Origin of the sequence: Leptolyngbya sp. ST-U4 (assembly GCF_039962215.1) — a bacterium.
GTDB lineage: Bacteria > Cyanobacteriota > Cyanobacteriia > Elainellales > Elainellaceae > Leptolyngbya_A.
Map to the genome: position 1 here is coordinate 57,672 of NZ_JAMPKZ010000011.1, position 57,015 is coordinate 114,686.

At 49.0% G+C, this 57,015-nt stretch carries 58 protein-coding genes, 1 pseudogene and 1 CRISPR repeat array (2 of these 60 running past the window's edge); of the genes and pseudogenes, 36 read left to right on the forward strand and 23 right to left on the reverse strand.

Features of this window, described 5'->3' with window-relative positions:
• The 5 genes from NDA02_RS16660 to NDA02_RS16680 all read left to right on the forward strand — a co-directional run.
• Window positions 1-2,061 carry the 3' portion of a tetratricopeptide repeat protein gene (locus NDA02_RS16660; RefSeq protein ID WP_348255336.1) on the forward strand. 1,053 nt of this gene lie to the left of the window's left edge, so the window shows 2,061 of its 3,114 coding nt (coding positions 1,054-3,114); the start codon falls outside the window, past its left edge; it ends in the stop codon at window positions 2,059-2,061.
• A gap of 323 nt (window positions 2,062-2,384) precedes the next feature.
• A complete protein-coding gene (locus NDA02_RS16665; protein WP_348255337.1) occupies window positions 2,385-3,896 on the forward strand; it encodes an ATP-binding protein in 1,512 nt (503 codons plus the stop codon).
• An 18-nt stretch (window positions 3,897-3,914) separates the two neighbouring features.
• Window positions 3,915-6,683: a Z1 domain-containing protein gene (locus NDA02_RS16670; protein WP_348255338.1), complete on the forward strand. Its 2,769-nt coding sequence runs from the start codon at window positions 3,915-3,917 to the stop codon at window positions 6,681-6,683.
• Window positions 6,680-7,690 carry a PD-(D/E)XK motif protein gene (locus NDA02_RS16675; RefSeq protein ID WP_348255339.1) on the forward strand — a complete coding sequence of 337 codons (1,011 nt, stop codon included), beginning with the start codon at window positions 6,680-6,682 and terminating at the stop codon, window positions 7,688-7,690. Before NDA02_RS16670 ends, NDA02_RS16675 begins: the two co-directional genes overlap by 4 nt.
• Window positions 7,687-9,738 carry an AIPR family protein gene (locus tag NDA02_RS16680; protein WP_348255341.1) on the forward strand — a complete coding sequence of 684 codons (2,052 nt, stop codon included), beginning with the start codon at window positions 7,687-7,689 and terminating at the stop codon, window positions 9,736-9,738. The genes NDA02_RS16675 and NDA02_RS16680 overlap by 4 nt, the downstream gene beginning before the upstream one ends.
• 549 nt (window positions 9,739-10,287) lie before the next feature.
• Here the strand turns inward: NDA02_RS16680 and NDA02_RS16685 are convergent.
• The 7 genes and pseudogenes from NDA02_RS16685 to NDA02_RS16715 form a co-directional block, all read right to left on the reverse strand.
• Complete coding sequence (locus tag NDA02_RS16685) at window positions 10,288-10,695, reverse strand: hypothetical protein (RefSeq protein ID WP_348255343.1); 408 nt, start codon at window positions 10,693-10,695, stop codon at window positions 10,288-10,290.
• 157 nt (window positions 10,696-10,852) lie between these two features.
• The gene (locus NDA02_RS16690) at window positions 10,853-11,680 is read right to left on the reverse strand and encodes an NADPH-dependent oxidoreductase (protein WP_348255461.1); all 828 of its coding nucleotides are present in this window, start codon (window positions 11,678-11,680) and stop codon (window positions 10,853-10,855) included.
• A gap of 193 nt (window positions 11,681-11,873) precedes the next feature.
• Window positions 11,874-12,098, reverse strand: a pseudogene (locus NDA02_RS16695) (cytochrome P450); the annotation flags it as partial.
• A 64-nt stretch (window positions 12,099-12,162) separates the two neighbouring features.
• Window positions 12,163-12,681 carry a TniQ family protein gene (locus NDA02_RS16700; protein ID WP_348255345.1) on the reverse strand — a complete coding sequence of 173 codons (519 nt, stop codon included), beginning with the start codon at window positions 12,679-12,681 and terminating at the stop codon, window positions 12,163-12,165.
• Between the two features lie 65 nt (window positions 12,682-12,746).
• The gene (locus tag NDA02_RS16705; RefSeq protein ID WP_348255347.1) at window positions 12,747-13,700 is read right to left on the reverse strand and encodes an AAA family ATPase; all 954 of its coding nucleotides are present in this window, start codon (window positions 13,698-13,700) and stop codon (window positions 12,747-12,749) included.
• Between the two features lie 11 nt (window positions 13,701-13,711).
• On the reverse strand, window positions 13,712-15,748 hold the full coding sequence (locus tag NDA02_RS16710) for a DDE-type integrase/transposase/recombinase (protein WP_348255349.1): 2,037 nt from the start codon (window positions 15,746-15,748) through the stop codon (window positions 13,712-13,714).
• Window positions 15,749-15,959: 211 nt separating this feature from the next.
• Window positions 15,960-16,157 (reverse strand): hypothetical protein, encoded by a 198-nt coding sequence (locus tag NDA02_RS16715; protein ID WP_348255351.1) that lies wholly within the window; start codon window positions 16,155-16,157, stop codon window positions 15,960-15,962.
• Window positions 16,158-16,389: 232 nt separating this feature from the next.
• Here NDA02_RS16715 and NDA02_RS16720 point away from each other — a divergent pair, with 232 nt between their 5' ends.
• Complete coding sequence (locus NDA02_RS16720) at window positions 16,390-16,626, forward strand: helix-turn-helix transcriptional regulator (RefSeq protein WP_190790985.1); 237 nt, start codon at window positions 16,390-16,392, stop codon at window positions 16,624-16,626.
• An 80-nt stretch (window positions 16,627-16,706) separates the two neighbouring features.
• Here NDA02_RS16720 and NDA02_RS16725 read toward each other — a convergent pair whose 3' ends face one another.
• Window positions 16,707-19,355 carry a HEAT repeat domain-containing protein gene (locus tag NDA02_RS16725; protein ID WP_348255353.1) on the reverse strand — a complete coding sequence of 883 codons (2,649 nt, stop codon included), beginning with the start codon at window positions 19,353-19,355 and terminating at the stop codon, window positions 16,707-16,709.
• Window positions 19,356-19,386: 31 nt separating this feature from the next.
• Here NDA02_RS16725 and NDA02_RS16730 point away from each other — a divergent pair, with 31 nt between their 5' ends.
• From NDA02_RS16730 to NDA02_RS16785, 12 genes are all read left to right on the forward strand, one after another.
• The gene (locus NDA02_RS16730) at window positions 19,387-19,563 is read left to right on the forward strand and encodes a hypothetical protein (protein ID WP_190790983.1); all 177 of its coding nucleotides are present in this window, start codon (window positions 19,387-19,389) and stop codon (window positions 19,561-19,563) included.
• Window positions 19,564-19,640: 77 nt separating this feature from the next.
• Window positions 19,641-20,015, forward strand: coding sequence for a hypothetical protein (locus NDA02_RS16735; RefSeq protein WP_348255355.1), 375 nt, complete (start codon window positions 19,641-19,643; stop codon window positions 20,013-20,015).
• A gap of 97 nt (window positions 20,016-20,112) precedes the next feature.
• Window positions 20,113-20,301 (forward strand): hypothetical protein, encoded by a 189-nt coding sequence (locus tag NDA02_RS16740; RefSeq protein WP_190790981.1) that lies wholly within the window; start codon window positions 20,113-20,115, stop codon window positions 20,299-20,301.
• Window positions 20,302-20,734: 433 nt separating this feature from the next.
• Complete coding sequence (locus tag NDA02_RS16745; protein WP_190790980.1) at window positions 20,735-21,040, forward strand: hypothetical protein; 306 nt, start codon at window positions 20,735-20,737, stop codon at window positions 21,038-21,040.
• A 54-nt stretch (window positions 21,041-21,094) separates the two neighbouring features.
• Window positions 21,095-21,268 (forward strand): hypothetical protein, encoded by a 174-nt coding sequence (locus NDA02_RS16750; protein ID WP_190790979.1) that lies wholly within the window; start codon window positions 21,095-21,097, stop codon window positions 21,266-21,268.
• An 870-nt stretch (window positions 21,269-22,138) separates the two neighbouring features.
• Complete coding sequence (locus tag NDA02_RS16755) at window positions 22,139-22,582, forward strand: hypothetical protein (protein WP_348255357.1); 444 nt, start codon at window positions 22,139-22,141, stop codon at window positions 22,580-22,582.
• A 481-nt stretch (window positions 22,583-23,063) separates the two neighbouring features.
• Window positions 23,064-23,558: a hypothetical protein gene (locus NDA02_RS16760; RefSeq protein ID WP_348255359.1), complete on the forward strand. Its 495-nt coding sequence runs from the start codon at window positions 23,064-23,066 to the stop codon at window positions 23,556-23,558.
• A complete protein-coding gene (locus NDA02_RS16765; protein WP_348255360.1) occupies window positions 23,555-24,367 on the forward strand; it encodes an ATP-binding protein in 813 nt (270 codons plus the stop codon). Before NDA02_RS16760 ends, NDA02_RS16765 begins: the two co-directional genes overlap by 4 nt.
• Window positions 24,367-25,398, forward strand: a complete 1,032-nt coding sequence (locus NDA02_RS16770) for a metal-dependent hydrolase (RefSeq protein WP_348255362.1) — start codon at window positions 24,367-24,369, stop codon at window positions 25,396-25,398. Before NDA02_RS16765 ends, NDA02_RS16770 begins: the two co-directional genes overlap by 1 nt.
• Window positions 25,388-26,503, forward strand: a complete 1,116-nt coding sequence (locus NDA02_RS16775) for an ATP-binding protein (RefSeq protein ID WP_348255364.1) — start codon at window positions 25,388-25,390, stop codon at window positions 26,501-26,503. Before NDA02_RS16770 ends, NDA02_RS16775 begins: the two co-directional genes overlap by 11 nt.
• Window positions 26,500-27,438, forward strand: a complete 939-nt coding sequence (locus NDA02_RS16780; protein ID WP_348255366.1) for a hypothetical protein — start codon at window positions 26,500-26,502, stop codon at window positions 27,436-27,438. Before NDA02_RS16775 ends, NDA02_RS16780 begins: the two co-directional genes overlap by 4 nt.
• On the forward strand, window positions 27,374-28,405 hold the full coding sequence (locus NDA02_RS16785) for a hypothetical protein (RefSeq protein WP_348255368.1): 1,032 nt from the start codon (window positions 27,374-27,376) through the stop codon (window positions 28,403-28,405). The genes NDA02_RS16780 and NDA02_RS16785 overlap by 65 nt, the downstream gene beginning before the upstream one ends.
• Here NDA02_RS16785 and NDA02_RS16790 read toward each other — a convergent pair.
• Window positions 28,379-29,230, reverse strand: coding sequence for a glycosyltransferase family A protein (locus tag NDA02_RS16790; protein ID WP_348255369.1), 852 nt, complete (start codon window positions 29,228-29,230; stop codon window positions 28,379-28,381). The two genes, NDA02_RS16785 and NDA02_RS16790, sit on opposite strands and share 27 nt — an antisense overlap.
• An 80-nt stretch (window positions 29,231-29,310) precedes the next feature.
• Window positions 29,311-29,949, reverse strand: a complete 639-nt coding sequence (locus tag NDA02_RS16795; RefSeq protein WP_348248348.1) for a hypothetical protein — start codon at window positions 29,947-29,949, stop codon at window positions 29,311-29,313.
• Between the two features lie 81 nt (window positions 29,950-30,030).
• Between NDA02_RS16795 and NDA02_RS16800 the strand changes: the two genes are divergently transcribed.
• From NDA02_RS16800 to cas2, 8 genes are all read left to right on the forward strand, one after another.
• Window positions 30,031-30,612 carry a thermonuclease family protein gene (locus NDA02_RS16800; RefSeq protein ID WP_348255370.1) on the forward strand — a complete coding sequence of 194 codons (582 nt, stop codon included), beginning with the start codon at window positions 30,031-30,033 and terminating at the stop codon, window positions 30,610-30,612.
• A gap of 419 nt (window positions 30,613-31,031) precedes the next feature.
• Entirely contained in the window at window positions 31,032-31,688 is a 657-nt protein-coding gene (gene cas6, locus NDA02_RS16805; protein ID WP_348255372.1) for a type I-MYXAN CRISPR-associated protein Cas6/Cmx6, read from the forward strand.
• Window positions 31,689-34,091: a CRISPR-associated helicase Cas3' gene (gene cas3 / locus NDA02_RS16810; RefSeq protein ID WP_348255374.1), complete on the forward strand. Its 2,403-nt coding sequence runs from the start codon at window positions 31,689-31,691 to the stop codon at window positions 34,089-34,091.
• Window positions 34,079-35,626, forward strand: a complete 1,548-nt coding sequence (gene cas8a1 / locus NDA02_RS16815) for a type I-MYXAN CRISPR-associated Cas8a1/Cmx1 (protein WP_348255375.1) — start codon at window positions 34,079-34,081, stop codon at window positions 35,624-35,626. Before cas3 ends, cas8a1 begins: the two co-directional genes overlap by 13 nt.
• A 70-nt stretch (window positions 35,627-35,696) precedes the next feature.
• On the forward strand, window positions 35,697-36,623 hold the full coding sequence (cas7i, locus tag NDA02_RS16820) for a type I-B CRISPR-associated protein Cas7/Cst2/DevR (protein WP_348255377.1): 927 nt from the start codon (window positions 35,697-35,699) through the stop codon (window positions 36,621-36,623).
• Window positions 36,620-37,249: a type I-MYXAN CRISPR-associated protein Cas5/Cmx5/DevS gene (gene cas5, locus NDA02_RS16825; protein ID WP_348255378.1), complete on the forward strand. Its 630-nt coding sequence runs from the start codon at window positions 36,620-36,622 to the stop codon at window positions 37,247-37,249. Before cas7i ends, cas5 begins: the two co-directional genes overlap by 4 nt.
• A gap of 90 nt (window positions 37,250-37,339) precedes the next feature.
• Window positions 37,340-39,025 carry a type I-MYXAN CRISPR-associated endonuclease Cas1 gene (cas1, locus tag NDA02_RS16830; protein WP_348255379.1) on the forward strand — a complete coding sequence of 562 codons (1,686 nt, stop codon included), beginning with the start codon at window positions 37,340-37,342 and terminating at the stop codon, window positions 39,023-39,025.
• Between the two features lie 9 nt (window positions 39,026-39,034).
• Window positions 39,035-39,328 (forward strand): CRISPR-associated endonuclease Cas2, encoded by a 294-nt coding sequence (cas2, locus tag NDA02_RS16835; protein WP_348255380.1) that lies wholly within the window; start codon window positions 39,035-39,037, stop codon window positions 39,326-39,328.
• Window positions 39,329-39,589: 261 nt separating this feature from the next.
• Window positions 39,590-41,331: direct repeats of the CRISPR family, unit length 36 nt; unit sequence GTGATCTAACCTTAGATGCCGTTAGGCGTTGAGCAC.
• A gap of 6 nt (window positions 41,332-41,337) precedes the next feature.
• Here cas2 and NDA02_RS16840 read toward each other — a convergent pair.
• The 6 genes from NDA02_RS16840 to NDA02_RS16865 are packed head-to-tail and all read right to left on the reverse strand — an operon-like array spanning window position 41,338 to window position 45,726.
• Window positions 41,338-42,519: a hypothetical protein gene (locus NDA02_RS16840; protein ID WP_348255381.1), complete on the reverse strand. Its 1,182-nt coding sequence runs from the start codon at window positions 42,517-42,519 to the stop codon at window positions 41,338-41,340.
• Window positions 42,520-42,572: 53 nt separating this feature from the next.
• A complete protein-coding gene (locus tag NDA02_RS16845) occupies window positions 42,573-43,202 on the reverse strand; it encodes a hypothetical protein (protein ID WP_348255383.1) in 630 nt (209 codons plus the stop codon).
• Window positions 43,203-43,257: 55 nt separating this feature from the next.
• Window positions 43,258-43,425, reverse strand: a complete 168-nt coding sequence (locus NDA02_RS16850) for a hypothetical protein (RefSeq protein ID WP_348255385.1) — start codon at window positions 43,423-43,425, stop codon at window positions 43,258-43,260.
• Between the two features lie 25 nt (window positions 43,426-43,450).
• A complete protein-coding gene (locus NDA02_RS16855) occupies window positions 43,451-45,247 on the reverse strand; it encodes a 3'-5' exonuclease (protein WP_348255386.1) in 1,797 nt (598 codons plus the stop codon).
• A gap of 12 nt (window positions 45,248-45,259) precedes the next feature.
• Complete coding sequence (locus NDA02_RS16860) at window positions 45,260-45,496, reverse strand: hypothetical protein (RefSeq protein ID WP_348255388.1); 237 nt, start codon at window positions 45,494-45,496, stop codon at window positions 45,260-45,262.
• A gap of 11 nt (window positions 45,497-45,507) precedes the next feature.
• On the reverse strand, window positions 45,508-45,726 hold the full coding sequence (locus tag NDA02_RS16865; RefSeq protein WP_348248360.1) for a ribbon-helix-helix protein, CopG family: 219 nt from the start codon (window positions 45,724-45,726) through the stop codon (window positions 45,508-45,510).
• Between the two features lie 282 nt (window positions 45,727-46,008).
• On the opposite strand from NDA02_RS16865, the gene NDA02_RS16870 reads away from it, so the two are divergent.
• From NDA02_RS16870 to NDA02_RS16885, 4 genes are all read left to right on the forward strand, one after another.
• Window positions 46,009-46,599, forward strand: coding sequence for a site-specific integrase (locus NDA02_RS16870; protein ID WP_348255389.1), 591 nt, complete (start codon window positions 46,009-46,011; stop codon window positions 46,597-46,599).
• Between the two features lie 239 nt (window positions 46,600-46,838).
• Window positions 46,839-47,063, forward strand: a complete 225-nt coding sequence (locus NDA02_RS16875) for a helix-turn-helix transcriptional regulator (protein ID WP_348255391.1) — start codon at window positions 46,839-46,841, stop codon at window positions 47,061-47,063.
• A gap of 227 nt (window positions 47,064-47,290) precedes the next feature.
• A complete protein-coding gene (locus NDA02_RS16880; RefSeq protein WP_348255392.1) occupies window positions 47,291-49,366 on the forward strand; it encodes a 3'-5' exonuclease in 2,076 nt (691 codons plus the stop codon).
• The gene (locus tag NDA02_RS16885) at window positions 49,366-50,910 is read left to right on the forward strand and encodes a PhnD/SsuA/transferrin family substrate-binding protein (protein ID WP_348255393.1); all 1,545 of its coding nucleotides are present in this window, start codon (window positions 49,366-49,368) and stop codon (window positions 50,908-50,910) included. The genes NDA02_RS16880 and NDA02_RS16885 overlap by 1 nt, the downstream gene beginning before the upstream one ends.
• Before the next feature lie 63 nt (window positions 50,911-50,973).
• On the opposite strand, the gene NDA02_RS16890 is transcribed toward NDA02_RS16885, so the two are convergent.
• On the reverse strand, window positions 50,974-51,138 hold the full coding sequence (locus NDA02_RS16890) for a hypothetical protein (RefSeq protein ID WP_348255395.1): 165 nt from the start codon (window positions 51,136-51,138) through the stop codon (window positions 50,974-50,976).
• 167 nt (window positions 51,139-51,305) lie between these two features.
• On the opposite strand from NDA02_RS16890, the gene NDA02_RS16895 reads away from it, so the two are divergent.
• Window positions 51,306-51,437, forward strand: coding sequence for a hypothetical protein (locus tag NDA02_RS16895; RefSeq protein ID WP_348255397.1), 132 nt, complete (start codon window positions 51,306-51,308; stop codon window positions 51,435-51,437).
• Window positions 51,438-51,517: 80 nt separating this feature from the next.
• Here the strand turns inward: NDA02_RS16895 and NDA02_RS16900 are convergent, their stop codons facing one another.
• The 6 genes from NDA02_RS16900 to NDA02_RS16925 all read right to left on the reverse strand — a co-directional run bounded on the left by NDA02_RS16900 (window position 51,518) and on the right by NDA02_RS16925 (window position 54,863).
• On the reverse strand, window positions 51,518-51,862 hold the full coding sequence (locus NDA02_RS16900; protein ID WP_348255399.1) for a ssl1498 family light-harvesting-like protein: 345 nt from the start codon (window positions 51,860-51,862) through the stop codon (window positions 51,518-51,520).
• A gap of 489 nt (window positions 51,863-52,351) precedes the next feature.
• Window positions 52,352-52,684: a hypothetical protein gene (locus NDA02_RS16905; RefSeq protein ID WP_348255401.1), complete on the reverse strand. Its 333-nt coding sequence runs from the start codon at window positions 52,682-52,684 to the stop codon at window positions 52,352-52,354.
• 187 nt (window positions 52,685-52,871) lie between these two features.
• Window positions 52,872-53,411, reverse strand: a complete 540-nt coding sequence (locus tag NDA02_RS16910) for a thermonuclease family protein (RefSeq protein WP_348255402.1) — start codon at window positions 53,409-53,411, stop codon at window positions 52,872-52,874.
• A gap of 32 nt (window positions 53,412-53,443) precedes the next feature.
• Entirely contained in the window at window positions 53,444-54,019 is a 576-nt protein-coding gene (locus tag NDA02_RS16915; protein WP_348255404.1) for a hypothetical protein, read from the reverse strand.
• Window positions 54,020-54,090: 71 nt separating this feature from the next.
• A complete protein-coding gene (locus NDA02_RS16920) occupies window positions 54,091-54,642 on the reverse strand; it encodes a Uma2 family endonuclease (protein WP_348255406.1) in 552 nt (183 codons plus the stop codon).
• Between the two features lie 26 nt (window positions 54,643-54,668).
• Window positions 54,669-54,863 carry a hypothetical protein gene (locus NDA02_RS16925; protein ID WP_348255408.1) on the reverse strand — a complete coding sequence of 65 codons (195 nt, stop codon included), beginning with the start codon at window positions 54,861-54,863 and terminating at the stop codon, window positions 54,669-54,671.
• Window positions 54,864-54,996: 133 nt separating this feature from the next.
• Here NDA02_RS16925 and NDA02_RS16930 point away from each other — a divergent pair, with 133 nt between their 5' ends.
• The 5 genes from NDA02_RS16930 to NDA02_RS16950 form a co-directional block, all read left to right on the forward strand.
• Complete coding sequence (locus NDA02_RS16930) at window positions 54,997-55,620, forward strand: hypothetical protein (protein ID WP_348255410.1); 624 nt, start codon at window positions 54,997-54,999, stop codon at window positions 55,618-55,620.
• A gap of 110 nt (window positions 55,621-55,730) precedes the next feature.
• Window positions 55,731-56,126, forward strand: coding sequence for a hypothetical protein (locus tag NDA02_RS16935; RefSeq protein ID WP_348255411.1), 396 nt, complete (start codon window positions 55,731-55,733; stop codon window positions 56,124-56,126).
• Between the two features lie 8 nt (window positions 56,127-56,134).
• Window positions 56,135-56,491: a hypothetical protein gene (locus tag NDA02_RS16940; RefSeq protein ID WP_348255412.1), complete on the forward strand. Its 357-nt coding sequence runs from the start codon at window positions 56,135-56,137 to the stop codon at window positions 56,489-56,491.
• Window positions 56,475-56,867 (forward strand): hypothetical protein, encoded by a 393-nt coding sequence (locus NDA02_RS16945; RefSeq protein WP_348255414.1) that lies wholly within the window; start codon window positions 56,475-56,477, stop codon window positions 56,865-56,867. Before NDA02_RS16940 ends, NDA02_RS16945 begins: the two co-directional genes overlap by 17 nt.
• Window positions 56,836-57,015, forward strand: the 5' portion of a protein-coding gene (locus tag NDA02_RS16950; RefSeq protein ID WP_348248371.1) for an acyl carrier protein. 159 nt of this gene lie beyond the right edge of the window; the window shows 180 of its 339 coding nt (coding positions 1-180); it begins with the start codon at window positions 56,836-56,838; the stop codon falls past the right edge of the window. Before NDA02_RS16945 ends, NDA02_RS16950 begins: the two co-directional genes overlap by 32 nt.

Genomic DNA, 57,015 nt, shown 5'->3' on the forward strand with positions numbered 1-57,015 from the left:
ACTATTTTCAATCTAACCTGGATAGAAACTATTTTTGCCGGGTTGAGACCTTACTCAGAAGCGTTAAATAACTGGTTGGCATCTGACAGGCAGGACGGTTCCCGCTTACTTCGAGGAAGTGCTCTACAGGAAGCCTTACTCTGGGCAACAGATAAGCAATTGAGTGACCAGGATTATCGGTTCTTGAGAGCCAGTCAACAATCTGCCCAGCAGGAGATGCAGTTTGCTCTGGACTTGCAGACTGAGACAAATCATGCCCTCGCAGAAGCCAACCGTGTCTTAGAACAGGCTAATAGAACTGCTAGAAAACGTCTTGGCGTTGCCGCAGGTATATTGGCACTGACTGTAGCGTTTGCTGGAGGAACTGGAATCTGGGCTATGAGAGCATTGGAAAATGCAGATGCTCAGGTTAAAGCAGCGCGGGCTCGTTATGAAGAGGCAAACGAACGAGTTGAAGCTGCTAACGTGCAGGCAGGGAAGTCTGCGGCTCGTGAGAAGTTAGCACAAGATGCCGCAGAAAAAAGACAAAAAGATCTGGCGATCGCGCAAAAGAAATTAGTTGAGATAGAGCAAAACTTGAAGAGGGCAAATGAGGAAGTAGGTAAGCGAGAGCAGGAGGTGCGTAAAGCTCAAGCAGAAAGAGCAAGAATTCAACAACTTACTGTCATAAATGAGCAACAGCTAGATGCTGCCATCCAAAGGTTAAGAATTGCAGAACAGGGATTAGAACAGGCGAGACAATTACAACAGAAATTTCAGGAGGAACAGCAACTGGCACAACAGCGACTTACAGAGCTAAGAGCCACTCTCGAAAGTTTGCGAACAGCACAACGTAACGCTGAAGAGGCACAGTTTAATGCTGAGAAAAGGGCTACAGCAGCGGAAAGGAGTGTTCAGGATTCACAAAACAAGCTGCGAGATGCTGTAGCAGCACTGAGTCAGGCTAGAGAGTTTTTCGACCAATTAATACCGGGTTTAACGAATGGTAGGAACTTCACACTCTCGTCGGAAACGTTGTCGGGTATCAGTAACGCATATCAACGTTTCCGAGATGCTACACGTGGAGTTCTTGATGATCGCACAGTGGATGTAGAAAATTTAACTGGTCTTGGCAATGCTACTTTACAACAAGGTAGCCTTCAAGGAGCACTGGATTACTACAACCAAGCCCTGGTTATTGCCAGAGAAATAGGCGATCGTCGAGGGGAGAGAGTAATCCTCAGTAATCTTGGGAGAGTTTATTCGGCTCTTGGACAGTACCAGCGAGCGTTAGATAATTCCAATCAAGTCTTGGCTCTTGCCAGAGAAGTAGGCGATCGTCAATGGGAAGGAAGAGCCCTTAACCTTATTGGGAGAGTTTATTCGGCTCTTAGGCAGTACCAGCAAGCGTTAGATAATTACAACCAAGCCCTGGTTATTGCCAGAGAAATAGGCGATCGTCAAGAGGAGAAAGTAATCCTTATCAATACTGGGTTTGTCTATAGCAATCTTGGACAGTACCAGCAAGCGTTAGATAATTACAACCAAGCCCTGGTTATCACCAGAGAAATAGGCGATCGTCAAGGGGAGGAAGTAATCCTCAGTAATTTTGGGGGAGTTTATTCGGCTCTTGGACAGTACCGGCAAGCGTTGGATAATTACAACCAAGCCCTGGTTATCACCAGAGAAATAGGCGATCGTCAAGGGGAAGGAAGAACCCTTAACCTTATTGGGAGAGTTTATTCGGCTCTTGGACAGTACCGGCAAGCGTTAGATAATTACAACCAAGCCCTGGTTATCACCAGAGAAATAGGCGATCGTCAAGGGGAGGAAGTAATCCTCAGTAATTTTGGGAGAGTTTATTCGGCTCTTGGACAGTACCGGCAAGCGTTAGATAATTACAACCAAGCCCTGGTTATCACCAGAGAAATAGGCAATCGCGCTGCCGAAGCAGTTAGTTTGAGTAATTTAGCTTCAGTCTATCGAGCAATAGGAGAGGTTGAAAGAGCACAGCAGTTGCAGCAGCAATGCATTGAAATTGAAAAAATAATAGGGGGAAGGACAGGGTATTTGTGCCGATGATGAAGTTTGCTTATCCTGATAAAAGACTGAGCAACTGAGGCGGGCAATACTTATGGAAATACGGAGTAAAAATTTATCCTTGCTGGTTGTAACGAATCTACCCCTACCCAATTAATCTTTGAAGCGATTGCCAGAGGGAAAGATGTCAGAAGGTAATGAATGCCTTGTCTGAACTACGTGCATTCTGGTGAAATTCTATGTTCATTGAAGATACTTTTTGTCTGAAATACTGCTTGAAGTTCCGGGAGAAAACTTTCACTGACCCCTTGACGGTTTAACTCCAAGGAAATAACACATTGCCTCGTGCTTCCACTTAATAATCTATGTCCTCAGCCGGAAGACAATCCCAGAAGAAACAGGACGAACTCTTTGATATTGCTGAGCCTCGTGCTTCAGCCATGATCGAATCTCTTCGCGCTTTCGGCTACAACATTCAGACCGCGATCGCCGACCTGATTGATAACAGCATCACCGCAAAGGCAAAGAATGTCTGGCTGGAGTTCTCCTGGAATGGTACTGATTCCTTCATCTCAATCCGGGATGACGGCAAAGGCATGTCAGAGGGTGAGCTTGTCAGCGCCATGCGACCGGGCAGCCAGAGTCCACTTGAGGAACGTGACCAGGATGATCTGGGGCGCTTCGGGCTGGGTCTGAAAACTGCATCCTTCTCCCAGTGCCGCAGGCTAACGGTGGCTTCCCGTACCAGAGGCTCTGCCACAGCAGTCCGCAGGTGGGATTTGGATTATGTGAATCAGACCGACCAGTGGCGACTGCTGCGTTCTGCCGCTCCCGGTTCTGAGAGCAGACTGGTTGAACTGGAGACCATGACAGCAGGAACAATCGTCCTGTGGGAGTGCATGGATCGGGTGGTTGGTGATGCCAGAGCCAGCGATCGCGGAGCACACGACCATTTTCTGGAAACTGCTGAAACAGTTGAACATCATCTGGCAATGGTATTCCACAGGTTTCTGGAGAAGCGCAATTGCCTGAAGATTTGGATTAATGGTAACCCTGTTAAACCCTGGGACCCCTTTCTGGTAGACGAAAAAGCCACTCAAGCGCTACCTGAAGAAAAGTTCTCAATTCGCCGCAGGAAGCTGCTGGTACAGCCCTACGTGCTGCCCCACCACTCCAAAATTGACCAGGGAACCCACACCAGAGCCGCAGGTCCAGCAGGATGGAATGCCCAGCAGGGATTTTATGTTTATCGAAATGAACGACTGCTGGTTCCGGGAGACTGGCTGGGGCTGGGCTTTCAGAAGGAGGAACACTGCAAGCTGGCTCGAATCCGGGTCGATCTGCCCAACTCCCTGGATGATGAGTGGAACATAGACATCAAGAAATCCAGAGCACGCCCTCCAGCTTCCCTGAAGTCAGATCTGAGGCGAATAGCCAGAGCAACCCGTCAGCGGGCGGTTGAAATTTATCGACATCGGGGCAAGGTGATTGCCAGAGAAAACGCTGAAAAACACGTCTTCCCGTGGGACCGGAAAATTCGACGCGGCAAAATCTTCTACTCGATCAACCAGGAGCATCCGCTGGTGCAGCAGGCACTCAACCTCCCTGGAGAGCATAAGTCCACAGTCCGCGCCCTGATCAGGCTGCTGGAGGAGACGGTTCCTGTTCAGCAGATCTGGATTGACGCTTCCACAGATCCAGAAAAACACAGCCAGCCGTTTGAAGGGACTCCCACAAAAGAGGTTCTTGAGGTTATCAATGAGATCTACCGGACATTTCGGAAAAACGGATTGACTCCTGCTCAGGCTCGCGATCGCATCCTGACAATGGAGCCTTTTCAGCACTTTGAAACTCTGGTCAGCCGTTTGTCTGATTAACGATCAAGGAGCCTCAGAATGAATGCCTACGAAACTGCCCGCCAGATCGCTCAGACGCTCCTGAAAGGAGAGCGGAGCATTCCTAGAGAAATAATTCGGCAGAAGGTCAGACAGGTCATCGGCTTGCTTCCGGGACTTGGCTTCTCAGAAGCGATTGACGAGGATGCCCTGACTCGAGATCTGGAGGAGCTATACAACATCTGGATTGGTCAGCCCACATTCCTGGATGATGAGCAGGGACACGAACCCTGGCTGCCGCAGAGCAGGGCAGACATTGATTGGGATTTCTGGAACCGTTACCGGCGCTATCTGGAGGAAGAAAAGGGCTGGTCGCCCTTCACAGTGGATCACCTGGAACAACTGACCGATTCTATTCTTGAACGCTTGGAATCTCCAAAACGGCGGGGAGCTTGGGATCGTCGGGGAATGGTCGTCGGGCAGGTACAGTCCGGTAAAACGTCCAACTACACAGGTCTGGTATGCAAGGCTGCTGATGCGGGCTACCGATTGATTATCGTGCTGGCAGGTCTGCACAGTAACCTTCGCAGCCAGACTCAGCTTCGGCTAGATGAGGGTTTTCTGGGTCGGGACTCCCAGCTTCAGCGGAGGGCAGAAGACACGGCAGGTGCAGCCATCGGTGCTGGAAAGATTCCTGTGGGCAAATTTCTGCTTGCTCACTCTGGAACCAGCAGTGCAGAGAATGGGGATTTCAGCACAAAAGTTGCCAACCAGCTTGGGCTGGTTCCCGGCGGAAACGATCCGATTCTGATGGTTGTGAAGAAGAATAAGACTGTTCTGAACAATCTGCTTCGGTGGGTGGTGAGCCTGCGAGGAAGCCAGGATGAGCAGAGTGGCAAAAAGATTGTGAGAGATATTCCCCTGCTGGTGATTGATGATGAGGCTGACAATGCTTCCGTCAATACCGGGCAGATTCCACTGGATGAGAATGGCAGGTTGCTGGACGACCAAGACCCAACTGCGATCAACGGACTCATCCGCAAACTGCTGCACAGCTTTGAGAAAAGTGCGTATGTGGGCTACACGGCAACTCCGTTTGCCAACATCTTCATTCATCCTGAGGTCAGAACCAGTCAGTACGGCGACGATCTGTTTCCAAGACACTTCATCATCAACCTGCCTGCTCCATCCAACTACGTGGGTCCCGTACAGGTCTTTGGTCTGGATCCAGACTTAACCACCGATCTGGATAAAGCGGATGGTCTGGACATCATCAGAACTGTGAATGATTATCAGAACTGTTTCCCCACAGGGCATAAAAAGGACTGGGTTCCCAGTTATCTGCCTGCCACGCTGAAAGAGGCAATTCGTGCCTTCATCCTGACCTGTGCGGTCAGAATATGGCGAGGGCAGGGTTCAGCCCATAATTCGATGCTTGTCCACGTCACCCGCTTCACCGATGTACAGGAGCGGGTGGCTCAGATGGTTCTGGATGAGTTAACCGCACTGCAACGACGTCTGCGCTACGGCGATGGTAATGCACCACACCAGGTTCTTAATGAATTCAGGAAGCTCTGGGAGAAGGACTACGTTCCAACCAGCGAGTCGATCATCGGCACTTCTCTTCTGCCAGATGCCAGTATTCCAGGCTGGGAAGATGTCGCTGATCTGCTGTATCAGGCAGCCGCCAGAATTCAGGTGAAGCAAATCAATGGTACTGCCAGAGACATCCTGGAATATTGGGAAAACAAGAGTGGTTTGAACGTGATTGCGGTCGGAGGTGACAAGCTGTCGCGGGGTCTGACGCTCGAAGGGCTGAGCGTCAGTTACTACTTGCGGGCATCGAAGATGTACGACACGCTTATGCAGATGGGACGCTGGTTTGGCTACCGACCTGGCTATCTGGACCTCTGCCGCCTCTACACAACCAATGAACTGGTGAAATGGTACAGATACATCACAATTGCCAGCGAGGAACTGCGTCAGGAATTTGACTACATGGCAAAGATGAGTTCCACCCCTGAAGAATTTGGACTCAAAGTCCGTACCCATCCCTCCGGGCTGATCATCACCGGAGTCAATAAGATGCGGTCAGGGGTAACGATGCAGCTATCCTTCGCGGGCAGCATCAGTGAAACTTACCTGTTTTCAAAGGACGATCGCATCAACCAGAAGAACCTTCACGCCACGGAAGAACTGATTTCCAATGTGGGTGTTCATTCCAGAACCGAGCGTGACAACTACATCTGGGAAAACGTTGCGCCGGATAGTGTAGTCAGTTTTCTGTCTGCCTATCAGACTCACCCGAACGCAAGACTGGCGAACACAGAACGGTTGCTGGATTACATAAAGGCGCAGCTTCGACAGAATGAACTGACATCCTGGACGATCGCTCTGATTTCAAATGCCAGGGCTGAGCACCATGAAACGATCGCCGGACTGGATGTCGGGCTGACGAAACGTCAGGATGCCGCACCAGACTCCTCCACTGAATACAGACTGGTCAAATCGCGACTTCTTAGCCCGCTTGATGAAATGCTGGACCTGTCTGTAGCTACACGTCGGGAAGTTCTTGAGCTTACGCGAGAACGTAGACGGGAAGACGGGAAACCTGACAGTAACAGCAATACCCCGGATGGCAAAATTGTGCGTGAAAAGCGTCCTGCCACCAGAGGGTTGCTTCTGCTCTATCCCCTTGACCCTGAGGCGATCGGATCGCAGACCCCGGTTGTGGGATTTGTGATCAGCTTTCCCGGCAGCCGGAATGCCGTATCTGTGGAGTACAAGGTCAACCCCATCTATTTCGATCAGGAATTTGACGAACCATGATTGTCCAGGAAGTCTGGCAGATGCTGGAGCAGGGGACAGGAGAACTGCCCTCCGGATACCTGATGCGTCGCATCCTGCCTGAAGTTCACTATGACGTTTTTCTGGCGATCGAGAAGCCGTCAAATCTTCGCCTGATGATGATACAGGTACAGCGTCAATCTGTCGGGAAAGGAATCGCTCCCTATCCGTCATCCAGCAGTTTTTCAGTTAGGCGGGTTCTCCTGGATGAGAAGGATAAGGATCGCGTCACCTATCAGTTAATTCTGACAAACATCCGTTACAGCGATATTTTCACGACGCTTGTGCAGGATATCGTCAACCACATTGCTGCTATTCCGGAAGAGGACAGGGCTGTAGGTGCCTTTCTGACTCACCTGAAACGGTGGCAGATATTTCTTGAACGTCATAATCCGGAGGGGCTGGATCAGGCAGCCCAGCAGGGACTGTATGGGGAGCTATGGTTTCTCCGTCACTCTGTGCTGCCACAGTGCGGAGCAATCAGAGGAGTGCTGTCCTGGTCGGGTCCAGCCGCTGCCCAGCAGGACTTTCAGCTTGAGCGGTGTGCCGTCGAGGTGAAAACAACCACTTCAAAGCAGCACCAGAAACTCCCCATCTCAAGTGAGCGTCAGTTAGACGAGACAGGGACAGGGGCTCTGATCCTGCTGCATCTGTCTCTGGATCTCCGTCAGGGGCGGGGAGAGACACTGCCTAACATGGTTGCCGGTGTACGATCGCTGCTCGGCAGAAACCCGGCAGCGATCGAAACGTTTGAGGCACTTCTGTTTGAGACAGGGTATCTGGATATTCATGTCCCCCGCTACGAGCAGAATGGGTACACTGTTCGAGAAACGAATTACTTCAGGGTCGAGGGCGATTTTCCCAGAATTATCGAAGCTGACCTTCGCAATGGAGTGGGCGATGTTCGCTACACCATTGACGTTGCTGTGTGCAAACGTTTCGCCATAACTGAATCTGAGGTTCTGTCTTTAATGGGTGGACAGTCATGAGTGGTGATGATGCGGGTTTACTTCAGTTTGCCGAGGACTTCAGGCAGGAAGTCATTAATGCCTGTGAGACTGGTGATAAGGAGGGGGACGCATTCCGGGAGGATGAGTTCACCCGGCTGATGATTGATTACCTGACAGATGCCGGAGAACTGGAGGATGGACACGTCTGCTACCACACTGCCCGTGGCATTAAAATCAATGGCTACAACATTCAGGAAGATGAGGGACGTCTCGATCTTTTCGTCTCAATCTACACGCAGGATGTTCCGCCGTCTACAGTTCGCAAGGACGACGTGGAGACTGCATTCAAGCGGCTGACAGGCTTCTTTACCAGATCTCTGAAAGGCTACCATCTGTCGATTGAGGAAGCATCTCCTGCATTCGATCTGGCTCAGTTAATTCACAGTGCCAAGGATCAACTGAGTCAGGTGAGATTGTTTCTGTTCACAGACGGACTGACCAACGTTCAGGTCAAACAGGATCTGGTCAACGGTGGTGTGACCTTCTCGTTCAATATCTGGGACATTCGGAGAACGTACCAATGCGTCAGTTCAAAGCGGCAACGGGAGGCGATCGAGATTGATTTTGAGACACAGTATGGAGCAGCGATTCCCTGCCTGCCCATGCCTACCTCACCGGGTGCCGACTATAACGCCTGCCTTGTGATTCTGCCGGGCGAAATCCTCTACAAACTCTACGCTGAGTATGGCTCCCGTCTGCTGGAGCGCAATGTTCGCTCTTTCCTTCAAGCAAGGGGTAAGGTCAACAGGGGCATCCGCAAAACTATCCTGGAAGAGCCGCATCGTTTCCTGGCTTACAACAACGGTATCTCCGCCACAGCAGAGGCAGTCAGGTTCGTTGATCTTTCAGATGGGGGCAGGGGAATTGGCTGGATTCGCGATCTGCAGATTGTGAATGGTGGACAGACCACTGCATCCATCTACCATGCTGCCCGGAAAGACAGGGCGGACATTTCAGGGGTTTATGTTCAGGCGAAACTGACAATCGTGGATCAGGATCAGGTAGACGCGATCGTCCCTCTAATTTCCCGGTACGCCAACAACCAGAACAAGGTCAGTGATGCGGACTTCTTCGCCAATGACCCCTTTCACATCAGGCTTCAAGAACTGTCGCGGAAGATCTGGGCACCTGCGGTTGATGGAACTCAGCGGCAGACTCGCTGGTTTTACGAGCGGGCGCGGGGACAATACCTGGATGAAAAAAATCGTGAGATGTCTCCTGCAAAACAGAAACAGTTCATAAGTATGAATCCGCTCAATCAGAAGTTTACGAAGACTGATCTTGCCAAGTATGAGAACACCTGGAATCAGCTACCCCATGTTGTCAGTCTTGGTGCTCAGAAGAATTTCTCCAGGTTTACTGACCTGCTGGCTCGACGGGGTGGGTTTGAAGTAGATGAAAGCTATTTCAGGCGGTTGATCGCGAAAGCAGTTCTCTTCGAGCGAGCGGAGAAACTCGTTCAGGCAGAACAGTTTGGTGGCTATCGGGCAAATATCGTCACCTACAGCCTGGCTTATCTGTCATACAGAACAGCCCAGGCTATTGACCTCGATCAGATCTGGAAGGAGCAGAATGTCCCGGTACCCTTGCAGGAGGCGATCGTTCTGGTGTCCAGGCAGGTACATCAAATCATTACAGATTCTCCAGCAGGCGGCAACATTACAGAGTGGTGTAAGAAGGAAGCCTGCTGGAATAGAGTCCGTGATCTGAAGGTTGAATTACCTGAGTTATCATCTCTAATGATTCAGGGAGATGAAGTATCGAGACAGGTAGATAAAGGCATAGAGGGTCCTGATGCAGCCGACCAGCAACTGATTGATCAAATTGCCGGAGTTCCCTCTGAGCAGTGGTTCCAGATCGCTCAGTGGGCGAAGCAGACTGACAATCTTCAACCGTGGCAGCGCAGTCTGGCTCTCAGTCTCGGCAGACTGGCTGCTGTTCGGCGACCGCCATCACGCAAGCAAGCAACTCAGGGATTGAAGATACTGGAGGAATCCGAGCGACTGGGTTTCAGGTTAACAGCCTGACTTTAGAAGTTAGCAAGTGACCCGTAGAGGGGCAGAACAACTGCCTTAAAATGTTCAAATGACATTGAAATTGGACAGGATAAGCTTGGGCTGGGGCGCGGAATAAGTCCAAAAGATTTGGAGATCTTGCAACAGGGTAGCAACACCCTTGTCAAACTCGGCAGTACAGCAGTTGCCCTTTTGCAGGGCATCAATGCAAATCAGATTACGGGCAACTCCTTTAGTGCAGTGTAGCAAAATTCAGGGTTTGGCTTTCAAGCTTAAGGCACTGTAGCTCAGTTCATAATTCAAAGAACAACTGGTGCCAAGGAGCGGATTGCTCACCTGCGCCTTTTGTATTGTTCCCCTCGATCACCAAGGACGCGATCGAGACTGATGGGGTCGAGGATGCGCTAGGAGCAATTGGGTTTTACTCACGGCATACTGCGGATAGAACTGAGCGAACTGGAGCAGTGACGGTTTACGACTCAAGTTCAACGACAGATTGCCAATCCAGGAGTGATCATAACCCGTCTGTTTAGGCTGAGTGCCTTTCAAGCCATAACACCCCTATAGGAAAGGAATGCCGATCCTGATTCGCTGTTGTCCCTGACCCAATCGGTTTAAAATTTCTACCCCAAGCGATCGGTCTGAATCACCGAATAGCCGCACCTCAAGTTGAGCAGCGGGGGGAGCGGAATCCTGGGCTATAGGATTGGCGGGGTTAGCCTGCTGAGGATGCGCTGGCTCGCTTGGGGAATCAGGTGTTGGAGCGAGAAGCGAATTGGAGTCCCCTACCTCTCCGCTAACCGATAGGTCGATTCCCACTCCAGCCCCATCACTCATACCAGACTGGTCGAATCCTGAATCTGCAAACTCTGCACGAGCGGCGCTTCCGATCCCCAGGCTGCCCCACAGAAGGAGTGCAACGGTTCCCAGTTTTGTCATTTCAGCGAATCGAATGATTGGCTTGTTCATATGCCACCTCCGGATACCTGAATTGCCCGTATGACTGCTATTGCTAGGGTAACGCTTCTGGGCAGCAGAGTGAACCGAAGCTTTGTAGGTTTCTATGGATAGGGGCTGTGATCGCATGTAGCTGTCGGAAGGATTACAAATGCAGAGTTAACCTTATCTACCGCAGGGGAAAACCAAGACGCTGGAGGATCTCTTTCAAACGATCGCGTCCATTTAACGCCTGTGCTGTTGCAACTCGCTTGAGGGAATGCTCCACCCAGTCACCAGCTACGTTCATCTGCTGTGACTCGTAAAACTGCTGCATGACTTCGTTGTACTGGGCGATCGCCTCTTCCTGCCGTGCCAAGTTGTATGTTTCGCGGTGCAGGACAGCTGCTTGCGGCAACCGAGGTTTGATGGCAGCCGGTTTTGCCTCATCAGGATAGCCGACACATAACCCAAAGACGGCAAACAGGTGAGGCGGCAGTTGGAGCGTTTCGGCAACCGCTTCAGGATGATTTCGCATTCCGCCAATATAGACTGTGCCTAACCCTAGCGATTCAGCAGTAAGCGTCGCATTTTGGGCTGCCAGAGCGGCATCGATCGTGGCGGTCAGAAACATCTCCAGGTAATCTAACCCCTCCGCAGGTAACCCTTGCTCCTGAGCAAGATGATGCAGCCGTGCCAGGTCAGCTAGCCAGACCAGAAATAGGGGACACTGGCGGATATGTGCCTGATTGCCTGCAAGTTGAGCAAGCTTGTCTTTCCGTGTTGGGTCTTCGATCGCAACCACGCTCCAGGTTTGCAGATTCAAGGAACTTGACGCAGCTTGAGCCGCTGCAACCAGCATTTCGAGTGTATTTGGCGGTAGGGCATCGGGTCGGTAGGCACGCACAGAGCGGTGAGACAGTAGCGTCGTCAACGTCTCGTTCCAGAAGGGGTCTGGATTGAACAGGCTCATGCCATAGCGAGCTTGAAGCAAGTCAGTTGGGCTGGGTGGAGTCATGGGTAGCAGCACGGGTGAACGGAACACAGGTATGGTAAAGCAGGACGCTTTGCTTCTGCATCGATCGCTTCGCGCAGTCGCCTTCGGCGGATAGTACTCCCTCAGTTCAATGAGTGCTGGAGTGGTTGATTTATCTCAGCAGAAGTCACCCTGATGCCAACCGTTCAGCCTAATCCTGCACCTTCTACTAGGGCTACTGAGCGATAAAGTGAATAGCTCCTTTCGGCGCGATCGTCACGCCGCGTCGAACCAAGACAACCGGAGCTTGATCAACCAACCTCAAATCGTGCTGAGACAAAATCGTTGTCAGTACCAGCTTCATCTCGAACAGAGCAAAGGCGGCTCCGATGCAGCAGCGATTGCTACCGCCAAACGGCAAGTATTCATAAGGGGAAAACTGTCGCTCCAGAAAGCGATCCGCCGAAGGCGGCTGCGCGAAGCGGTCGGGGTTACACTCGTCGTAGTACAGCAGTTAAGCAAACTCAATAGCTTTTTTGCTTTTTTGCCATTGCTGAGTAAGGCATTCCGCATCTCTTACAGGCTAAAACGGTTATCTTGCCAGGAATTGGGAATAGCTCTCCGCATTTCGGATCAGGGCACTTTGATAGTAGGCGAAGCCGATGATGTTCGCACCCCTCCGTCGATTTGTACTGCCAACTCATCCGGTGATATGGACTTTCGGTATAGCAGGCAGCACAGATTCGGATTGTGTCGGGTGACACGATCGGCTCGTTCGCAGGCGGAAACATGAGCAGTAACCTGTCTACTCCCAGATCCATTAGCTTGTCTATCTTTTGTAATTCCCAGCGAGTTGGAAATGGATTCAAGTAAAACCTCTCCCATCTCCACAGCGTTTTACCCAGCCTTAACCGCTTTCCCAGAGTGTAAGTATCGATACTTACAACCTCTTGGCGGCACCAACGCCCAAGGTAGCTGCTAATGCTTTCACCGCTATATGGTGAAAGATAAACAAGCGAACGTTCTTCTTCACTGCTCATCATCTTTATGAACAAGACCTTTAATTAATCCATCATCAACGCAGAAACTAGCATTGCAGTGACTTCGTCTAAAGTTTGGCTACGGGTTGGTTGCAGAAACCCAAAGCAGCAGAAACATTCTGAGCATTGATCTGTGCTTTAGGATGATCAATTTTCCAAATCGCAACCTCACGAAGGTTTTCATAAAGCACTTGCAGTTGCCCTTCAGAAGCATTAGCCAAAACCCGAATAACATCATCGTCTGAGGTCAAACTTATTGGCTTTGTCCAGTTTAATCTTTCCTCCCATTCTTGAATTACCGTTGCTACGTTCCCTAAGTCAAGAGTGCTGTAGGAATGCTGCTTTAAAAAGGTGTTGTAAATAGTTAAATATTCCTTTTTCTTAGGATTTTTGGCATCAATGATATCGTTAAGATAAGGAGAACCAGTAAGGACAACAGAAATATTTAGCCTCTCTCTGATTCTTACAAGTTCATTGAATGCTTTAAAGGATAATAAATCTGCATTATTGACAAGTAGCTGCTTAACTCCACGCGACTTAAGAGTCCCCCAAGTGCGAGAACGTAATTGCCGTAAATGACCACAATCGAGTGGGTTAACCAAAAAGTTTAAGAGTAGTAGAAATAGATCTGTGGGGCTGCCATTTTGCTCGACCTCAATGTATGCGACAGGGGCTGGAGTTACCAGCAAACTACCTCGCCGCTTGACATGGCTGTTTAGATAAAACGTTAATGACTTTTTCAAACCCAACCGATCTGTAGTGGTGATACAGCCGCAAACACCCGCTTCCCACCATTTGTATAGAGTAGTGAACAATTCTTCATCCCTTTCTACTCCAACATAAGGCTCAATCCCACGAAGTTGATCTACTTTTGCTTGTTGCTCAGGCGATCGATTCCTCTGTTTGCCAAGCTTTCGCGCAGGATTGAAAGGAGCGTTGTTGGGTTGTGACGCTCCAGATGATGCTTGGGAGACTTGAGGTTGTTCTTCAGGAGGTTGAACTGCTAAGTTGGACTGGCTCATTTTGGTTTACCTCACCACCTGTCCTCTACAAACTCATCACAATCAGAAACGACATACAAAGCAGGTTTGACCTGAATTTTAGGAAGTTTCGGTGTGGATTGCAAATCCTCAGAAGGCGCTTCGATTAGAGGAGCAGTCTCGCTATTGTATAAAGCAGGTTTGACCCGAATTTTAGAGGGCTTCGGTGTGGATTGTGAATTCTTTGAAGGCGCTTCGGTTGAAGAGGAAGCCTCACTATCTGAGATAGCATCCAAGGTAGCATTTGAGGGGGAAGGACGTGGAGGATATAACTGCACTACCTTATCGGAATGTTCAGATTTTTTGGTAATGCGGTTATTCTCCTTCTTCCGCCGTCCCTTCAATGTTTTAGATTGCTCAACGGAAGACATGTACAGGTCCCGTTGTTGAGCTAGGATAGACGACTGGTCAATCGCTTTACCCTCCCTACGCATTTGAGCCTTTCGGTCCTCCCATTCCTTCAGAGATAGCCGCTCCTCCGTCAGGTCTCTAGCCCTGATTGTGCCTAAGAATTTAGATGGTTGGTCATTTTCCTCAACCGTGTAGACAAGAACATAAATAATGTTAGTTGGATTGTATCGAACTAGAACCTTCTTACCTTCATAATCCTTGAGAAAGTTTGCTTTCTTGTCATATTGCCAATGTCCATCCTGATCTCGGCTTAAACTCGCTGTGTAGACTAGCTTCTCAAAGTTAATGCATCCTCGCTCCTCAACTTTGCGTGTAGTCGTTTTCATCAAGCAAAGGTCAAGTTCTCGCTCACTTGCAGGCATCTTAGGCTGACTACCTAATAAACCTGCTTTCCATCTCATTAAACGAGTTTGGTTTGGAACCTTAGGGTAGAGATGTTGATTATGATGATCCACAAAATGCCGCACTAACTTACGGTCATAGTCCTCAAAAACAATGCAGGCGTACTTTTCGGCATCTTCTGGGCGCTCCTTCAGGCTTCCTCCTTTGAAGCCGAGCATTAATGCCGCAAATTCAGTCTTTAGTTCCAAAAACAGACGCTCTACGATTCCACCCTGTTCTGTGTAGAGCCGAAGACGCAACTTGATGCCTAAATCTGATGCAATGTGCTTCAAGTGCGCTGATTTAAACTCTTTAGCACGATCGGTAACAATGTACTCAGGAAGACCACAAACTTCCCACTCCTTTTGGAGTTGATACTCAGGTCCGTAATACTTCTGCAAAATAGCATGACGGAGTGCCAAAGCAACTTCATGAGAGCCAGCAGAGTCAAAGCTGAGATGATACCCCATTACACAGCCTGACCAGGTATCAATCACCGCTGTAATCCAGACAGAGCCAGCAAGATCACCTTTTTCATCCGAAAGCAAGTTATCTAATCGGGTGTGATCAATCTGCCAGACTTGGTTGCTGCGGATAACCTCAATATCTTCTTCAACCCATTTGCCGTCTTTCTTCCCACTTGTAACCTTAATAATGATTCCAGGTCCCTGTCCTGGATTACGAACCTTCCGATTCTTCTTCTCAATGAGGGGTTCCAGAATTTTGTATACAAACGGATGTGAAGGGTACTCACCCTGTTTTAACCCTAGTTCTAATTCAGCATAGCTCTTGACCTGATTGTTCACAAGGTTTGGGGTCATGCCCAACTTAGCTTTGATGCCGTCGTTGTAAGTTTTTAGAATAAATTCAGTCCAATACTGAATAGAGTGCTTCCAGCGTTTGTTACCTTTGATCTGTCCTGCATCAGAGCGGGTAGCTCTGGCGATCGAGGCTAGCCCTTCTTTTTCAGCCTTCTCCAGCCACCGTGTAATTGTTCTAGGGTCTTTCTCTAATCGGTCTGCCCACAACTGAATTTTCTCCTGCTTGCGATCGTCAGATGCTTGGTTGATGTCTTCGATCGCCTCGATCTTCCGCATCACCTCCCTTCGCTTATCCAGATCCTCGATAAGCTCGATCAAAATCTTATGGGCAGGTTGCTGATCTTCCTCAACAAGTGCTGTTACTCCAGATGGGACGGTGGGTAACTGGTCAGCAGACAAGGTTTTAAGGTCTTCCATAAGCTAAACTGATATGCCCTGGAGGAAAACTGAAAAATGGCAATTATCAGTTTAAACCGTTTTTAAGTGCTTCACGAAAAAAGGCAAATAGCTGTTTAAATTTTTTGAGAATATAAAAACCCATCAGAGAAGTCTAAAACCCTTGCTAGACAGTTATTTCGGGCTATACTTTTACGCTGACACTAAGTCTTTAAACTCGACAAATAGCTCTTTAATGGACAATTCGATAAATGGCAGTGGGGCTAAGCTGCTGCAAAATTCGCAAATGAGCTTCGGCATCAGGACGACGACGCAAACGCGCCACAATTTGAGTTTGGGCATTGGGTAGGCAGCGAACCACACACCAAGGATTGAGTTGATTGTAATAAGACATGGCAAATGAGGACGATCGCAGCAAAGACGATCGCATAAAGTTTGTAAGCGAAACTGTGACCAATCGAAACCGAGCAGATTAGGACGAACGCAAATTACCCGTCGATCGACTGGTGCAAAGTATCTGTGAGTGGTTGAAATGGTGAGAAACTATGAAGACGTAGGCGTTGCGACTACTTCACCTACGCTCTCGTTGACTCTTCAATCACTATAAACTGCTTATAGTTCTGAGTCAACTGCTTATATAAGCTGTTTATAAAGCTGTTGCAATGACCGAGGTACAAGAACCAGAAAAGGAGTCACCCCTCAAGAAGCGTCGAGATGAACTGGGCTTGACTCAACGAGATGTTGCAATAGCAATTAACGTATCCGTGCAGACGGTCAGCAATTGGGAAACGGGGCGATTCAAGGAGGTTCGCTTGACGCTACCTCAAGTTAAGGCACTTTGCCGAGTGTTGCAGTGGTCGATCGATGATTTACCGGATGACTTTAGACCGGAAGATTGAAGGGACGATCGTTTCCCTATTCTTCCTCAAAATCGATCGCCCTACACTTTTAATTATTTGAGCGCAGTAGTTCAACGAGTTTACTCCCTTAAGATGTTCCACAGTGCTGTAATTCCATGAGAGACATACTCAGATTCCTGATTTTGATCGATCCATTGTGCAAGGGCGATTGTTGTGGGATTAGGGATAGCAGTAGAACCCAGAGCTTTACCTAATTGTCCCAATGCCCAAACTGCACTAGAACGTACAAGAAAGCCTTCATCCTTGAGCAGGAGTAGCAAAGCAGCCACCACTGATTCTGATGCTTGACCTAGCTCTCCTAACGCCCAAGCTGCACTATAACGTACCCTAGACTCTTCATCCTTGAGCAGGGGTAGCAGAGCAGCCACCACTGATTCTGATGCTTGACCTGACTCTTGTAATGCACTCGCTGCACTAGAACGTACAAGAGACTCTTCATCCTTGAGCAGTAAAATTAATTGCTGCACAGCCTCTTCCGGTTTTCCTAGAGCAGCCCGATATCGGCTCAATCGAACTTTGTCGATCGCTTCACCAACTGCTTCTAATTGCTGTAAAGCTAGTGCTTCATAACCTGTTTCGCTCAAGCTGCACAAAACCTTAAAGACGCGACGCTGAATAACATCAGGAACAAGTGGTGAACGGTTTGCCTCTAGCTCAACTAATCCTTTCAAAATTTCTTGAACCAGGCTTTCGTCTGTAACCTCGATGTTTTCGGCTAAACAGATTCCTGCAAACAGAAGATTGCGGTGCAGCCATTGCTCATAAGGAGTGGGTTGGTTAAAAATCTCCTTCAGTATCTTTGCTGGATTACTGCGTTTCTGCTGCGCGATCAGCAAAAGCAAGACTTCTCGCCAGTGCGGATCGTGAAGGTGATCTTGAATATGTTCCAACACCACCTCAAAGTCTTCTTCCTGTCGATCGCGAATCTCCTGCGTTGTCAAATATTCCTGAAAGGTTTTGTGGACAAACGCATATCGATCGCGCCCCTGCTTGCTGAGAAGTCCGGCTCGATCGCCAATAATCCGGTCTAAAAAGCGTTTTGCCTCGGCTTTGGCTTGGTGTCGATTAACTTTCTTCATCCTCTGAGTATTCATTTCCTGAATATATTGAGCCAACTGATCAAGGAGTTCATCGCGATCGATCAGCGTGCCGCCTTCGTTGTCGCCTGTGCCGCCCTGCGAGTGAATCCAGTATGCCAACCGCTCCATTAACCGCCGCAGATCGTCAAGCTCTAAATATTCCAAAATCTCGTGATTGCTCAGTTCCTTATTCGCATCCCACGATGTGAGCAATGTATTCACAGCTTTGTCATACAGCTTATGGCGTTCCTTCGGCAAAACCGCCTGATAGCGATGAATCAGCGCAATGATCGTGAGCAGCAACGGATTACGCGCCAGTAGTTTGATGCGATCGCTCTCCGCAAGGGCTTTCCTCAGACTTTCTTTTCGTCGTTGTGCCTCTGCTTTTGTGGCAAAGCGGCTCTCATACCAGTGGTCAATAAACGCCTGAATCTGATCGTCGTCAAACGGCAAAATCTCATAGTGCGGAAACTCATCGGTGCGAAAGAAATCGGGTTTATAGCCTGCCGGACGAGAGGTAATAATCGCAGGATTGCGGCGATGGGTTCCCAAAAAGCTCTCAATTCGCTCAACCACCTTATAGCGTCTTGCCTCTTCTGCCACCTCATCCAATCCATCCAGTAAGATCAGTGCTCGCCCATCCTTCAGCCAATGCTCAAAAAACTCTGGCGGCAGTTCAAGCCCTAAATCTGCCTTCACCATCTGTCGTGCATACTGCAAAATATTGATTTCAGGCTGCTTCATCAGATCGCGAATCTTGATTAGAATTGGCAGCCAATCCACCGTTTTGTCTAGCCCTACAAGTTCCGGCTTGCCCTGCGCTAGCATCACTGCACAATAGCTCATTAACGTTGTCTTGCCAGAACCAGGGGCACCCAACAGCACCACTCGCTGAACTTGAGACGGCTTCAATAATTGAGCCGCTGAAATCTTGGGCTGACTGGTCTGCCTGCTGGCAAAGCGCGATCGATTTCGCTGCTCCCAAAGAAGCTGAGCCTGTAAATCTCCCTGGACTTCTAGCGGCAAACCTTGTTCTAAAAAACTGAACTCCGTTTGTGCTTTTCCCTGCACATTGGGCATCACAAAAATTTCAGCTAACTTTTCGGCTCGTTCAATCTCCTGCCCTTCAACTGCAATTCCCGCAAACCGGACATCATCAAAGCAATGAATGAGCTGTTCAAAGTATCTTTCCTTTGCTACCTGGAATTTGAGGTAAGAATTAGTCTGCTCAAAGTAGGTGCTGGTAAATTCTTTGATCCAAGGCATTACTCGGCTTTGAATCAATTCAACATTTTTCTGCTTCGCGACTTGCAAAAACTTCTTTTCCAGAAGGGCATTATCCGGCATTCCTGCCCCTGTTAAAGGTTTCTGTAGCTCTGCCTGAACTCCTGAATCCTGAAAAAACTGATGCAGAAATTTTGGAATAAAATCTGGCTCATATTTAGAGAAAAGACGATGCCCCGGAGGTTGCTTTTCCTCTTGTGCCTGAGCCATTACCATGCCCTCCCGTAGGGCTTTTTCCAATTCAGTCGGGTTGAGCTTGCTATGAACTGCTTTAAATAATGCAGGTGCAGCTTTTATCGCAACCGGACTCAGCAATCTGACAAGGGCAGCAGTTTCAAGAGTCATACAGGGCAAAACTCATGCTTTGAGCCTCATTATGGCTCATCCATCAGGCATGGTGAAAAGACGCAAAGCCAATGCAGTGAATTGCAAAAGCAATGTCACTCATCACAATCCTTCTGTAACCAGCCGCAAAGCCAATGCACCCGATCGCAATCCTTCGGTAACGCCTCACAGTCTTAATGCGATCGATCGCAATCCTTCTGCAACTTAACCTATTCTCAGTACGATCGTTAAACTTCTTGTTTCAATGGGCACATTAAATATGTAAATAATTACTGAAGGTGCACTATGCCTAGCCCAGATACCAATCGTCGCCTCACCCCTGCTGTGCTCAATCAAGATGTCGATGCCTTTAACGGTTATCGCACGATCGTGGGTTACAGCACCAAACGTTTCAACGCCACACCCGAAGCCTTGCAGCAGGCATATCAAACCATGCTGGCACAGCAGCAAGCCGAAACCGAAAAGCTAGCCCTGTATCGAGCAGCTTCTGACGCAGCACGACTGGCAGAATGGGAATTTCACAACGCAGTGCTGGCAATGAAAGAAGTCGTCAAAGGGCAGTTTGGCTCAGACAGCAACGAAGCGCAATCTGTCGGTCTGAAAAAGAAATCCGATCGCAAGCGTCCCACTCGTCAAAAAGTGACACCAATCGCAAGTTAGTACAGCCAAACCAAAGAAAGCGATCGCCCCTCAACTTCCCAATCCCGACTCTGCTTAATTGCCGCTCGATCTCCCAAGCTCCCTGCTCTGGATTCAGTTGATTACTATACTTCCAGGCAACACAGATAAGGGAATCAAAGCCGTTGCTGATCCGATTCGGGCGATCGCCTCCAACAACAGCAAGGGCAAACATCGCCAAGGGAGAAGCGATCGGGACAGCGAAACAAACTGCTCAGCACCAGAGTACGAGATGCCGATCGAAAACTGTTTGAGCTGCTTATGCTAGAAAACGGGAGCCAACTTATTCGGTCCGCTTCAGAAAGTGAGTGAGTTGTTCTACCAGTAATCAGCTAAGGCTCAATAAATAAAAGGTAAATCAAGACTGATGCGGAATGGCAAGAGATTGAACTGCTGCTCCCGCCTAAAAAGCCGTTGGGGGCTTTACCGTGTTTGTGAGTGGTGGGATGACTACAGAGCAGGCATTCCATAGGTCTTGCTTAAAAGTAGAGCCACTTTACCTAACCCACTACAGTCTGATGCACTACCTAGTATTCCAGTGCAGCATTCGGAAGAGAAATCAACTGTGCTTTGCCTGCTAGAATCTTGAAGGAATTACCATTATTGCCTGTCCTACAGTGAAGCAGAAACGCTCAAAATTCCTGCTACTATCTCTACTGAATTCCTTAGCCGATTTTGATGGGGAGCTATCTGAGGAAGCAGTGAGACTATTGGAGGAGTTGAAAACCCGATCGCATAGCCTTCCTCCGCTCTATGCCGATGTTTTTGCCCTTCCTTATTCAGCAACCTGTGCCGACCTGGTTAATCGCATCATGTCTCTTTCCCAAGAGCAGATTGCCGTTGCCAGTTATGCATTTCAAGTTTTTCGCTACTATGAGCAGATTTTGAAGGCGAACCCTGGTGATGGGTCACCCCAACAGCAGGCGGCTTACGAGTCGCAGGTAGAGCGGATTCGCCTTTCAGTGGCTCGAACGAAAGCAGCGTTAGCGGAATCCCTTGGGAAATAGCTGGAAGAAACACTACAATAAACAGCTAGCAATCATCAGGAAGCAACTATTGCTATGCCCTCCCTTAGCCGTCAGCAATCCGATCGCCTTGTTCACAACGTTACAGCCATTGAGCAATTATTAGCCGAGGTGGATGACGAAGGAGCCGAGGAGATTTTAGATGAACTCTATATGCTCATCACCAAAATTCTCGAGCAGTTTCCGCAACTGGATAAAGATGAGGATTGAGGCTAGATCAGACTGGAAGGATTGATTTCTCGTTGGGACTCATCGGCTGGATTTTAGCTTTTGAGACCATAAGCTGAGCAATCGTGCAGTTATGAACCCATAAAGTGAGCAATCGTCCCATAGAGCTGAAAGGCGAGAAGCTGTCGCAATCGCCTGTCCCAAGTGAGGCAGGTTGAGACGCAAGAAACTTTTGGGATTTAGAAACGCTAGAAACAGAGCACTAGCAGAACAGCAACACTTCTCGTACTGAACTACGGTTCCGTACTGAAAAATCTTAATGCGGGTTGAAAGAGAGCACTACGTTGACATTCTTAGACGACACTAATTTGTCACCACCGATTAGACGACACTAATTTGTCTCAAAGACACTAATTTGTCATGAGCGACAACAATTTGTCACCGATGACATTTAATTAGTCACTGTACATTAGGCGATGGACACAACTGGACTCGAACCAGTGACCCCTACGATGTCAAGGTAGAAGCTAAAGACCTGAAATACTTGCTGGGTAAAGATTAGAATTTTATTGGTAGCTGGTAGCGACCATCTGTCTACCTGTAAGTCAAAAATCAGGAGCGTAGCTAGGTTCAATTTTCTACATTCCCCTACTGCTGCAGAACGGGTTTATTTCTTTAGGGATTAGTTCTTGTCCGTGTGTAGTCTAACCTCACCCCTGTTGAAGTTGGTTCTATGAACACTACTCTTCGCTTCAAGCTTCTGACAGTCCTTCTGCTTCCGCTTCTGGCTACCCCGCTTCAAGCCATCAAAGCCACTGAACCCCTCCATCGGTTCTAGCCCAGGCTGTTAGCTCTCAACAAGCACCGGAGACAGAGTGGTATGAGGTCGTGTCTAACGGATTTAGCGTTCTCATGCCCAGCAGACCAATGAACTCGGCAGACAGTCCGCCTCCTCCCAGTGACTCCCCGTTCCGTGACACTCACTTTTTCAGCCTTGATCAAGGAGATCTTGGAGGACTCTACTTCCTGGTGGACATGCCTAGTTCTAATGTTTCAACTCAATACAGTGAATACCAGAGGGAAGCGTTTTTTAACAGAGTTCGAGACCAATTTATTGGCACAGACTATCGATTGCTGAATGAACAATCCCTCTCACAAGATGGCTATCCTGGTCAAGAACTAGAGTCAGAGCAAATAGAGCAATCAGGGCAAGCCGCAGTGGTGGCGAGAACGCGAGTATATTTGACCGATCGGCGGGTGTATCTGTTGCAGGTCACTGGTTCGCCAGAAGTAGTGCATTCGCCAGAGGCGGAACGCTTCCTGAATTCTTTCAAGCGGGTGTCTTCAACCCCTTAAGCTTGCTCTCTGCTCCTCGATCGTCCTAAAGCACAAGAAGCACACAGCCTCGTCTACATGAAGCAGTGATTAATTCCTAATGCAGCTTCAATGAACTCTCAGCTTTATCCGTGAGTTTCCGATTGTTTGCCCCAGCTTCAATTCGTGAACACTGAGGGTAGTACAAAAAGCATTCAGATTCAATGAACTTGTGTTTTTCAACTGATCGTGGTAAGCAGACCCGATCGCGCTTGTTGGCAGCACTCCGAGCAAAAGATGGCTTAACTCGACATGAATTAGTAGCAGCCTCTGGTCTGACCTATGACCAAGTGAGACGGCAAACCAAGAACCTGTGTATCGATGGGGTGATTGAGTCTCGCCTTGATGGAATGGGGAGCCGCCGATATTTTATGAAATCTACAAGATCGTGTCAGTAGTTTCTTGCTTGTGTGTTGGATGAGTTGGTCAGTACCAGTAGGGCATCTCTTGGCTGAAACTCGTTATGACACTGCAACTGAAGAAACCGTTTAGTCGATTGGCTCCACTCATTCATCTGGTTCGCTCTGTCCTACAGATTGTCCGTCAGACAATTCAAGCACGTTCACAGCGAACTCTCACTGCGGCAAGCATTCCCCTAGACCGTTCCATTTCTGCCTCTCCCCCAATCGAAGTACCAGCAGTGCCCGTTCCCATTGAAGCAGAGCCATTCCCAGAAGTGATTGCCGTTCTCCCTACGCCGGAACTACAGCAGCCACTCGATCGACCCACTGAGGGCAGTAGCGCAGAGCGACCCACCGAGGGCGGCAGCGCAGAGCGACCCACTGAGGGTGGCAGCGCAGAGCGATCGCGTCAGGTCGTAGAACTGCTAGAAGAAGCTGATCGCCTGGGATTGATCACCTATCCACAGCTCATGGACTATGTGAAAGCAAAGACTGGGACAGCCTGTAGTCGCCGGACGATCGCAAACTGGAAGCGGGCACGGCAGCCTAGCGAATGAGAATTTATCGTGCTACTGAACAGCGACGCATTGGGGCGGTACTGCGATCAGGGTCTAGTCTGCTGGTCGTGGCAGAGTCCGGTATGGGCAAGTCGGTTTTAGGGGATGCGATCGCCCAGGAACTACAGGAAGAAGGCTATTTACTGGCGATTGTCCAGCCTGCCTCAACCAAACAACTGTTGCTCAAAATAGCGGAGCAGCTTGGTGTAGAAGTAACCGACTTAGAGGGCAAGAATCTGACGACTGCGGGACTGAAGGGAGCGATCGTTGATTTCCTCTCGGCTCAAACGGCTTTCCTTATCTGCGACGATGCCCATCACTTCACCCCAGAGATACGCCGATTCCTGGAGGAACTGCATGAGCGTCATTGTCCGATGCTTCTGCTGGCAACCACACCTCCGGCAAAAGATATCTTCCTGAAACTACCTCGAATCGAACTCAAGCCCCTTCAGGACATTGCCATCCGTGACATCATGGCGGCTCATGCGCTGGAACTGGGGCTGAGTATTGGCACGGCACAGCTAGCAGGACTTCAGCAGCGATGCGGCGGAAATCCCATGCTGGCAAAGCGAGTTATTCAGGAAGAGTACCTGGGCTTAGACGATACCGCCCCTGACCATACTCAATGGATCGATGGCACACCCTATCTCATTGCAGGACTCATGGTTTTCGGCATGGTTCGCGTGATTGGGATTGGTCTAAATTCCACATCGCTTTATCTGATCGGGGGAGTTCTTAGCGTCCTGGTTGGCATTCTACGAATTATTTTCTACTCACTGCCCAAAAAATCTACTCGCCTCGGAAACTGATGCTTAGCGCAACTCATGCAGCATTGGCGATCGCCTCAACTTCGCTTCTTACTGGCACGGCTGACCCGTGGGTATTGGGAACGGCTGCCCTAGCCTCTCAAATTCCTGATGTCGATACCTCTGGTAGTGTCCCCGGCAGAATCTTTCATCTGGTTAGCCGCTGGCTAGAAGCACGGTTTCCCCATCGTTCAGCGACCCATAGCTTCCTGGCGACTGGGCTGGTGGCACTCGTCGGTTTGCCGCTGCTCTTACTTGAATGGAACGGACAATACTGGGGACTGCTGATCGGGTACTGGATGGGTTGGTTTGGCGATGTATTCAGTAAGTCTGGCGTAGCTGCATTCTTCCCCCACCAGGCACGACTCGTGATACCAGGGAACCCCAAACTTAGGCTATCGACTGGCAGTAAGGCAGAATCGATCGTTCTGGGGATAATCGTGCTGGTAGCAATCATTTCCTTCAATATCAACAGTTCTGGCGGCATCATGCGGAGCTTTGATCAGGTACTTGGCTCCCAAAATGGGGCGATCGAAATCTACCAGCGCGAGAGTAGCCGTCATCAAGTCACCGTTTCGATCGAGGGCAGGCATACCATCACCCAGCAGGCAATCTTTGGGAGCTATGAGGTCATTAGTACAGTTGCTGGAGATTTACTCGTTCGGGATAGCCAGGGCAGGTTGTATCGAGTCGGAGACAGCCCAGAGGCACAGATTGCACCAGAGAAGATTCATGCGACTGTAGGAAAACCGATCGCTTTAGTGACAAAGGAACTGCTGCTGCAAGACCAACCTATAAGGGAAGCTGTAGCCCCTTTTGCTCAGCCCAATACGTTCGTTTCAGGCAGGCTGACCATTGACCCACTCGATCGAGATGCAGTAAATCTGCATGGTTCTAAGCAATACTTCCAGCCCATCCAAGAATTTAACGGCAGCGTCGAACTGGAATCCGCTTCACCAATCGAAGTGCTGGCAGCTTTAGGGGAAGTGTACGCCACCGGAAACCTTATTGTGAGGTCAGTTCATGTTCAGTAGTAGCAATCGACGAGAGAAACCCTTACCTCCGGCTGCGGTCGTTCCGTTGAGGCGGTCGGATAGTGTAGTTGGTGAGGATACAAGCGGCGTGCTGTTGGGTTCAGGGGTGCGGTGGAATCCAGAGAAGCTTCCCAATGCTCATATCGTGACGATCGGCGCATCGGGCAGCGGAAAAACACAAACCTTGAAAGGAATTATTTTCGCCCTGCATTCTATATATCCGGCAATGAAAAAAATTGTGATCGACTTTCATGGCGATCAGGATGTCCAGGGTGAGACGTGCTACCCGCTCCACATGGCAAGCCCTTATGGGGTCAACCCTTTGATGATTAACCTCGACCCTGAAGGAGGCGGACCCAGCTTGCAGGCAATCGCTGTGGTTGCAGTCCTAAAGAAGTCTCTTCAGCTTGGCTCTGTTCAGGAAGGAACACTGCTTGATGTTCTGGGGATGTGCTATCAGCAACGGGGTATTAAGCAATTTGAGCCAGCGACTTGGAATCGAGAACCGCCTAATTTTGCAGACGTACAGGCAGAGTTAGAAAGCCGTACCCGTGATGAGCAGCCTTGTAAGGAATCACAGAAGCTACTGCTGAAACTGGCGGCAACGTTCCAGTATGGAGTGTTCTCACGCCCACAGTTGCCCCTGGACGAAACGCTGATTCGGATCGATATGTCGAAATTGCCCCCGGCACTGCAATCGATTGCAGCAGAGGCACTGGCTAAGCAACTGATGGACTCGCACCGTTTGATGGGGGAAATCAAGGGCAAGCTTCCGAGAACGTTTCTCTCCATTGATGAAGCGAAGGAGATGCCGAGAACCAGTAACTCTGCCAGCGATCGGATCATCGCTGATGGCCGGAAGTACGGGCTTGCGCTGGGTCTAGCTTCACAGTCCGAGCGTCATTTGTCCCTCGATGTGATTGGGAACTCTAGCACCAAGATTGTGCTTCCCGTCGATCAAACTGAGGTAGTGAAAGTGGCTAAAAAGTTTCGATTTGCTGAGGGGAAGGTAGCAAATTTACAGCCCCTTCAGGCATTGGTAAGGATGGGAACGGACGCGAAACAGGTTGATATTCTGCCTTACTACGCGAGGGTAGAACAGTGATCAAGCAAGCATTTTGTGCGCTCGTTCTCCTACTGGGGAGCTGCACGGCTCAGGCTCAGTTACCCGTGCCCACATCTACAGCGGTTCCTAGCGTTTCATCTCAGATTGAAACCAGCACGAGACAGCGACTCACGCTGAAACTCACGCTCTCCAGCCCCGATGACCTACTGGTGAAGCAAGGTGATCGTGTTAAGGCAGATCAACCCCTCAGTGATCGTGTTCGTGACCGAGTCCGGCTAGAGGGGCAAAAGCGGCAGCTACAGCTTCAGATCGATCGCCTCAATCGTCCGGTATCAGGTCCACCAGCAGCACAACCCGTTCCCGAAGTTGGAGGCTTGCCCCCTGCAAGTTTTTTAGATGAAGTGGCAGCCGTCGAGCGCCAGAAAGTCACGGTGGCTCAAGCAGAAATGGCAGTCGCAAACCAGCAACGAATGCTCGATATGTTTGAGTCCATGACAGACGCAAACCTTCCAGAAGCAACTATCCCTCACGAAACGGAACGACTGAAGCAGAAGGAACAAGAGTTAGAGGCAGCACGGGCAGAGCTTCAGCTTACAGAAGCCAAACTCGCCCAGGCACAGCAGGAACGCCAGTATCAGGAGTATCAGCACAGCCTTGAGATGAGCAAACGGGCGATCGCCATTCAACAAGCACAGCTTCAACGTGCTGAACAGTTTCAACGTCAGCAGGAGCAGGAACGAGAGCGATCGTTTCAGTTGGCACAGCTAGGGGTGCAGATGCAGCAATTAGAGACGCAGTTAGCCGCACTCTCAACAGTCAGGAGTCCGTATGCAGGCACAATTCAACGGGTTAAGTGGGAAGGGCAGAATGATCAGAATCTTGTGGTTCAGTTGGTGCTGGTTGCCGATAGTGCTGGTAGTTCCCCTGCTGGTGACGACTCCAACAATCGCCCTGTCCCAGGAGGAACCGACTGAGGAAGTCGAAACGGAGCTATCTGAGGAAGTTGAAGCCGAGCTTGCTGAGGAGGAACTGATCGAAACAGAGCCATCTGAGGAACTGTCTGATGATGGGGAAGAGGAAGTAGACCCGGAAACGGTTACGACTGACCCGAACCCTCTTAATCCCGCAGGTGAATCGCTAGAGCAGTTGATTCAGATGCAGGTGAATGAGGATTTATGGTCAGCCATGCGGGGAGAGCTGCCCTGCTTAGAGGCAACAGAACCCTGCGTGAAGCAGCTTCAGGAGATGGCGATCGGCAACAGTACTGCGCTTCAGGCAATTGATGAGCGAATCGAACTGGTGAACGAGAAGATCGACACCGCCAGAGCCAACAACCAGCAGACCATCAATCTCGGTATCTTTGAACCCGCGCTGCAATACTTTCTCAAAATCGAAGATGTCCCTGCCGTTGCGGAAGTACGGGATGCTCAAGGCAATGTCACCACACCCGCTCAGCCTGCCCGTCGCCGGGGATTTCTTGATCGTATCGGCGATATTTTCACAGGTGGCGCACTGACGACGATTAACGATGTTCTCTCATTGATTGGAGTACCGCTCTTTCAGTCGATCGCCGGAGGCAGTCCAGAGCAACAGCAGCGCGAAATTGCGATCGCAGACTTACAAGTTAAAATCGCCGAAATCGAAAACAAGCGAGGGGAACTAGCGACTCAGCTCCGCGAACAGGTGATGCTTCAAGCGTTGGAATTCGATACCATCCGGCGAGAGTTTCAGATCTCTCAAGAAGTGGCTAAACGTGAGACGTTGAGGCTTCAAATCGTAGAGCAGAATTATCGGTTCGCAGTTGGCACAATGGACACACCTCAATATCTGAGGGAGGTTTCATCGCTTGACCAACAGAGAGCTAGTACCTTTCGCGCCTGGTCGCGGCTGCGGACTCAATTAACGCGGGTGAAACTATTGGTGCTTGGGGCGGGTGATTGATAACTCCCACGCTGCAATCCACTTCATCCAGTGCATGATCCAGGCGAAAGTTAGTTTCTCTCGCCAGCCTGGTAGGTTGCGATCGTTCCACACATTTCTGAAGAACCTAACGCCGTAGGGAAGGAAACTGCACCGGGGGAGCTGTGTCCCTGTGAGTGCTGAGAGTTTGTGCTGTGCCCTAATTTGCCGTCTCAGTTTCGTCAGAAGTGCTTTAAGGTGAGGTCGCGCCGGGTGAAAGACGATCGCATTGGCAACATAAGCAAGAAGCCAACCAGACTCATAGACCCGTTGCCCAAATTCCTTGTCACCAAGATTCATCAGGCGATCGTCAAACCCTCCAACTTGCTCAAACACTTCGCGACGAACCAACAAGTTAGCCCCAGCAGCGTAATGATCTCGCGTGATGTAGGTCTCCTGCTGTAGGTAACAAATCGAATCAACGTATTCAGCTACTGTTGGTTTCTTGCCTTTGAAAAAGAATTGAATGTGCCCACCCATTAGCCCTACTTCGGGATGAGTTTCAAACAGTTTCGCACCTTGTTTAAGCCAGTCTACATCAGGTACACAATCAGAGTCAGTGATTGCAATAACCTCTCCTGCTGCATATTGGATGCCACAGTTTCGAGCCGCATTATTGCCTGGAGTTGGCTCGAACAAATAGCAAACATTGGGGAATTTCTCACACACACTGTAAATATTTTCAGTTGAATTGTTATCAACGACGAGAATTTCAAAGTTGCTATAAGTTTGCGATTGTAATGCAGTGAGGCAAAGCTCAAGTCTGAGGCGATCGTTGTAAACCGGGACAATGACAGAGACAAGCATAGACACAAAAAAGGCAATTTGCAGCTTCTAGAGTGCCCATTGCCCAGTGAACTAAAGATTTGGTGTGAGGAGAAAGAAAATTAACTACCGCTCAGCCAGCTTGCAGGAACGTAGAGATTCCCACGACTACAAAGCGGTGGCTGCAAAGCGTCTAGATTGCTAATCGGCTGTGCAGCTTGAGGCTGTCCATCAAAAATGAATTGAATCATCGTTGCAGCCGTGTGCTGATAGGAAGTCGAGTTTGTAAACCTGGCGATTCCACAGGCGTTTGCGGTTGCGTTGCGGTTGCGATCCTGAGGGGTTTGAATCTCAGTGTAAGAGCCAGGAGTACGACCAACGATCACCACATCGCCCGACGCTGTTTTGAAGTTGGCGGGTCTGGCTTCCTGAAACTGTCCACTAGGAAGGCAATCTGGCAGCAGTTGAACGGGTAGCGTCGAAGTATTCACGTCAACCCCACCGACTTTGATCGTGCCGCTGATTGGCGAGGACGGTGAATTTCTCAGAACCAATGCCCCGCAAGCATTCGCTTTATAGTCGCGGCTCCGCAGCATTCCATCGTAAGTCAAGGACATTTGTGCTTGTGGTGATAGCCCTGTGAAGTAAACATTATTTTCAGCATCCCTGAAAAAGGCTGGAATATTTGCCATTGCCGGAGCCGCTGCACTTACAACGATCGCAGCCGCACTCATTAATGCACCAAACCGAGCAAGATTCATAACAACACTCCTCATGAGGGAAGTCTATTTACACGACTGATATTCACCACTTCACTGGGCTGACCATCGAGGAAATACGGAATGCGGCACATTCAGGGATCATTTGCATTAGGGGTTCTGTTGTTGGCGATCGCCTTGATTTCCGTCACGCAACAAACCTCAGCCAATCGCCCGGACTACGACAATCCATCCCCTCGAACATCGCTCCCACCTGAACCAGGGCAGAGTCGAGCGTGGGAAGTTGTGCGGGTCAGCGATGGCGATACCCTCACCGTGCGGTCTAATGGACATGAACAGAAGGTTCGATTCTGTGGGATTGATGCCCCTGAAAAAGCTCAACCCCTGGGGCATGAGGCGAGAGTTTATCTGCAACAGCTTGTTGACCAGGCGGATGGGCGTGTGATTGCCATGGAGACAGACCGCGATCGCTATGGACGGCTAGTGGCGGAGGTGTTCACCCTGACTGAGAACTACGGGGAAGAACGATCGCTGCAAGCAGAGCTGCTCGCTGCTGGACTAGCTTACATATATCCGGCATACATCTCAGACTGTCCTAATGGCAGCGTATTCAAGGAGGCTGAGGCGATTGCTAAAAAGAAGCGGGTTGGGGTCTGGAACGGAAACTATCAACGTCCGTGGGACTATCGGAAGGCGAATCGCTAATTCGTCAAATAAATGCGATTGGACATAGGCAATCAGGTAATAGAGTAGGACCACTAGTACCTTTCCAGCAGCGTAGTATTCTATAGAAAGACATCAAAGTGCCGTAAGGCGTTGAGCACTATTAGATTTCCAAGGTAGGTGAAGCGGGAACAGTGCTGAGCAGTGAGGCTCAACCTACCCTCACTAGCTCCTAACCTTAGATGCCGTCAGGCGATTCAAATTATAGGGATGCATTGACGCTTTGCCTTTTTATCAATTAAGCTATGTATTAAATTTCTAAAGTAGAAGCAACAGTTTTTGAATCGCTCTCCTTATTAAATCCCTTCGGATTGCGTCCTACCCCCAACCCTCCTCCGATACCGTTTCGGTTTTGAGCATTTCAGTCCCTAGTTAATCCTCGTTTTATGGAGATGCTTCGCGTGGCTTCATCCTTAGGCTTTGCCACATCACAGGATGTGGTTACTCCCGTTGAACCGTTTGTTGAACTAAGTTTTCCCATCTACGGGAAGGCTATTCCAGCAGACCATAATTACGCTCTCTTCGCCGCATTGGTAAAAATTGCCCCTGAGATTCGTAATCAGTCTGATCTCAGCATTCTTTCTATTCCTGGCTATGGAGATAAGCAGGGCAAAATTTTATTGACCGATCGATCTTGCATGAGGGTTCGGGTTGCAATTTCTCAAACTCCGTTGGTATATCGTTTTGCTGGGAAGCAGTTAAAACTTGGGGTTCATGATGTTCGGGTTGGGATTCCAGAGGTCTCTACACTGAAACAGGCTGGCAGGCTAAGTGCCAGGATTGTAACGATCAAGGGATTCCTTGAACCAGAATCTTTTATCGCTGCTGCTCAAAGGCAACTGGAACGACTGAGGATTAGTGGAACTGTATCGATTCCAAGAGATCGAAATGATAAATTCTTACGGAAAACCATCAAGATTCAACGGTTTACGGTCGTTGGCTTCACCACAGAAGTTGCAGATTTAAACGACGAAGATTCGATCAGGCTCCAACAATTCGGCATTGGAGGCAAGCGACATATGGGCTGCGGGTTTTTTCTACCTTGTAAGGAAAACTAGATGTTTAAAACCTTACTAGCAAAATCACTGTCTGCTGATGAAGCTAAAAACGATCGCGCACGAGGTGCTGCAAAATTTACAGGCCACATTAGCTTCGTCCTCCAAGCCGCAGATGTTTTAGTAGAAACGCTCGGTGAGACTATTCTGAAGCAATTAGGTTTAGAGCCAACTGTCTCGCTAACCTATTTCGGTAACACCGTCCGGCTAGGCGCTTACTGGCACGACCCAGGAAAAGCGAATGACCATTTCCAAACAATGGTCTATCTAAAAACAATTGATCCTAATACTGGTGATCCAAAGCTCATTGACTACCGAAAGAAGTTGATTTCGTTTTCAAAAAAACATTCAGATCGCCAGATGCTACGGCATGAAGTATTGAGCGGCATCCTTGGCTTATACATTCCGAGTTTTAGGCAGTGGCTTGAACAATGCCCTGACTCTAATTTCATGATCGCGATGTGGGCAGCGATTGGACATCACCTCAAAATTGGCATCGGCGAGAACCGAAAACCTTCTGGAGAGGTCGGATTTATCCCAGACGGAACAGGGGACGAATTAAACATCTACACTCATCATCCTGACTTCCGAGCATTTTTAGAAATGGGCAGTAAGTCTTTGGGCTTACCTACTCAATTGCCAGAATTACCTCAAGAAGTTTGGTCGAAAAAAGAACTGAATATTGCTTTGACGTTGATGCGTCAGGAGTTTCTTGACTTTGAAGCTGGCTTAGATTGGGAACAACAAAAATTTGTTGCTGCAGTGAAAGCGACTGTTATTGCAGCAGACTTAGCTGGTTCTGCCCTGCCGCTTGCTAATGAGGATTTTAAGACTTGGATGCGTGATGTTTTAGCTCTCACGCTAACACAGGATGACTTTCAGGAATTGGTAAATCAGCGACTCCAAGGAAAGCCTCTTCATGAATTTCAGAAGCAGATCGCTCAATCTATCCATCGGACTACTTTAGTTGCAGCAGGGTGTGGAGGTGGAAAAACCATTGGTGCTTATAAATGGGGGCAGAAGCACGCTGAGGGTCGCAAGCTATTCTTCTGTTATCCCACAACAGGTACAGCGTCACAGGGCTTTGTTGACTATGCTGAGGGCACAGACATCGAAGCAGCATTAATGCACTCTCGTGCTGACCTCGATCGGGAGTTGCTTTTCTCGGGCGATTCGGAAGACAGGGATGAATTGGATTCTCGCCTTGTGGCATTTCAGGCATGGCGTAAGAAACTGATCATCTGCACAGTCGATACCGTTCTAGGCTTAATTCAAAACAATCGAAGACCTTTATATGCCTGGGCAGCGATCGCAAACGCAGCCTTCGTGTTTGACGAGGTTCATGCTTATGACAAACGGTTATTTGGAGCCTTATTGAAGTTCATCAAAACGTTTCGGGGTGCTCCAATTCTTCTAATGAGTGCCAGCTTTACGCCGGAGCAACTACAAAAAATCCAAGAGGTTGTGACAGAGCTGGGAGAGGAATGCGACAAACCGATTCAAGGCTCAAAGGAACTAGAACAACTGAAGCGGTATCAGGTTCAATGGCTACCAGAAGTTGATGAACCTGCTCAGGCAGAGGAGTTATGGCATCTTGCAATTGAAGCTCTTTGTAGGGGTGAAAAGATTTTGTGGGTAACGAATTCAGTGCAAACCTGTATTGATTTGTATCGTGAAGCGCAGAGTAAACTTGCTGCACAGTTGCCCGCTCTTAAACCTCTGATTTATCACAGCCGATATCGCTACAAGGATCGACTGAAGAAGCACGAAGCAGTTGTGAATGCGTTCAAGGAAAATCAACCTGTACTTGCGATTACCACCCAGGTTTGTGAAATGTCTCTCGATCTCAGCGCGGACCTTCTAATCTCTGCACTTGCTTCTCCTGCCGCACTTATTCAACGTCTTGGTCGCTTAAATCGCCGTATGACACGAGCAGATGAGGGAACAAGACTAGCCCTTATTTACAACTGGTCTGCTTCACAGCCTTACACGTCTGAGGAATTAGAAACAGGAAAACAGCTCGTCAAGCAGGTTGCCCAACAGACTGCTGTTTCTCAAGAAGACTTAGCCAAAATTGCAGTTCAACTCAACTCACGAACAGAAGAGGAAATCCATTCAAGATGGCTACAGGATAACTGGTGTACCTACCCAGATATGCTCCGTGACGGCGGTGGAACGGTCACCGTTTTGCTTCAGGACGACCTAAGTAAGATTCGAGACGCTGCTGATTTGAAAAAAGCACAAGGAAAAGAATGGACATTTATGCGAGAAGCGCAAGGTTGGTCAGTCCCAATCCGAATCCCAAGTAATTTATCTAAATGGAAGCGGTGTCGCTTCTATCCGATTGCGCCCTCTAGCGAAATCTGCTACTGCGAAGAAACGGGGGCTGAACCATGCAAAAGCTAGAGTTTCACCTTGGAAATCCATCCTTCACACTGCTTCATCGTGCAGGACTTGCTGGTTTGTTCATGACTCTAAAGCAACTTCAAACTGAGAAGGTAACTCCACCAGGAAATTTGATATGGGAGTTGAGTCAACAAAAAGTTCTCCTGCAATGGGAGGGACATGATCAAACGGTATTGGATTGGCTACTCACAGAATCCTTTCAGTTGAACGATGGCTTAATTGCCCTTCGTGCTCTGGATTCCAAAACAATGCGAAAGGATGCTCAAGTTATTGTTCATCAAGGTATTCTCGGCACGTTTTTACAGCATACGAGTACACATAAATCGTCCGGTGTACGCAGTGAATCCTTGCAGTTTGGAGGGGAGGATGCCCCTGAAATTCCTGTTTCCTACAAGATATTAACTCGCTATGTCTACCAGGAGTTCGCAAGTAGCTTATGTGACAAGCAGGGTAAATTTCTAAACAAACCAATCAGCGTTGCAGGTTGGTTAAATCCAGGTGCAGTTGTCCGGCATGTGGCATTCAGTGCAGACACTAGTTTTGAAGAATTGCCCGACAATGCTTTTGTTCTGCTGTTCGCTCCTATTGCCTGCTACTACTACAATTTGCGATCGCGCTTTAGAGACAAACGAGCACAATATGCTTTAGTTGTTCCTGAAGTACAAGATCTAGAGCAATATTCCGCCTATCGGCGTAATTCTAATCTGCGAGATGCAGCCTACAAAGATTTTTATGCTTATAGTTTAGGCGATGCAGGGCTGCATTTTCTAACCTATGAAACAACAAAATTAGCCAAAACTTTCAAAGTGCCACGCTGCCAAGTGCTGACATTAGGAACCGTGGCATGGGCAACTCAGCAGAAGACGCGCACTGATCTCTATACCGTAGAGGCAGACACAGAGGTTTGCTACAACTATCAGGTTTGTTGCGATCAATTTCCGCCCAGGTTAGTTCAGGGGAAGGATGCCAATTTTGTAGCCATCAGCCTTGCTAGAGAATTAATCACTGATAATCTAGCGCGGTCGAAGCCCTGGTACGTCGGGATTGCGGAGAAGGTCAACAGCAATGAGCTATTTCAAAGATTAGCCTATGAACGAGGAGGACTTTATCAAGTGATTCAAAAGATTCAGTCGGATGAGAGGGAAAAACTTTTTGTCAAGGCTTGTCACGAAGCACTGCGGTTTACTTATGGGAAAGTTGCTGGTAACACAAAAGAAGGAGAAAAGCCGAATTTTGATAAGGTGACAGTGCGAATTAGAACAGGATTGGGACGTTGTAAAAATGCTGCATCTTTCAGAGAATTTATCACCGATTTTTGGTCTAGAGCAGGGAAACTACCGACATTGCAGGCGAATTGGCAAGATTTGATGGAGTTCGTTATGCAAGATAGCCAGTGGAAAAAATCGAGAGATTTAGCATTACTTGCATTGGCAAGCTATCCAGGTAAGGAAGGAAGTAACAGCAATCAAAACTTTGATAGAACTGAGGAAGTTCTAGAGATTCAGGAAGACGCGGAATTTGATTTAGGTTGGTAATTCTTTAGCCTCTGATGTCATCAGGTATCTAGCGTACCTTTAACTTTTTCATTCAATAAGGAACCTCACAATGACTCTACATCTTTTCGGCAACGTTTTGACCGGATATGGCACTGCTGCCAATAATCGTGGCGAGAACGAAGGAAACATTACCACACTTCAAAAGATTCTATGGAAAGGAGAGGTTCACACAACTGTTTCAGCAGAAGCAATTCGATGGGCACTGCGCTACTACTGGCAAACTTCTGGCAACGGTTATGCAGTCAATCGTCAATGGGATGATGATAAAAATGATAACGTTTGGCAGAATTCAAACTTTAATGATGAAGTTTATATTGATGACGATGTTCTAGGTTTCATGAGAGCAGAAGGGGCGAAAACAGAGGCATCGGACGAACCAAAGCAGAAAGGCAAGAAGTCTGCCGCCAAAGGAACAACAACAGCAAAGCGGGGTGTTCTCGAAGTGACTCGTGCTGTTTCTACCATGCCCTATGCTGGAGATATCACCTTTAATGCAGCTAGCGGTCAAAAAGGGCGCACATCCCTTTACGGAACCGAAGTACATGCTACACGCTATCAATATGGTTTTGCACTCACACCTGACCGTCTGAAAGACAAATCTCGTGTTAGTGCCGTTCTAGATGGACTGACTGCTCTCGGTCAAGTTGCAGGTAATCATTCCCGCTTCCTGTACGACTTCTCACCCGATAGCTTGGTGCTCCGTTGGACTCATGACTTCTCCCCTCGCTGTCTCTACTGCTTTGAAGATAATGAGGAGGGTGAAATTTCTGCTCCAGACCTTATCCGACGCATTGAATCTCAGGATGTTGACCCGAAAGAACTTTGGGTTGCAGGAGCGATTGCTACTATGCCAGATGGAGAACGATTGGAAACACTAGGGGTTAATGTGCTATCAGGCATCAAGAGTGCTGTTGAAGTGCTCAAACGGCGCATTGATCACGACCTTGAGTTGCCTCAACTGGAGATGACACGATGATTGTACTTGAAGTGGAAGTGCCAATCGCCTGCTTCCGTCAATCTCGTGCCCGTGAGTATGCTGAAACCTATCCTGTTCCTCCTCCGTCAACCGTTTACGGGATGCTGCTATCGCTAGTTGGAGAGATGGATAGATATCGATACATCGGCACTAAACTAGCAATCGGTTTGCTCTCCGAACCTGCTCAATCAACGGTAATTCGAACGTTTCGCCGATTTAAGAAGAAAGAAATTAGCGATCCAGCCAATGCGCGTCCTGATTACCAAGAATTGCTGACTGATATTCACTTTGTCGTTTGGGTCACTACTAACAGTTTGTCTAACTCAGCTACCCTGTGGGAACGTTTACACCAAGCATTTCAAGACCCAGTTACCATTAATCGCTTTAGTGGTTTGTGCTTGGGTGAAAGCCGGGATCTAGTGAATGCGGTGACACGGGTATCCGAAGAGGATCAGCCCAAGGCATTGAAGTGGTTGGTTCAAGACGAGGACGGACTTCTGACTTTGCCTGTTTGGGTAGATCACGTAGGTTCGCAAGGAACTCGTTGGCGCAGATACAGGCTACAAAACGAGTCAAACCAATGGCAGCCTCCGGAAGCTGCTTGGACTGAAATTCAGGTGCGGTAGTTGCAATTTAATCAGTGATGCCAGCAGGCGTTTTGCCTCAGATGTCGCTAGGCGATGTGATGGAAACATTGCAGTTAGGTAGATGATCTGATGGAAACGTTAAAACCTACACCCGCAATTCAAGATACTGTCCGTGTGTCAGCTCTTCATGCGCTTGCTTACTGTCCTCGTTTGTTCTATCTCGAAGAGGTCGAAGAACTTTATACCCAGGATGCTGCGGTCTTTGCCGGACGCAGACTCCATGTTGAACTTGAAAAACAAGAGGATGAAGAGTGGGAAGAACTATTTCTCGAAAGTGTTGAACTGGGTTTACGAGGTCGTGTGGATGCCCTACGAACTCGTGATGGACAAACCATTCCTTACGAACATAAGCGGGGACGCTGCCACCGGGATGATAACAACCACCCTCAAGCATGGGAAAGCGATCGTCTTCAAATTCTTGCCTATGCCTACTTGCTTGAGTCTGTTCTGGGGATAACAGTTCAGGAAGGCAGAATTCGTTATCACGCTGATAATGTGCTAGTCCATGTTTCTTTAAATGATGCAGGACGAGCTGCGGTGAGGGAGGCAATCGATCAAGCACGATTATTACGTCAATCAAGCCATCGTCCTCCGGTGACTGAAAATGAACGACTCTGTGCTCGATGCTCCCTTGCCCCGGTTTGTTTGCCTGAAGAAGCGAGACTAGCTCACGACCGCGACTGGCAACCTGTTCGCCTGTTTCCCGAAGATGACGATCGCCAGGTACTCCACATTTTAGAACCGGGAACTGCGATCGGTCGCGCAGGAGAACAGCTCAAAATTACTCGTCGCGCCAGTCAAGCTTCTGGTACAAAAACACCACCCGTTGAGAAAGTTCCAGCTCGTCAGGTCGGGCATGTTGTCCTGCACAGCTTTTCACAAATCTCCACTCAGGCACTTCATTTTTGTGCAGATCAGGAAATTGGCGTTCACCTGGTTTCTGGCGGAGGTCGCTACATTGGTAGCTTTGATACACGACAGGGCAGCATTCAGCGACGAATTCGCCAGTACACTGCTCTGAGCAATTCTGAAACCTGCCTCAACTTGGCGCGGAAGCTGGTAACTTGCCGAGGTCAAGGACAGCGTAAGCTGCTGATGCGTGGACAGCGGGGTAGAGCGGAAGTCCCAGAGGCTTTGACGAATGCGATCGGGCAGATGAAAGCGGTGCTAAAGCAAGTGCCAGTAGCAGAATCACTTTCATCGCTATTGGGGCTGGAAGGCAATCTGGCTGCTCTGTACTTTCGAGCATTACCGCATCTGATTTCCGAGGGGGTTGATCCGGCTCTGCGCTTTGACGGTCGTAATCGTCGCCCACCCAAGGATCGCTTTAATGCCCTGCTTGGCTTTGGCTACGCACTGCTGCTCAAGGACATCATGAATGCCATTTTGGTCGTTGGGTTAGAGCCTGCTCTAGGGTTCTACCATCAGCCCCGAACTCAAGCCCCGCCACTGGCACTTGATCTGATGGAAATCTTCCGCGTTCCGCTGGTGGATCTCCCAGTACTCGCGTCAATCAATCGGAAACAGTGGAATGTCAGCGAAGATTTTGAGGTGCGAGGCTCGCAAGTTTGGCTGAGTGACAGTGGACGGCGCAAGTTCGTGAGTCTGTATGAGCGGCGCAAGGAGGAAACCTGGAAGCATCCTGTCACAGGCTATTCGCTCACCTATCGCCGATTAATTGAGTTAGAGGTGCGGCTGCTAGAAAAGGAATGGATGGGGGAAGGCGGACTCTTTGCTCAGCTCATCCTACGTTGAGGTAGAGCAATGGCAGAACTGAAGCATTGGTATCTCATCGCTTACGATATCCGCGATCCAAAACGCTGGCGGCAGGTGTATAAGCTGCTCAAGGGATATGGTGAAAGTGTGCAGTTGTCGATTTTTCGCTGTCGGTTAAGTCAGCGTGAACGCGAAAAACTCCGTTGGGAGCTGGAGCAGATTCTTACATCAGAAGATGAACTGTTGCTGGCGGGACTTTGTACTCGCTGTGTCGAGCGCGTGCAGCAGTGCAATCGTCCGGGAACTTGGTCGAACGCTCAAGAAAGCTATCGGGTAATTTGATGCAAGTATTTGTGAGTGTGAGGATAGTCCAAAGGTTGAAAAGTACTCAACCTATTGTTGTATCTTCAGCTCAACTCCTGCAGGTGTATGCTCGGTGCTTGCATTTTTCAACAAACTTTATAGGACAAGAGTTTCGGTGTTGTGATTGCTTGCTATCCCCCTGCCATTGAAGTCAAGTCTGGACGATTTATTTAGGAGTAAGTTAAAGTGCTTGCAGAACTGGTTGTGGACTGCCTTCCAGCCAGGATTTTGGCAAGTGCCGTGATCTAACCTTAGATGCCGTTAGGCGTTGAGCACCCAATTTGGAACAAGGACGCGATCGATCCAGTGATGTGATCTAACCTTAGATGCCGTTAGGCGTTGAGCACATTGACAACCGATGGAAAGATTATGACCACGATCGTGATCTAACCTTAGATGCCGTTAGGCGTTGAGCACATTAGCGGTATTAACTGCGTGTGCTAGGTAAGGTTGTGATCTAACCTTAGATGCCGTTAGGCGTTGAGCACAATACAAATGAAAACGAAAACGAAAGCGTGAACGAGTGATCTAACCTTAGATGCCGTTAGGCGTTGAGCACGCGGGAACCCAGACATCATCACACCGGATTTGGGTGTGATCTAACCTTAGATGCCGTTAGGCGTTGAGCACTGGAAAGGGTGAGCCGTTTAGTAACATTTGAGGTGGTGATCTAACCTTAGATGCCGTTAGGCGTTGAGCACAGGTTTACCAGTGCACACTGGACGAACTGATCTCGTGATCTAACCTTAGATGCCGTTAGGCGTTGAGCACTAGTCCTCGATCGTGGCGTATGCCATTACTCGTTCGGTGATCTAACCTTAGATGCCGTTAGGCGTTGAGCACTCACGACTGCTTTATCTGGCAATGGCATGAACTTGTGATCTAACCTTAGATGCCGTTAGGCGTTGAGCACATGCCAGTGGGCAAAGCCAATCCCCGGTACAACATGTGATCTAACCTTAGATGCCGTTAGGCGTTGAGCACTCGTGGGACTGCCCAGTTTCAATCGAGCAATTGAGTGATCTAACCTTAGATGCCGTTAGGCGTTGAGCACAGTTTAGCGAATTCATGGATGAAGAGACGAATTCGGTGATCTAACCTTAGATGCCGTTAGGCGTTGAGCACTCGATCGCCGCCCCTGCGATGGCGAACCAGTACCCTGTGATCTAACCTTAGATGCCGTTAGGCGTTGAGCACAATTCATTCGCTCAGGAGAGGGGCGTTTTCTGGACGTGATCTAACCTTAGATGCCGTTAGGCGTTGAGCACTGGCGATGACGGTTTGGAAACAAAAGCGATAACGATGTGATCTAACCTTAGATGCCGTTAGGCGTTGAGCACAACCGCAAGATCGATCGAGCGCAAACGTCTGCAAAGTAATCTAACCTTAGATGCCGTTAGGCGTTGAACACTGAGATTAGGGAGTCTAGCGGGTTCCCCTGTACCATTGTGATCTAACCTTAGATGCCGTTAGGCGTTGAGCACTCCAAGGTCGTGCTCGGCGAAACTGGTACAACCGATGTGATCTAACCTTAGATGCCGTTAGGCGTTGAGCACACGATCGGCTTAATGGATGGATCACTTGTCCTGAGTGATCTAACCTTAGATGCCGTTAGGCGTTGAGCACTGATGAGTATCGGTGAACTCGCCCACTTCCCGACCGTGATCTAACCTTAGATGCCGTTAGGCGTTGAGCACGGTTTTGATACGCAAGCAAGAAACGTTCAAAAGCAAGGTGATCTAACCTTAGATGCCATTAGGCGTTGAGCACTCGAAGAGTATGAGCAATTGCCCGCAGATTTTACCGTGATCTAACCTTAGATGCCATTAGGCGTTGAGCACGCATCCGAACATATAGAGTTAGAGGGTGGATACTCGTGATCTAACCTTAGATGCCGTTAGGCGTTGAGCACGGTATATACACCTAACGCAGAAGCCCGTGGATTGGTGATCCAATCCTAGATGGCACTTTGGCTAGACCACTGAACCTCAGCCAAACCTTGCTAAATTCCTCGATCGCCCAATCTGCTCAATCAAATCAACCACCCGATCGACAATTGCACCTGCCGCCACTCTCTGCCCCGACGATCGCACTGTGGCAAACCTGAGCTTTACATCCTCCTGTAGAGCCTGAGACAGGGCAGCAGATAGCTCATACCGCTCATAGTCCCATTCCAACGCCGTTCGTGCTGCAAATAGCTTTTCCGCACTGGGCAGCCGATCGCGCTTCACATGACGATTAAAGCCAGGGTCAGCCGGAACGAGATTCCACAGTTCATTGATGGGATAGACCGACAAGGGCAGTAGATGATCCAGGTCGTAGGCAACACCCTGCACAATCCGTCTAGCTGTCCACGGGCAGCGGAATTCTTGACCTTCCAGCAGCAAGATTTCGATCTGGTTGTTCTCCCAGGTCAGAGGTCGGCGATTATCGGGGCGATCGGTCAGCAGGTTGTAAATCTCGCCTCGGCTCACGGGCTGCTGGGACTGCGATACTCGCTCTGTGAATAAACACCACTCATGAATACACAGAGCCTCAACCCACAATGACATCGCCTGAAAGGTTTGCCAGAGGTCAGCCGTAATCACCAGGCACACATCCTGCGCCTCCGTTCCTGGCACTGCTACGACGCGACCGCTCAACTCTTTGTAAGCAACAGGCTTTTCAAACACGGTCCAATTGCCCGGACCCGCATACTGAATCGGCATTTTGATCGTTTTGGCGATCGCCGCTAAGGTTTTGCTGTAAGCAGCCAGGAGTGAAGCAGGGTAGGTCGATCGCTTCCGTGGAATGCGGAGTTCATGAATCACCAGAAAGCCATCGGCTGCCTGAGATAGCCCTCCAGTCTGTTCTTCCCACTGCCGCCGAAATTCCGTTAAGGCAGGGCGAAACTCCATGTCATTGCGAAGCCTACCGTCTCGCTGCGATCGTTGTCCTTGGGCGATCGGTTGAGCAGAGTCAACAAAGCCCCAATAGTAAGCAACCCAATACTCAGCAAGGAGACGCAGGGGAATTGCTACATCCTGCCGATAGCTGCCCAGATCCGGAAATGACAGCACGACATCGTTAATAGCCCGCAGCAGCGCAATCTTGTAGCTCGTGACTTTGCTATCGTGCCGGAGAATAGTGCTAATAGCCTGACCTGGAGCAATATCCATTGATCGCACCATTGTTCTTGGGTTTATGGATCGTTACTTAGCTTGTCCTGTGAGTCGTGTTGTTACTAACCAGATCTCAAATGAACAACGATTTTTTCTAAGGTATGAACAATAGAGCGATCGGGCAATCCGTCACGTTTAGCCGTGTCCTTCAGCTCAAAACACGGTTTCAGTAATTCGTAGTTGTTTTGGATAGGAATTCCACGCCCGTCACAAGGACGTTTAGCAAGAACATTTCCCAGTTGAATTTGAGTTCCGTCCTGCAAAGGGATCACAATTTTGCCGAATACTTTCTCATGATGGGTAAGAATGGCATCAAGAAATTCATTAGAAGCCTGAATTAATTCAGGATTAGCACTGCGATATCCGTGAACGAGGCGATGCCTCAGGGATTCGATCAAATCCAGGTTTGGCAGCACTCTTGCTACGATGCCTGGTTGCTCAGAAAGTTCTACTCCTGTTACTCCCTTAAAGCACCTTTTATAAATTTTTTGAGTTGAAATTTTTCTAGTTCCAATTGCCAAATAAGCATCTGCAATGCGCCAACCCCTTAATCGTGTAGCAACTGCTAGCATTCGAGTGCGGTACGCCTCCCAAGTGATCCAGTACAACGCAAAAGTATGAATGCCTGCGGGGAAAACTTCGGATGAGGCTTTTGCCTGTTGTAGGAGAGAGGAAATTTCGGATGGATTCATGCTTTTGCAGAAGCTTAAAGTGTAATTTTTCCTGTTTTAAGGACGGCGGAACAGGTCAATTAGATTCATACTGAGCGATCGCCTTTTGCAGGACATCTGCCTTAATCCTGCCCTGCTCAAAGTCAATTAGCAGCTGATAAAACTGCATTACCTCATTCCCCTCGATCGCCCCTATCAACAGGAGATGTTCGATCCCTTTGGCAAATTGCTTTACTGTCGTCATTTGCGCTATCCCCAGAACACTCGTTTTAAGCTACCCGATCTAATGCCGCTTCAAGCTTTCTCACAAAGACCGATTTCTGATGACAGGTTATGATCAACTGCTCGATCGCCCGTGTCATCGCGACATACAGTAATCGCGTCTCATCGGTTAAATCCTTATCCTGATGAGGCACATAGCCTAAAGCTGGAATACAAACCACTCGATACTCTAGTCCTTTGCTGGAGTGCATAGTGATGAGCTTAATGGAATTCTCCTGTGGCTTATAGTCCCGGCTCCTGCGGTCTTTCGTGACCCACTCTAGCGGCATCTGCGATCGCCCGAAGGCTTTCTCAAGGGCTTCAGCCGTCCAGCGGTGACGGTAAATGATCGCCATCTGCTTCCAAGCAACGCCCCCAGCATGAAGCGTTTGGAGCCGATCGATCAGGTAGGTCATCTCTTGTTTAAAGCTGGACAGGTGGATCAGTTCAGGCTTTGCCCCATGTCTGCCTGCGCTTTCTGGCAGGATTAGCATCGGCTCATCGTCGTTGTCTAAACCTGCGGTCGGAGTGAGAAAGTCTTTGGCAAACTCATAGGCAGCAGTTAAAACTTCATAGGTGTTTCTGTAATTGATTCTGAGAACGGTTGTTCGCCCTCTCGCCTGGATACCCAATGGCGCAAAGCTAACCTTCCTGCGCTGCGTACTGCCCTTTAAGTTCTGAGCATCGTCATACAGCAGGAGTAGTGAGTTTGTCTCTGGATCAACCATCTGTACCACTAACTTCAGCCATTCCGGGTCAAAGTCATGCCCTTCATCGATCAGGACAGCCCCATACTGCCCTGTGGGAATTTTCCCAGCCTCGACCGCCTCCATCACCTGCTGAACCTGCTGCTGAAAGAAGGCACTTCCGGCATATTGATTAGGGTCAGGCAACGGAATGCCATATTGCCTCAGTAGGTCCGCACACCATCCATGAAAATGGCGCACTTTCACCCGATTGCCTAAGCCCTTCTCGCGCATCATCTGCCTGAGCCGAGCGGCAAGCGAAATGTTGTAGCACAGTACCAGAATTGGCTTTGTCATTTGTTCAGCAAGGAACTGACAGCGATAGACTAGCACCAGCGTTTTGCCAGATCCAGCGACACCATGCACAATTCGATGACCGCTCCCCAGCGATCGGGCAAGCTGCTCTTGTTTGAGATCCATCACCTGCTCTTGAGTCAGCCGAATCTCAGGAAATAGATGCCAGCGAATGCGATCGATCTGCTGCGGAGTTAGCCTATGGTCAAAGTTATAGTGGCTCATATCCCACAGCCGTTGCTGAAACTCCAGCACATCCACGCTTTCGTAGAATTCGTCCTGGCAGATGACGAGCTGTGCCGGAAACACCCGATCTAAGCCTGCTCCTTCAAACTGTCTACGCGTAATGCTAGTGAATACCACACCATAAGCGTATGGGCAGATCAAACTACCCTGATGTTTGCCTGATGGCTGCTGGAGCAGCGGATCACGTTCGAGGGCATTCTTAACGGCAAAGGCATATTTCCTGGCTTGTTCGAGGGGATGGTCAACAGACTGAATGCCGTTGTCAGTCAGCAGAGTAATGGACGTGCGATCGGCTTGCTGAATAGTATCAAGCTTCCAGTCTTTAACTTCCAGGATGAACAATCCCCGGTCGGGCTGCAGAATAATGAAATCGGGACGCAGCCGCTTCTTACCGATCGGAATGTCGTACCACAGCAAATAATCGTCTTCTAGTTTTTGCTGAAGCCGTTCTGCAAAGCGTCGTTCTCCCGCAGTCATGCGCTGAGAGCAGCTATTGAAGGCAGGAATCAGCGTTGCCATCTCCTCTCGCTCCTATCTTGCCTCACAGCCAATGCCGTCATTATCGCTATCAAACCGATGGGGATCATCGCCTACGACTCTGAAGTTCCGGTGAGAGATGTTTTTGCAATCTAAGTCCGGTGGTGCTGGCGCAATACAAACATCTGGATAAGAGGGATCACAGTTCGATTGTGCCTGGATAGGCTGGACATTACTAACGAAAACGACAAAGGTAACGATCACCAGAAGAAAATACAGCAATGTTTTCATGATGTTTAGAGCTAAACCAATTGCACTAACTTGTTAACCTTTCGTTCCAGCGCGGCTACCCGCTTATCGAGAGAGTGGGCAGACTCTGGTGTATTGACGTTCAAATAGGCAGCCAGAGCTTCCCGCAACACATCACTCTGAGACTGTCCCGTTTCCTGACATAGAGTTTGTAGCTTGTCGAAGATCAGATGAGGAACACGACCCCCCACGACGGGTAACTCTCCCTTCATGCAGTTAACCTCTGTCAACGCTGTTAACGGTTATTACTCAGCATTCCCACTCCTTTCAGGAATTTACACTTCGTAAACTGAGTTAACGCTGTTGACGGAATAGGGGCAAGCGATCCAGAACAATCACCTATTCGCAATTAGGTGAGGGTCATTTGCAATAAGGGGGGAGGAATTTTCTGATCTCTGGGGCGATCGACGGAAGAATGAGGGTTTGAGGGCTGTAGTTGACGATTTACCATTTCGTCAAGTAGTTTTAGGGGTGGTAGTAAAGCTGTACTCGTGATGCTAACCTCCCTCAACTTTGAGATTGATCTGGGTAATGTAGAGCGATCGGGGAAGATCAGCGGGTATGGTCAGGCGAAGGTTTTAACGGATGAGGAATTAACCCTGCTGTTTCGGGATGGCTTTCAGACCCAGCGCGATCGGGCGTTGTTTTCGATTTGCTTCTTTACAGGCTGTCGGATCAGTGAGGCGTTGCAGCTCAGGGTTGAAAACTTGAAGGGGGGACTGGTGACATTTCCGAAGCGGGTGGTGAAGGGAAAAGTGGCTACCAAGCAAGTTGAGATTACTCCGGTGCTGCAAGTATTCCTGGATGCTTATCGCTTGGGGGAGGAGGGCGATCGTTTGCCTCAGCAGGGGTATTTGTTTCCAGGGCGGCGCGGCTCTAAGTCTGGTTATCTGACGAGGGCGAGGGCAGATGAGATATTGGGGGAAGCTTGCGATCGGGTGGGACTGGAGGGAGTTTCGACCCACTCATTCCGGCGGACGTACATCACGAAGCTGCGGGATAAGGGATACTCGCCTGCTCAAATTCAGAAGCGGACAGGGCATCGGCGGCGGGAGAATTTGATGCACTATTTCGATCGGATTTGAGGATGGGGGCAATCACCATTACCGAGGAGGTTTCAACTCAAATATGCGATTGGCAGCAGTAATTCTACACAAGGAGTTAGTTAGGAGATTGGCTGGCAGGACAGTTTTTGCAAACTTTATCAAAAATCATTAATCAGGAATGCATAGATAAACTTCTCGCTCCTCAGCGGATTTTCCGTTCTCAAGTCGCAAGAGGGGCTATTAGATTTGTTATATCAAATGTCATGTTCCATTAAATTGTGTCAAATTCATCGGACATTGCGGATTTGGTACTTGAACTGCGTCAACAATTAGGGCTAACTCAAGAAGAGCTGGCAGCTCGCTTGGGAGTTTCTTTTCCAACGATTAACCGTTGGGAGAATGGACGGAATAAACCATCTCGTATCGCTGTAAAACTCATTCGAGGCACGCTGGAAGAGATGGGAGAACTCGGTCAGGAACTGCTGAGTAAATATTTCACGTAATTATTCATGCTCAGTTCGCGATCGACCTTTGCTCATAGCCTGTATAGGCATGTACAGGGTATGCAACTATGTGTGAGCTAACTTTTTGTGAGTATTCATTTAGCATCCAGTTTCTGAGCACATCACTCAGATCGTTGTGATCTTGATGCAGCTTCTAACCTACTTGCTGGAATTCAGACGAGCTTTATAGAGCTTACTTATTTCACCGATCGCTCAACATCCAAATTATGACGAGTGCAGCGCCCTACGCGGTATCAGTTACAGAAACTTTTCTCAATGACCTTCTATGTTTGCCAGCAGCAGTCAGCAGAAATGTACCCAAGAAAGTTAGGGCAATTCAGCGTGATCCGATTTCGGCTGATCAGGATGCTAAGAAAATTGGTCACAAAACCTATCGCACTCGGTTAGGAGACTACCGGCTTGTTTACGCTGTGGGACAGAAATGGGTGAAATTACTCTGCATCGGACATCGCTGTAAGGTTTATCAGGACCGCAAAATAAAAAGTTTACCCGTTCAAATTGATGGGATAGATGACGAAATTTTTCCCGACGCAGAGCAACCTTTTCTCTCTATAAAGCCGCCTAAATTTTTCCAAGAATCTTTCCCTCTTTCTGACCAGCATTGTCCACTCACTATTAGTTTGTCCCTGCTAAAATCCTGTCGCATTCCTGAATCTTACTGGGCAGTTCTTCAGGAAGTAAAACAGGAAGATGACCTACTATGTGCTCCTGTTCCAGACGAGTTACTGAATCGAATTCTCGATGTGCTTTTTCCAAAAGCCCTCAATGAGATTATGGAACAGCCAGAACGAGTTTTGGGTGATCCTGACGCCCTGGACCGTTTTTTTAAAGGTGGAATTTCCAGCTTTTTGCTGAAATTAGACCCTGAGCAAGAACGACTGCTGGATTTAGAGTTAGATGAACCAATTCTGGTTAGAGGTGGTCCTGGAACGGGTAAATCTGTTATGGCAGTTTACCACATCAAAAGGCTAGTCGATCAGGGCTTCACATCGATTCTATTAGCAACGCACAGCAGTTCCTTTTGTGCCTACGCAGAGCAATTGCTAGAGAAACTATTAGGGAAGTCGCCCAGCACTTACAACATTGAGATTACAACGGTCAAATCCTTAATCCACAAGCATTATCTCAAGTTTAACGAGCGCCCAGTTCACCCTACGTTTCAAAACGCTTTAACCCTGTTAAAGCAAGCATTCGAGGCAGCAGAAGGCTCTCCTCCTCAAGGAGTGAAGTGGACGGATTGGTCAATGCGGGCGAGCAGGCTTAAAAGGCTGGATAAGGAGTATTTGCTTGAAGAGATCACAGAAGTTATTGAACCAAGCTGTCTGACTGCTGTTGAATACACGACCCTCGATCGTAAGGGACGGGGCACAGCCATTCGGCTCAAGGATCGTGAGTTTCTGTGGCACGTAATGCAGGAATGGCATACGCAACTTGGACGAAACAATTATGTTAGCCAGGGACAAATGAGCTTGAAAGCACTTGAGCTGACATCGAGAGAATCTAGCAAAATTTTTCAGTATCTCGTTTTGGACGAGGCTCAAGATATCTCCCCGGTTGATTTCAGGCTTTTGCTTAATTTAGTTAAATCTTCCTCTCACGTTTATATGACAGCAGATGAAGCCCAGGCGATTTTTAGACGCGGATTTAGTTGGAGCCGCATCTATCAAATTCTGGGTACAAAGAAGATTCTTAACCTGAACTGCAACTACAGAAACACAGAACAGATTTCGTCAGCCTGTGGAACTGTCCTGGACAACATTAACGACAACCCTTCCAAGCAGCAGGGAGAAAAACCGGAATTTGCGATCGCTGCTGACATTGAAGAGGAAGCTCAAATCATCAAAGCCTTCCTGCTAGAAGCTGCACAGAAACATCGGATTTCGCTTTGCGGTGCTGCCGTTCTGTGTGCTAGTCCTCAGTTAGCAGTACATTATGCGGAACAACTTCAGGCGGTTGGGTTAAATGCCCAGCAGGTTAAAGCGGGTGAGATTAGCCTTGATGCTCCCTACATCAAAGTGCTGACTCTGACTGACGCGAAAGGGCTAGAGTTTCCGATCGTTGCGGTTGCCGGATTGCAGGAAGGCAAATTTCCCTATGGATTGGAAATGGTGCCAGAGGAGGAGAGAGACATTGTGCTATCTCAGCAGCGCCGGCTGCTCTACGTAGGGTGCTCTAGAGCCATGAAAGCATTGCTCGTTACGGCTTTGGAGGAAAATCCGTCTCGATTTGTTGACTTGTTAAGAGAACCCCTCTGGCAAGAAAGATTCAGGAGTCCAGTCTGATGCCTAAAAAATCTTTGGTTTTTAGGAACGCTCTTCCGTCTAGCTCGGCTGAATGGAGAGCACTAAGCCAACGGCTTGCTCATCGCGAAATTTGCCTTGATTTCACAGGAATCGACTCAATCAGCGATCGTGACCTTGACGACTTGTTGAGTGCCGTGCCTCGTGAGTGGGATTTTTCTGAGTACGAAGGTATCATAGCAATAGATTCGCTCAGTTCATCGATGGATGAATCGCTACATCAGGCGATCGAGCGCAGAAAGAATGCGGTCTCTTTAACTCCCTTAAAGCTTGGTTTAAAACCTGCTGTTCCACCGCCAAAACCAGCACCCTTTCGCTCGCCATCACTTCGACCTTCTCTAGTGGGAGGTGCAGCTTTAGGACTGCTGGCTGTTACAGGAGCGTTTACGCTCTTTAAAGCTTATACCTTCTTCACTGGGTATCGAGTTAGCCAGCAACGGGTCGTAATTGGAGCTGTGAACGCGAGTAATAGCTACAAGACGCTCCAAGCTTATCTGGAACAAAAGCTCGTGCCTGACGATTTCTGGAAACATTTTCGGGGTGAGCAGGTTCAGGTTGCCATTGACGCTGGCACACCCGAACGCGACCTAGCCTACCCTCAAGCTATCAGTCTCGTGAACGAGCATCAATGGGATGTTGCGTTTGCTTATTCCCCGATCGTGGGGATAGCAGCAGAAGATGCGGGTTATGAAACGATCGGTGTTATGTTTCCAGGTCAGGGACAATATCAAGCGAGCATCTTTGTCAGCAAAAATAGTTCTATCCAGTCCCTTGACCAGATTAACGAAAAACATACTGTTGCAATGGGAGATTTCTTCTCCGCCTCCAAATTCTATATGCCGTCCTATGAATTCTACGGAAGACGGATAACAGTACTATCTAATATCCCGACTCAGGAGATTTTTAACTTAGTTCGCAAAGGTAAAGTTGATATTGGAGTTGGCATTCTAACCAAAGAAGAGTCTGACTTCCGAGTGCTGAAGCAGAGCAGAGATATTCCTAGCAGTGGTGTTTACCTGTCACCCAAGTTAACAGCGAGTGACCAGCAAGAACTGAAAGCGGCACTGTTAAATGCACCTGAAGAAATCAAAAGCAGGAAGCAAGCCAACTATGGCAAGGGAGAAAAGCCAGATTTTGAGTACTTTCGAGGAATTGTCCGGCGAGTGCAGGAAATCATGGCCTGCAGTGATTTTCGGAAAAATCCAGTTGATTTCTTCTGTGGTCCAGCTCAAACCGCCGTCCGTATTGAGGGGAGAATTAATGGTGTTGAGCAAAAGGGGAATGACTACTATGCAGTGGTTAATCAATTCAACGGGCAAATCTGCCCGCTTCATATCACTGATGAGGTTTTGAAGGGGCTTTCCATTGTGGATAGTGCCTTCAAGCTCCAAGGGTATTATGTAGATGCGATCGCTGCCGTACCAAAAGGAAGTCAGTGTACTAAACAAACCCCCGTTGAAATCTTTCAGCCAAACCAGATTGAGTTATCACGAAGACTGGATGCAGACCGGGGCAGTGGCTCGTAGAGTAGCTTTTCAGGAGACGGAAAGCCTTGAAGCTAATCTCATTGAATTTGGACTGGCGCAAGCCTAAAGGCAAACACAGATTACCACTTCGCCTACTTCCAAACGCCCCTCGCCGAGAATTGCTACCAGTCTGCTCGGCTTAAGATGATGGCTTGCCTGCGTCACTTCCTTCCATCTGACGCGCACATTGCCCGCCATAATCAAATTCGCCACTTTACCGAGCGACACACTTAAGGATCCTTACAAATTTAAATTGCATTGTCAAACCTCGTAAGCCTTGTATAGCAGGCAAAGTATTTCAGAAGTCGCTCAAGTTATTTTTGTAAGACTCCTTACAGAACGTTCTCCCGCAAAGGCAGTGCTTGTTCCGACACGATCGGGTGGGGTTAGAGGGCGTGTATACTCACTCATTCCGGTGGACGTACATTACGAAGCTGCGGGATAAGGGGTATTTGCCTGCTCAGATTCAGAAGCGGACAGGGCATCGGCGGCGGGAGAATTTGATGCACTATTTCGATCGGGTTTAACTGCTGCTTGAACGACAAAAAACCTCAGTGCCGAACTGAGGCTGATAAATCGGAGAAATCCAAACGAGATGAAACTTTGATTAGCTCACTGCAAAGGCAGCCAAGAGGGTAAGCGTCACGAAGAGAACCGCGATTGCCCCTTGCAGCGCATATTGACGAGCCTGCTCTGGAGAGGGGAAGCCTGCATAGTAGAGGGTGGGTTCAACGGCGTAGTTGTTGGCTAATCCTTCTTGATCGACCGTTGCCCCATTGAGTGGAGAACGACGGAGAAAGTTGCGTCCTTCGCGATGCATCCGGGAACGAACTTCAGCAGGGGTCAATTCGGTTCCATTGCTTACCCCTGACTTGAGGGTCAGACCTTGGTTTGTTCCTAGTTCGCGAGCGATGGAGACGAAATCAAGGGCGGAGTCAGCGGTGTAAGTCATGGCGACCTCTCTGTAAACTTGTGTAACAAAAATATAACACTTTGTTAAAAATATTTGCAAATACATTTTGCTTATGGTAATCATTCTGCCCTAGCAAGGAGAACTGTCCGATCGCACTATCTACAGGAGAGAGGGGCGGTTGGAGTCGGTTGAGATAGAAGCTGCTCATTCGTTCCTCTCCTACAGCCATCCCGCTTCTACTTAGATCGAATCCCAGAAGGAACGCTTGTGGCATCCAGCAGTATGATGAGCAGTGCCGGATGTATTCGACTGGCTAAGGACGCAAACGATCGCCTCGATCGAATCATGAATAAGCTGATGGATGAGGCTTGAGTCGAGCTAGGAACACCGAGAACTGGAGACAAGTTCTGCACTTTACTCTCGTTCTCCAACCTGCGAGGGTAAAGGTAGCATTGCTGTCCCTGGTCGATCGCTTGTATAAGTTCAGATCGCCTTCAGACGGTGAAGGGGTTCAAATCCCTGTAAGATTTAAGCTCGCAGGCAGTCTATTGCTTTCTCAACACGTTGCAGTGTTTTCTCAAGATGTTGAACTAACTTTTGGTTTACTTTCTTTACAACTGTAAACTCAACTGCTTTTCCAATATCGCTTTGAGCCATTGAAGTCGTGGACGCTTGGTTAGCACGAACTGCTTTACGCTTGCATTCCTGGATCTCAGTCTCTAGCTCTACACGGAGGGCACGAAGCTCTTGAACTGCAAATGTGGGATGAGGGGATGAGGGTTTTGGCTCGTCGTTAAGATCCTCGTCCAGAAGTTCTCGTTCCAGCTTCTTCAGTTCCTCGTCAATATCCCTGTGTATCATGCCTTACTCCGATCGTTACTGATGGTTAGTTATTGCTGCATCTTGCTATTCCATCAGGAATGGAGTGCAACAGATTTCTAATCAGGCACACACTGCATAACATTGCTTTCAGCAGAAGTCGCAGTAATCACTTTGAAACCGGACTTATGGCAATCGCGATCGACGGTTAGGAAAGGGGGCAATCGCCTCACTGCCGCTGCTTTTTGCGATATTCCCAGGGCTTGAGGACATCTGGGTATTTCCAGATTCCCTGCCTTGACTGCTGTGCTGCCGTTTCTGCTTGCTCCATTTGAGCTTTGTGAGGGCAGTTAGAAGCATATTGCCTATACAGATAGGCATTGCCGCTCTTGATCTGCTCGACGTTTAGAACAGTTCCGCTCAGGCTGAAAACCTCTGCGACTTCTCGACCATAGCGATCGACATCCACAACGGTTAGCCTGACTTGATTGCTGGACTGATTAACAAGCGATCGCAGGTTGTTTCGGCTTGCCTCTCCAAGCTGCTGTTTAAGTTCGGGCGCATCAATGCCACAGAGTCGGATTCGTTCTTCTTTCCCATTCAGAAGTACGCGCATTGTGTCTCCATCATGAACATTCACGACTTGAGCAACTTCGCCTTGAGATGTGGTGGACTGAACAGGAAATGAGTTTGTTTGATTGCTGTGAGATTGGCAGCCCAACAGTGCAATCACCATGAGCAGCAGGCAAGAGAATTTGAAGTTCTTCATAGACTGTTTGTTTTAGTGATTGGGGCTATCTTCTAAAACTCTAAGCCATCGCCTTCCCCAGCCTGAATTTTAGTAATCCTCCATGCAATCTCCGCCCCATTCCGCCCAGCACGACTAAAGCTAAACCCATACCGCTCGAACGACTTCCCCGGCAGCGACCTTAACCCCAGCAGCGAAGCCAATTGACTCGACGACAGCAGCCACCCGTGATGAGCCGCTTCCTCGATCGCTCTTAGATTAGCCAACGGATCACTCATTTGCTGGTTTGCCAACTTCTCAGCCAGAGCATCAATGATCAGCAGCAGTGGTGCAGAATCACTCAGGGCTAACTGTCTGGTCTGTTCGTCGGACTGTCCTACAGTCTGTCCGGTCTGTTCGTCCGATAGTCCGGCTGACACTAGAAACTCGGCTGTACTGCCGCCCTTCTGAATGTGATCATGTAGGCGATCGAGTAAGTTCAGTTGCTTACTGTTGACATAGGATTTATTACCGCGCTGCTCAGGCTTAATCTTCAGAGCATTAATGCGTGTGTAGAGAACGGAGCGGGAGATGCCATAGCGATCGGGCAACTGGGAAACAGGAAGTTCATCTACGGTGGTTTTGGTCATTGTCCTGTCTTCTATCGGACTGTCTGTAGGACAGTGTAGGACAATGCAGGGAAAGGCGATCGCCTCTGTATTTAGCGTTTCATTAACCGAGCTACCTGAAGGGTGATGTTTGAGAACATCAAAGGGGAGATTGTGCCTGAAGTAAGCGTATTGCGCTGCTGGTACTCACCAAGGTCAGGAGAGCGAAAGACAATCAATCGCTGGTTTTTGAGATCCACTACCCAATAGTCCTCAATCCCTGCTCTGGCATAGATTTTGCTCTTGATCTCCAGGTCTTTGGTCAGGCTGGAGTCAGCATATTCAATCAGCAGAAAAACGTTCTCAGGGTAGGGATGGTGGTCAAGGTAAACGTCATCTAGTGGCTCAACAATCGCGATGTCTGGTTCTGGCTCTGACGCATCGGGTAAGGTAATCGGTTTGGCTTCTCTGACTTGTGCCCGTCCTACAAGAGCAGTTCTGAGATCGTTTGCCAGACGATCACTAAAGTACGAATGCGGTATGCCTTCTGGCGACATCTCGACAATGACTCCATCTAACAATTCAACATGACGATCCGCCAGGATACCCGCAGCAATCATCTGGTGATAGTCATCCAATGTCCATCGGCAGGGGGTGAGAGTCATGCGGCTTGCTCCGGGTGTTCTGGAGATTAGTTCTCAGTCGAGTCTGTGGGCAAATAGCCTCTCGCTTTCAGAGCTTCTTCTATTAACAATGCTGCCATCTGCGATCGAGAACGTCGCTCATCGCCTGCTGCTTTGTCCAGAGCTGCATTTACTTCGTCCGCCACATACACCGTGACTTGAGGCTTCTTCGTTGCCATTCCGCCATTTGCTGACATCGCCATTGATCCTACTCCTTTGCAATTTGTTTCAATGCAGCTTCCCATAAAGTCACCTACGGTGCTTGACTCTACATCATAGTGCATTACCATTAGTGCAGAACTTACAGAATTTCTGGAATTTCCAGAAGGAGCAATCATGGCACAAATCAAGCCAATCAAGAGTTCTGACGCTCTAACGCCGATCGCTGACTTTGCGAATGCCTGGGGAGTCAACGAGAAAACGGTTCAGAACTGGGCAGAGTTCGTCTATCAGGCGTTTGAAATTGTCCTTCCCTCAAGTGGTCCCTTCTTAGACTGGCAGATTGAGCTGCTTTCGCTTTGCGCCAGGCACATCTCAACCAAAGCAAGTCTCTACCACGCCGAAACAGGTGAACGGCGACGGCTCAAGGGATCTGAATTTGTGGAGAAAATTCGCGCCATGCGGAAAGCTGGAGCATTCAAAGAGCTTCAGAAATTCCAGAGTTTCCAGAATTCCCCGTCTCTCGCCCCTGCCGAAGAACTGGAGGATGAGTTGCTGGCAGAAGTCGGCGCACTGACCCGCGAAGGGGATGAACGGATTGCCAAGCTCAAGCACGCGATCGAACGCAAAGAAGATCAGCAGGTGAGCGAGATTCTGAACTTTGTAGACGACTCTGACCACCGGATGCTGAGCAAACTTACCAGCGGACTCCATGCCCGTAAAGCCCTGCGATCGGCTGATGATGATGCTTCACCCTGCATTGATGACGCAATCGAGGCAGCTTACGAACGAATCGACTGAATTTCTAGAACTTCCAGAATTTCACTTACTTGTTTTCTTTCACAGTTGCCCAGAGGGGACAGCTTGAGACCCTTCCCCCCTGGCGACTCCCAACAGGAGCTATTTCAAGCATGACGTACAAAGCTTTCATTCTGCTAGCGGTACGAGCTTTGCTCGTGAGCGGAGCTACCGTCTCGCTGGCTGTTTTTCTCATTCCCAAAACTGCAAAAGCGCAATGGTGGAACCCCTTCCCGCAGGAGCAGCAGGCATCAACCCCTTACCAATCCTTTCGCGGCGGCATTGATCGCGAGAGCTTTAGCTATATCCATCAGCTCGGCGGAGGGCAGGACGATAACGGCTACTATCAGCAACCTGTGTCAGCAGAGCAAGCCTGGGGCAGCGGTGTCCCTGACGGAGTGCATGGCTATCGGGCAAAGTGGGACGACCAGATTCACATCTTGTATGAGGTGCAAAACGGTCAGATTGTCCGCCAGGACTACTTCTTTAATCGCCCAGTACAGCAGTAGGAGGAGCCATGCAACCTTTAAGCATTGCCCTCACGTCACTGATCATTCTCATTCCCGCAGCGGCTCAGGCTCAACAATGGCAGACGCCCTGGCACCAACAGCAGCAGTATCCCGGCGAGCATTGGCAATCACTTCCCCCGCGTCCGCCTGTCAGCAGAGAGCATCTAAACCAACTGAATCAGCTTGGAGGTGGACAAGACCAATACGGCACATATAACCAGCCTGTACCTGTTCGCAGCGTTTTCGACGGTGATATCCCTGATGGAAGCTATCGATTTCCAATGCAGTGGGACCCAGACCGCAGCATCCTCCTCCAGATTCAAGACGGACAGATTAGGAGACAGGATTATGTTTTACCGCGTTAATGCCTTACTCATTGCTGGCGCGATCGTCTCCTGCCAGGTCATCACGACCACGACAACAGCAGCTCAGGCTCAAACGGCAGCGGCAGCGGCTTGTGCGGCGAATCCTTACTGCATTGGTACAGTTGTAGTGGGAGGAATCCTTTATCTCGTTCTATCCAACGGTACACAGATTCCGTATAGCGGCACAGGTGGCTATCTCGAAGACCCTGAAGGCAGCAGCGAGGATTGGTCTGATTATGTTTGGGCAGATAGCCTAGAACAGGCACAGGTACAATGCCAGCAATACGCGATCAATGCAGGCGCAGTTTTAGTTCAAGTTGTCCAAAGAGGAAACGGAAAACGCTATGAATGCAAATTCAGAACTTACCGCTCATGACTTTGAAATGCCAAGCCTCCCACCGCAGCGAGGCGAAGTTTGGCTCAGCGTCGAACTGTCTGCGATTCACGATCGCCCGATCGCCAATGTAATGAAGTCGCTGATTGAAGCAGGCTATCAGCCCCAATTGCGCTACCGTCAGTTACCC

Coding starts and splice junctions, on each gene's coding strand:
- NDA02_RS16665 (WP_348255337.1), top strand. CDS start 2,385: ATGTCCTCAGCCGGAAGACAATCCCAGAAGAAACAGGACGAACTCTTT.
- NDA02_RS16670 (WP_348255338.1), top strand. CDS start 3,915: ATGAATGCCTACGAAACTGCCCGCCAGATCGCTCAGACGCTCCTGAAA.
- NDA02_RS16675 (WP_348255339.1), top strand. CDS start 6,680: ATGATTGTCCAGGAAGTCTGGCAGATGCTGGAGCAGGGGACAGGAGAA.
- NDA02_RS16680 (WP_348255341.1), top strand. CDS start 7,687: ATGAGTGGTGATGATGCGGGTTTACTTCAGTTTGCCGAGGACTTCAGG.
- NDA02_RS16685 (WP_348255343.1), bottom strand. CDS start 10,695: ATGAACAAGCCAATCATTCGATTCGCTGAAATGACAAAACTGGGAACC.
- NDA02_RS16690 (WP_348255461.1), bottom strand. CDS start 11,680: ATGACTCCACCCAGCCCAACTGACTTGCTTCAAGCTCGCTATGGCATG.
- NDA02_RS16700 (WP_348255345.1), bottom strand. CDS start 12,681: ATGATGAGCAGTGAAGAAGAACGTTCGCTTGTTTATCTTTCACCATAT.
- NDA02_RS16705 (WP_348255347.1), bottom strand. CDS start 13,700: ATGAGCCAGTCCAACTTAGCAGTTCAACCTCCTGAAGAACAACCTCAA.
- NDA02_RS16710 (WP_348255349.1), bottom strand. CDS start 15,748: ATGGAAGACCTTAAAACCTTGTCTGCTGACCAGTTACCCACCGTCCCA.
- NDA02_RS16715 (WP_348255351.1), bottom strand. CDS start 16,157: ATGCGATCGTCTTTGCTGCGATCGTCCTCATTTGCCATGTCTTATTAC.
- NDA02_RS16720 (WP_190790985.1), top strand. CDS start 16,390: ATGACCGAGGTACAAGAACCAGAAAAGGAGTCACCCCTCAAGAAGCGT.
- NDA02_RS16725 (WP_348255353.1), bottom strand. CDS start 19,355: ATGACTCTTGAAACTGCTGCCCTTGTCAGATTGCTGAGTCCGGTTGCG.
- NDA02_RS16730 (WP_190790983.1), top strand. CDS start 19,387: ATGGCTCATCCATCAGGCATGGTGAAAAGACGCAAAGCCAATGCAGTG.
- NDA02_RS16735 (WP_348255355.1), top strand. CDS start 19,641: ATGCCTAGCCCAGATACCAATCGTCGCCTCACCCCTGCTGTGCTCAAT.
- NDA02_RS16750 (WP_190790979.1), top strand. CDS start 21,095: ATGCCCTCCCTTAGCCGTCAGCAATCCGATCGCCTTGTTCACAACGTT.
- NDA02_RS16755 (WP_348255357.1), top strand. CDS start 22,139: ATGCCCAGCAGACCAATGAACTCGGCAGACAGTCCGCCTCCTCCCAGT.
- NDA02_RS16760 (WP_348255359.1), top strand. CDS start 23,064: ATGACACTGCAACTGAAGAAACCGTTTAGTCGATTGGCTCCACTCATT.
- NDA02_RS16765 (WP_348255360.1), top strand. CDS start 23,555: ATGAGAATTTATCGTGCTACTGAACAGCGACGCATTGGGGCGGTACTG.
- NDA02_RS16770 (WP_348255362.1), top strand. CDS start 24,367: ATGCTTAGCGCAACTCATGCAGCATTGGCGATCGCCTCAACTTCGCTT.
- NDA02_RS16775 (WP_348255364.1), top strand. CDS start 25,388: ATGTTCAGTAGTAGCAATCGACGAGAGAAACCCTTACCTCCGGCTGCG.
- NDA02_RS16790 (WP_348255369.1), bottom strand. CDS start 29,230: ATGCTTGTCTCTGTCATTGTCCCGGTTTACAACGATCGCCTCAGACTT.
- NDA02_RS16795 (WP_348248348.1), bottom strand. CDS start 29,949: ATGAATCTTGCTCGGTTTGGTGCATTAATGAGTGCGGCTGCGATCGTT.
- NDA02_RS16800 (WP_348255370.1), top strand. CDS start 30,031: ATGCGGCACATTCAGGGATCATTTGCATTAGGGGTTCTGTTGTTGGCG.
- cas3 (WP_348255374.1), top strand. CDS start 31,689: ATGTTTAAAACCTTACTAGCAAAATCACTGTCTGCTGATGAAGCTAAA.
- cas8a1 (WP_348255375.1), top strand. CDS start 34,079: ATGCAAAAGCTAGAGTTTCACCTTGGAAATCCATCCTTCACACTGCTT.
- cas7i (WP_348255377.1), top strand. CDS start 35,697: ATGACTCTACATCTTTTCGGCAACGTTTTGACCGGATATGGCACTGCT.
- cas5 (WP_348255378.1), top strand. CDS start 36,620: ATGATTGTACTTGAAGTGGAAGTGCCAATCGCCTGCTTCCGTCAATCT.
- cas1 (WP_348255379.1), top strand. CDS start 37,340: ATGGAAACGTTAAAACCTACACCCGCAATTCAAGATACTGTCCGTGTG.
- cas2 (WP_348255380.1), top strand. CDS start 39,035: ATGGCAGAACTGAAGCATTGGTATCTCATCGCTTACGATATCCGCGAT.
- NDA02_RS16840 (WP_348255381.1), bottom strand. CDS start 42,519: ATGGTGCGATCAATGGATATTGCTCCAGGTCAGGCTATTAGCACTATT.
- NDA02_RS16845 (WP_348255383.1), bottom strand. CDS start 43,202: ATGAATCCATCCGAAATTTCCTCTCTCCTACAACAGGCAAAAGCCTCA.
- NDA02_RS16850 (WP_348255385.1), bottom strand. CDS start 43,425: ATGACGACAGTAAAGCAATTTGCCAAAGGGATCGAACATCTCCTGTTG.
- NDA02_RS16855 (WP_348255386.1), bottom strand. CDS start 45,247: ATGGCAACGCTGATTCCTGCCTTCAATAGCTGCTCTCAGCGCATGACT.
- NDA02_RS16860 (WP_348255388.1), bottom strand. CDS start 45,496: ATGAAAACATTGCTGTATTTTCTTCTGGTGATCGTTACCTTTGTCGTT.
- NDA02_RS16865 (WP_348248360.1), bottom strand. CDS start 45,726: ATGAAGGGAGAGTTACCCGTCGTGGGGGGTCGTGTTCCTCATCTGATC.
- NDA02_RS16870 (WP_348255389.1), top strand. CDS start 46,009: ATGCTAACCTCCCTCAACTTTGAGATTGATCTGGGTAATGTAGAGCGA.
- NDA02_RS16880 (WP_348255392.1), top strand. CDS start 47,291: ATGACGAGTGCAGCGCCCTACGCGGTATCAGTTACAGAAACTTTTCTC.
- NDA02_RS16885 (WP_348255393.1), top strand. CDS start 49,366: ATGCCTAAAAAATCTTTGGTTTTTAGGAACGCTCTTCCGTCTAGCTCG.
- NDA02_RS16900 (WP_348255399.1), bottom strand. CDS start 51,862: ATGACTTACACCGCTGACTCCGCCCTTGATTTCGTCTCCATCGCTCGC.
- NDA02_RS16905 (WP_348255401.1), bottom strand. CDS start 52,684: ATGATACACAGGGATATTGACGAGGAACTGAAGAAGCTGGAACGAGAA.
- NDA02_RS16910 (WP_348255402.1), bottom strand. CDS start 53,411: ATGAAGAACTTCAAATTCTCTTGCCTGCTGCTCATGGTGATTGCACTG.
- NDA02_RS16915 (WP_348255404.1), bottom strand. CDS start 54,019: ATGACCAAAACCACCGTAGATGAACTTCCTGTTTCCCAGTTGCCCGAT.
- NDA02_RS16920 (WP_348255406.1), bottom strand. CDS start 54,642: ATGACTCTCACCCCCTGCCGATGGACATTGGATGACTATCACCAGATG.
- NDA02_RS16925 (WP_348255408.1), bottom strand. CDS start 54,863: ATGGCGATGTCAGCAAATGGCGGAATGGCAACGAAGAAGCCTCAAGTC.
- NDA02_RS16930 (WP_348255410.1), top strand. CDS start 54,997: ATGGCACAAATCAAGCCAATCAAGAGTTCTGACGCTCTAACGCCGATC.
- NDA02_RS16935 (WP_348255411.1), top strand. CDS start 55,731: ATGACGTACAAAGCTTTCATTCTGCTAGCGGTACGAGCTTTGCTCGTG.
- NDA02_RS16940 (WP_348255412.1), top strand. CDS start 56,135: ATGCAACCTTTAAGCATTGCCCTCACGTCACTGATCATTCTCATTCCC.
- NDA02_RS16945 (WP_348255414.1), top strand. CDS start 56,475: ATGTTTTACCGCGTTAATGCCTTACTCATTGCTGGCGCGATCGTCTCC.